At 40.5% G+C, this 55,793-nt stretch carries 66 protein-coding genes and 1 riboswitch (1 of these 67 cut by a window edge); of the genes, 52 read left to right on the forward strand and 14 right to left on the reverse strand.

Features of this window, described 5'->3' with window-relative positions:
* Positions 1-121 precede the first annotated feature (121 nt).
* The gene (locus tag AC1Q59_RS03745) at positions 122-658 is read left to right on the forward strand and encodes a hypothetical protein (protein ID WP_492364445.1); all 537 of its coding nucleotides are present in this window, start codon (positions 122-124) and stop codon (positions 656-658) included.
* A gap of 29 nt (positions 659-687) precedes the next feature.
* Here the strand turns inward: AC1Q59_RS03745 and AC1Q59_RS03750 are convergent, their stop codons facing one another.
* The 3 genes from AC1Q59_RS03750 to AC1Q59_RS03760 all read right to left on the reverse strand — a co-directional run bounded on the left by AC1Q59_RS03750 (position 688) and on the right by AC1Q59_RS03760 (position 2,877).
* Positions 688-1,629 carry an alpha/beta hydrolase gene (locus AC1Q59_RS03750; protein WP_492364446.1) on the reverse strand — a complete coding sequence of 314 codons (942 nt, stop codon included), beginning with the start codon at positions 1,627-1,629 and terminating at the stop codon, positions 688-690.
* 128 nt (positions 1,630-1,757) lie between these two features.
* A complete protein-coding gene (locus tag AC1Q59_RS03755) occupies positions 1,758-1,889 on the reverse strand; it encodes a hypothetical protein (protein WP_492364447.1) in 132 nt (43 codons plus the stop codon).
* Between the two features lie 82 nt (positions 1,890-1,971).
* A complete protein-coding gene (locus tag AC1Q59_RS03760) occupies positions 1,972-2,877 on the reverse strand; it encodes a hydroxymethylglutaryl-CoA lyase (protein WP_492364448.1) in 906 nt (301 codons plus the stop codon).
* 208 nt (positions 2,878-3,085) lie between these two features.
* Here AC1Q59_RS03760 and AC1Q59_RS03765 point away from each other — a divergent pair, with 208 nt between their 5' ends.
* The 4 genes from AC1Q59_RS03765 (at position 3,086) to AC1Q59_RS03780 (ending at position 6,232) form a co-directional block, all read left to right on the forward strand.
* Positions 3,086-4,273 carry an acetyl-CoA C-acetyltransferase gene (locus AC1Q59_RS03765; protein WP_492364449.1) on the forward strand — a complete coding sequence of 396 codons (1,188 nt, stop codon included), beginning with the start codon at positions 3,086-3,088 and terminating at the stop codon, positions 4,271-4,273.
* A 105-nt stretch (positions 4,274-4,378) separates the two neighbouring features.
* Positions 4,379-5,068 carry a CoA transferase subunit A gene (locus AC1Q59_RS03770; protein WP_492364450.1) on the forward strand — a complete coding sequence of 230 codons (690 nt, stop codon included), beginning with the start codon at positions 4,379-4,381 and terminating at the stop codon, positions 5,066-5,068.
* Between the two features lie 30 nt (positions 5,069-5,098).
* The gene (locus tag AC1Q59_RS03775; protein ID WP_492364451.1) at positions 5,099-5,767 is read left to right on the forward strand and encodes a CoA transferase subunit B; all 669 of its coding nucleotides are present in this window, start codon (positions 5,099-5,101) and stop codon (positions 5,765-5,767) included.
* A 219-nt stretch (positions 5,768-5,986) separates the two neighbouring features.
* On the forward strand, positions 5,987-6,232 hold the full coding sequence (locus tag AC1Q59_RS03780; RefSeq protein ID WP_492364452.1) for a YqkE family protein: 246 nt from the start codon (positions 5,987-5,989) through the stop codon (positions 6,230-6,232).
* A gap of 81 nt (positions 6,233-6,313) precedes the next feature.
* Here the strand turns inward: AC1Q59_RS03780 and AC1Q59_RS03785 are convergent, their stop codons facing one another.
* Together AC1Q59_RS03785 and mciZ are read right to left on the reverse strand one after the other, a co-directional pair.
* A complete protein-coding gene (locus AC1Q59_RS03785; protein ID WP_492364453.1) occupies positions 6,314-7,225 on the reverse strand; it encodes an aldo/keto reductase in 912 nt (303 codons plus the stop codon).
* A 58-nt stretch (positions 7,226-7,283) separates the two neighbouring features.
* The gene (gene mciZ, locus AC1Q59_RS03790) at positions 7,284-7,418 is read right to left on the reverse strand and encodes a Z-ring formation inhibitor MciZ (RefSeq protein ID WP_492364454.1); all 135 of its coding nucleotides are present in this window, start codon (positions 7,416-7,418) and stop codon (positions 7,284-7,286) included.
* 75 nt (positions 7,419-7,493) lie between these two features.
* Between mciZ and AC1Q59_RS03795 the strand changes: the two genes are divergently transcribed.
* The 14 genes from AC1Q59_RS03795 (at position 7,494) to AC1Q59_RS03860 (ending at position 19,155) form a co-directional block, all read left to right on the forward strand.
* Positions 7,494-8,045: an NUDIX hydrolase gene (locus AC1Q59_RS03795; RefSeq protein WP_492364455.1), complete on the forward strand. Its 552-nt coding sequence runs from the start codon at positions 7,494-7,496 to the stop codon at positions 8,043-8,045.
* Positions 8,046-8,047: 2 nt separating this feature from the next.
* Entirely contained in the window at positions 8,048-9,211 is a 1,164-nt protein-coding gene (locus AC1Q59_RS03800; RefSeq protein WP_492364456.1) for an endonuclease Q family protein, read from the forward strand.
* 232 nt (positions 9,212-9,443) lie between these two features.
* On the forward strand, positions 9,444-10,082 hold the full coding sequence (gene spoIIM, locus AC1Q59_RS03805) for a stage II sporulation protein M (protein WP_492364457.1): 639 nt from the start codon (positions 9,444-9,446) through the stop codon (positions 10,080-10,082).
* A 164-nt stretch (positions 10,083-10,246) separates the two neighbouring features.
* Positions 10,247-10,708: a ferric iron uptake transcriptional regulator gene (gene fur, locus AC1Q59_RS03810; protein ID WP_492364458.1), complete on the forward strand. Its 462-nt coding sequence runs from the start codon at positions 10,247-10,249 to the stop codon at positions 10,706-10,708.
* A gap of 171 nt (positions 10,709-10,879) precedes the next feature.
* Positions 10,880-11,110: a YqzK family protein gene (locus tag AC1Q59_RS03815; protein ID WP_492364459.1), complete on the forward strand. Its 231-nt coding sequence runs from the start codon at positions 10,880-10,882 to the stop codon at positions 11,108-11,110.
* Between the two features lie 7 nt (positions 11,111-11,117).
* Complete coding sequence (gene xerD / locus AC1Q59_RS03820) at positions 11,118-12,011, forward strand: site-specific tyrosine recombinase XerD (RefSeq protein ID WP_492364460.1); 894 nt, start codon at positions 11,118-11,120, stop codon at positions 12,009-12,011.
* Positions 12,012-12,243: 232 nt separating this feature from the next.
* Complete coding sequence (gene deoB, locus AC1Q59_RS03825; protein WP_492364461.1) at positions 12,244-13,425, forward strand: phosphopentomutase; 1,182 nt, start codon at positions 12,244-12,246, stop codon at positions 13,423-13,425.
* Positions 13,426-13,437: 12 nt separating this feature from the next.
* Entirely contained in the window at positions 13,438-14,256 is an 819-nt protein-coding gene (locus AC1Q59_RS03830; protein ID WP_492364462.1) for a purine-nucleoside phosphorylase, read from the forward strand.
* A 105-nt stretch (positions 14,257-14,361) separates the two neighbouring features.
* Positions 14,362-15,666, forward strand: a complete 1,305-nt coding sequence (locus tag AC1Q59_RS03835; RefSeq protein WP_492364463.1) for a pyrimidine-nucleoside phosphorylase — start codon at positions 14,362-14,364, stop codon at positions 15,664-15,666.
* A 131-nt stretch (positions 15,667-15,797) separates the two neighbouring features.
* Entirely contained in the window at positions 15,798-16,979 is a 1,182-nt protein-coding gene (locus AC1Q59_RS03840) for a D-alanyl-D-alanine carboxypeptidase family protein (protein ID WP_492364464.1), read from the forward strand.
* Between the two features lie 143 nt (positions 16,980-17,122).
* A complete protein-coding gene (gene spoIIAA, locus AC1Q59_RS03845) occupies positions 17,123-17,473 on the forward strand; it encodes an anti-sigma F factor antagonist (RefSeq protein ID WP_492364465.1) in 351 nt (116 codons plus the stop codon).
* Between the two features lies 1 nt (position 17,474).
* Positions 17,475-17,915 (forward strand): anti-sigma F factor, encoded by a 441-nt coding sequence (gene spoIIAB / locus AC1Q59_RS03850; RefSeq protein ID WP_492364466.1) that lies wholly within the window; start codon positions 17,475-17,477, stop codon positions 17,913-17,915.
* An 11-nt stretch (positions 17,916-17,926) separates the two neighbouring features.
* The gene (sigF, locus tag AC1Q59_RS03855; protein WP_492364467.1) at positions 17,927-18,685 is read left to right on the forward strand and encodes an RNA polymerase sporulation sigma factor SigF; all 759 of its coding nucleotides are present in this window, start codon (positions 17,927-17,929) and stop codon (positions 18,683-18,685) included.
* 83 nt (positions 18,686-18,768) lie between these two features.
* Complete coding sequence (locus tag AC1Q59_RS03860) at positions 18,769-19,155, forward strand: hypothetical protein (protein WP_492364468.1); 387 nt, start codon at positions 18,769-18,771, stop codon at positions 19,153-19,155.
* A gap of 213 nt (positions 19,156-19,368) precedes the next feature.
* Here AC1Q59_RS03860 and AC1Q59_RS03865 read toward each other — a convergent pair whose 3' ends face one another.
* From AC1Q59_RS03865 to AC1Q59_RS03875, 3 genes are read right to left on the reverse strand one after another with little or no spacing between them, the layout of a single operon-like run.
* Complete coding sequence (locus AC1Q59_RS03865; RefSeq protein ID WP_492364469.1) at positions 19,369-19,848, reverse strand: (2Fe-2S)-binding protein; 480 nt, start codon at positions 19,846-19,848, stop codon at positions 19,369-19,371.
* 5 nt (positions 19,849-19,853) lie between these two features.
* Positions 19,854-20,684 (reverse strand): FAD binding domain-containing protein, encoded by an 831-nt coding sequence (locus AC1Q59_RS03870; protein WP_492364470.1) that lies wholly within the window; start codon positions 20,682-20,684, stop codon positions 19,854-19,856.
* Positions 20,681-23,026, reverse strand: a complete 2,346-nt coding sequence (locus AC1Q59_RS03875; protein WP_492364471.1) for a xanthine dehydrogenase family protein molybdopterin-binding subunit — start codon at positions 23,024-23,026, stop codon at positions 20,681-20,683. Before AC1Q59_RS03875 ends, AC1Q59_RS03870 begins: the two co-directional genes overlap by 4 nt.
* Before the next feature lie 181 nt (positions 23,027-23,207).
* On the opposite strand from AC1Q59_RS03875, the gene AC1Q59_RS03880 reads away from it, so the two are divergent.
* The 8 genes from AC1Q59_RS03880 to AC1Q59_RS03915 all read left to right on the forward strand — a co-directional run bounded on the left by AC1Q59_RS03880 (position 23,208) and on the right by AC1Q59_RS03915 (position 30,396).
* Positions 23,208-24,215, forward strand: coding sequence for an XdhC family protein (locus AC1Q59_RS03880; RefSeq protein ID WP_492364472.1), 1,008 nt, complete (start codon positions 23,208-23,210; stop codon positions 24,213-24,215).
* The gene (locus AC1Q59_RS03885; RefSeq protein WP_492364473.1) at positions 24,212-24,817 is read left to right on the forward strand and encodes a nucleotidyltransferase family protein; all 606 of its coding nucleotides are present in this window, start codon (positions 24,212-24,214) and stop codon (positions 24,815-24,817) included. Before AC1Q59_RS03880 ends, AC1Q59_RS03885 begins: the two co-directional genes overlap by 4 nt.
* A 195-nt stretch (positions 24,818-25,012) precedes the next feature.
* Entirely contained in the window at positions 25,013-25,633 is a 621-nt protein-coding gene (locus AC1Q59_RS03890; RefSeq protein ID WP_492364474.1) for a stage V sporulation protein AA, read from the forward strand.
* Positions 25,620-26,042, forward strand: a complete 423-nt coding sequence (locus AC1Q59_RS03895; RefSeq protein WP_492364475.1) for a stage V sporulation protein AB — start codon at positions 25,620-25,622, stop codon at positions 26,040-26,042. The genes AC1Q59_RS03890 and AC1Q59_RS03895 overlap by 14 nt, the downstream gene beginning before the upstream one ends.
* Before the next feature lie 92 nt (positions 26,043-26,134).
* The gene (gene spoVAEA, locus AC1Q59_RS03900; protein WP_492364476.1) at positions 26,135-26,704 is read left to right on the forward strand and encodes a stage V sporulation protein SpoVABEA; all 570 of its coding nucleotides are present in this window, start codon (positions 26,135-26,137) and stop codon (positions 26,702-26,704) included.
* Entirely contained in the window at positions 26,697-28,172 is a 1,476-nt protein-coding gene (locus tag AC1Q59_RS03905; RefSeq protein WP_492364477.1) for a spore germination protein, read from the forward strand. The genes spoVAEA and AC1Q59_RS03905 overlap by 8 nt, the downstream gene beginning before the upstream one ends.
* 194 nt (positions 28,173-28,366) lie before the next feature.
* Positions 28,367-29,686 carry a diaminopimelate decarboxylase gene (lysA, locus tag AC1Q59_RS03910; RefSeq protein WP_492364478.1) on the forward strand — a complete coding sequence of 440 codons (1,320 nt, stop codon included), beginning with the start codon at positions 28,367-28,369 and terminating at the stop codon, positions 29,684-29,686.
* Between the two features lie 365 nt (positions 29,687-30,051).
* Complete coding sequence (locus AC1Q59_RS03915; protein WP_492364479.1) at positions 30,052-30,396, forward strand: GNAT family N-acetyltransferase; 345 nt, start codon at positions 30,052-30,054, stop codon at positions 30,394-30,396.
* Between the two features lie 21 nt (positions 30,397-30,417).
* Here AC1Q59_RS03915 and AC1Q59_RS03920 read toward each other — a convergent pair whose 3' ends face one another.
* Both AC1Q59_RS03920 and AC1Q59_RS03925 read right to left on the reverse strand, forming a co-directional pair.
* Positions 30,418-30,939, reverse strand: coding sequence for a DUF309 domain-containing protein (locus AC1Q59_RS03920; protein ID WP_492364480.1), 522 nt, complete (start codon positions 30,937-30,939; stop codon positions 30,418-30,420).
* A 148-nt stretch (positions 30,940-31,087) separates the two neighbouring features.
* Positions 31,088-31,177, reverse strand: a complete 90-nt coding sequence (locus AC1Q59_RS03925) for a YjcZ family sporulation protein (protein WP_492364481.1) — start codon at positions 31,175-31,177, stop codon at positions 31,088-31,090.
* Between the two features lie 218 nt (positions 31,178-31,395).
* Here AC1Q59_RS03925 and AC1Q59_RS03930 point away from each other — a divergent pair, with 218 nt between their 5' ends.
* From AC1Q59_RS03930 to AC1Q59_RS04010, 17 genes are all read left to right on the forward strand, one after another.
* Complete coding sequence (locus AC1Q59_RS03930) at positions 31,396-32,148, forward strand: segregation/condensation protein A (RefSeq protein ID WP_492364482.1); 753 nt, start codon at positions 31,396-31,398, stop codon at positions 32,146-32,148.
* Between the two features lie 55 nt (positions 32,149-32,203).
* Positions 32,204-32,791 carry an SMC-Scp complex subunit ScpB gene (scpB, locus tag AC1Q59_RS03935; protein ID WP_492364483.1) on the forward strand — a complete coding sequence of 196 codons (588 nt, stop codon included), beginning with the start codon at positions 32,204-32,206 and terminating at the stop codon, positions 32,789-32,791.
* 83 nt (positions 32,792-32,874) lie between these two features.
* Entirely contained in the window at positions 32,875-33,294 is a 420-nt protein-coding gene (locus AC1Q59_RS03940) for a hypothetical protein (RefSeq protein WP_492364484.1), read from the forward strand.
* Positions 33,295-33,413: 119 nt separating this feature from the next.
* The gene (locus AC1Q59_RS03945) at positions 33,414-34,304 is read left to right on the forward strand and encodes a superoxide dismutase (RefSeq protein ID WP_492364485.1); all 891 of its coding nucleotides are present in this window, start codon (positions 33,414-33,416) and stop codon (positions 34,302-34,304) included.
* Between the two features lie 153 nt (positions 34,305-34,457).
* On the forward strand, positions 34,458-35,612 hold the full coding sequence (locus AC1Q59_RS03950; RefSeq protein WP_492364486.1) for a D-alanyl-D-alanine carboxypeptidase family protein: 1,155 nt from the start codon (positions 34,458-34,460) through the stop codon (positions 35,610-35,612).
* Complete coding sequence (locus tag AC1Q59_RS03955; protein ID WP_492364487.1) at positions 35,605-36,192, forward strand: nucleoside recognition domain-containing protein; 588 nt, start codon at positions 35,605-35,607, stop codon at positions 36,190-36,192. Before AC1Q59_RS03950 ends, AC1Q59_RS03955 begins: the two co-directional genes overlap by 8 nt.
* 6 nt (positions 36,193-36,198) lie before the next feature.
* On the forward strand, positions 36,199-36,735 hold the full coding sequence (locus AC1Q59_RS03960; RefSeq protein ID WP_492364488.1) for a spore maturation protein: 537 nt from the start codon (positions 36,199-36,201) through the stop codon (positions 36,733-36,735).
* 313 nt (positions 36,736-37,048) lie between these two features.
* Entirely contained in the window at positions 37,049-37,777 is a 729-nt protein-coding gene (rluB, locus tag AC1Q59_RS03965; protein WP_492364489.1) for a 23S rRNA pseudouridine(2605) synthase RluB, read from the forward strand.
* Positions 37,778-37,930: 153 nt separating this feature from the next.
* The gene (gene resA / locus AC1Q59_RS03970; protein WP_492364490.1) at positions 37,931-38,458 is read left to right on the forward strand and encodes a thiol-disulfide oxidoreductase ResA; all 528 of its coding nucleotides are present in this window, start codon (positions 37,931-37,933) and stop codon (positions 38,456-38,458) included.
* A 19-nt stretch (positions 38,459-38,477) separates the two neighbouring features.
* On the forward strand, positions 38,478-40,106 hold the full coding sequence (resB, locus tag AC1Q59_RS03975; RefSeq protein ID WP_492364491.1) for a cytochrome c biogenesis protein ResB: 1,629 nt from the start codon (positions 38,478-38,480) through the stop codon (positions 40,104-40,106).
* Between the two features lie 12 nt (positions 40,107-40,118).
* Positions 40,119-41,303 carry a c-type cytochrome biogenesis protein CcsB gene (ccsB, locus tag AC1Q59_RS03980; protein ID WP_492364492.1) on the forward strand — a complete coding sequence of 395 codons (1,185 nt, stop codon included), beginning with the start codon at positions 40,119-40,121 and terminating at the stop codon, positions 41,301-41,303.
* 106 nt (positions 41,304-41,409) lie between these two features.
* On the forward strand, positions 41,410-42,126 hold the full coding sequence (locus AC1Q59_RS03985; RefSeq protein WP_492364493.1) for a response regulator transcription factor: 717 nt from the start codon (positions 41,410-41,412) through the stop codon (positions 42,124-42,126).
* Complete coding sequence (locus tag AC1Q59_RS03990) at positions 42,123-43,901, forward strand: ATP-binding protein (RefSeq protein ID WP_492364494.1); 1,779 nt, start codon at positions 42,123-42,125, stop codon at positions 43,899-43,901. The genes AC1Q59_RS03985 and AC1Q59_RS03990 overlap by 4 nt, the downstream gene beginning before the upstream one ends.
* A 245-nt stretch (positions 43,902-44,146) precedes the next feature.
* Positions 44,147-44,695, forward strand: a complete 549-nt coding sequence (sigX, locus tag AC1Q59_RS03995) for an RNA polymerase sigma factor SigX (protein WP_492364495.1) — start codon at positions 44,147-44,149, stop codon at positions 44,693-44,695.
* Positions 44,673-45,905: a GerMN domain-containing protein gene (locus tag AC1Q59_RS04000; protein WP_492364496.1), complete on the forward strand. Its 1,233-nt coding sequence runs from the start codon at positions 44,673-44,675 to the stop codon at positions 45,903-45,905. The genes sigX and AC1Q59_RS04000 overlap by 23 nt, the downstream gene beginning before the upstream one ends.
* Positions 45,906-46,028: 123 nt before the next feature.
* Positions 46,029-46,175 carry a hypothetical protein gene (locus AC1Q59_RS04005; protein WP_492364497.1) on the forward strand — a complete coding sequence of 49 codons (147 nt, stop codon included), beginning with the start codon at positions 46,029-46,031 and terminating at the stop codon, positions 46,173-46,175.
* A gap of 174 nt (positions 46,176-46,349) precedes the next feature.
* Positions 46,350-46,524, forward strand: a riboswitch (FMN riboswitch).
* Positions 46,525-46,689: 165 nt separating this feature from the next.
* Positions 46,690-47,271 carry an ECF transporter S component gene (locus tag AC1Q59_RS04010; RefSeq protein WP_492364498.1) on the forward strand — a complete coding sequence of 194 codons (582 nt, stop codon included), beginning with the start codon at positions 46,690-46,692 and terminating at the stop codon, positions 47,269-47,271.
* 76 nt (positions 47,272-47,347) lie between these two features.
* Here the strand turns inward: AC1Q59_RS04010 and AC1Q59_RS04015 are convergent, their stop codons facing one another.
* Positions 47,348-47,596, reverse strand: a complete 249-nt coding sequence (locus tag AC1Q59_RS04015) for a ferredoxin (RefSeq protein WP_492364499.1) — start codon at positions 47,594-47,596, stop codon at positions 47,348-47,350.
* A 268-nt stretch (positions 47,597-47,864) separates the two neighbouring features.
* Between AC1Q59_RS04015 and AC1Q59_RS04020 the strand changes: the two genes are divergently transcribed.
* The 5 genes from AC1Q59_RS04020 (at position 47,865) to AC1Q59_RS04040 (ending at position 52,185) form a co-directional block, all read left to right on the forward strand.
* Entirely contained in the window at positions 47,865-48,923 is a 1,059-nt protein-coding gene (locus AC1Q59_RS04020; protein WP_492364500.1) for a YpbB family protein, read from the forward strand.
* Positions 48,920-50,395 (forward strand): RecQ family ATP-dependent DNA helicase, encoded by a 1,476-nt coding sequence (locus tag AC1Q59_RS04025; RefSeq protein WP_492364501.1) that lies wholly within the window; start codon positions 48,920-48,922, stop codon positions 50,393-50,395. Before AC1Q59_RS04020 ends, AC1Q59_RS04025 begins: the two co-directional genes overlap by 4 nt.
* A gap of 9 nt (positions 50,396-50,404) precedes the next feature.
* Positions 50,405-50,983 carry a CPBP family intramembrane glutamic endopeptidase gene (locus tag AC1Q59_RS04030; RefSeq protein ID WP_492364502.1) on the forward strand — a complete coding sequence of 193 codons (579 nt, stop codon included), beginning with the start codon at positions 50,405-50,407 and terminating at the stop codon, positions 50,981-50,983.
* A 12-nt stretch (positions 50,984-50,995) separates the two neighbouring features.
* The gene (locus AC1Q59_RS04035) at positions 50,996-51,658 is read left to right on the forward strand and encodes a LysM peptidoglycan-binding domain-containing protein (protein WP_492364503.1); all 663 of its coding nucleotides are present in this window, start codon (positions 50,996-50,998) and stop codon (positions 51,656-51,658) included.
* A 68-nt stretch (positions 51,659-51,726) separates the two neighbouring features.
* Positions 51,727-52,185, forward strand: a complete 459-nt coding sequence (locus AC1Q59_RS04040; RefSeq protein ID WP_492364504.1) for a YpbF family protein — start codon at positions 51,727-51,729, stop codon at positions 52,183-52,185.
* A gap of 105 nt (positions 52,186-52,290) precedes the next feature.
* Here AC1Q59_RS04040 and AC1Q59_RS04045 read toward each other — a convergent pair whose 3' ends face one another.
* From AC1Q59_RS04045 to AC1Q59_RS04055, 3 genes are all read right to left on the reverse strand, one after another.
* Positions 52,291-52,860 carry a manganese catalase family protein gene (locus tag AC1Q59_RS04045; protein WP_492364505.1) on the reverse strand — a complete coding sequence of 190 codons (570 nt, stop codon included), beginning with the start codon at positions 52,858-52,860 and terminating at the stop codon, positions 52,291-52,293.
* A 101-nt stretch (positions 52,861-52,961) separates the two neighbouring features.
* Positions 52,962-53,225: a spore coat protein CotJB gene (locus tag AC1Q59_RS04050; RefSeq protein WP_492364506.1), complete on the reverse strand. Its 264-nt coding sequence runs from the start codon at positions 53,223-53,225 to the stop codon at positions 52,962-52,964.
* A complete protein-coding gene (locus AC1Q59_RS04055; protein ID WP_492364507.1) occupies positions 53,222-53,452 on the reverse strand; it encodes a spore coat associated protein CotJA in 231 nt (76 codons plus the stop codon). The genes AC1Q59_RS04050 and AC1Q59_RS04055 overlap by 4 nt, the downstream gene beginning before the upstream one ends.
* Positions 53,453-53,585: 133 nt before the next feature.
* On the opposite strand from AC1Q59_RS04055, the gene AC1Q59_RS04060 reads away from it, so the two are divergent.
* The 3 genes from AC1Q59_RS04060 to AC1Q59_RS04070 all read left to right on the forward strand — a co-directional run.
* Positions 53,586-54,215, forward strand: coding sequence for a CBS domain-containing protein (locus tag AC1Q59_RS04060; RefSeq protein WP_492364508.1), 630 nt, complete (start codon positions 53,586-53,588; stop codon positions 54,213-54,215).
* A 106-nt stretch (positions 54,216-54,321) separates the two neighbouring features.
* Positions 54,322-55,101 (forward strand): metallophosphoesterase, encoded by a 780-nt coding sequence (locus tag AC1Q59_RS04065; protein ID WP_492364509.1) that lies wholly within the window; start codon positions 54,322-54,324, stop codon positions 55,099-55,101.
* 137 nt (positions 55,102-55,238) lie between these two features.
* Positions 55,239-55,793 carry the 5' portion of a genetic competence negative regulator gene (locus AC1Q59_RS04070; protein ID WP_492364510.1) on the forward strand. 27 nt of this gene lie beyond the right edge of the window, so only the first 555 of its 582 coding nucleotides appear in the window; it begins with the start codon at positions 55,239-55,241; its stop codon lies off the right edge, out of view.

Raw genomic sequence — 55,793 nt, forward strand, 5'->3', positions numbered from 1 at the left:
CACTCTGCAATAAAATTGATAAAACAAAAAGCCAATAAAAAATATCCCCAAAATAGGCATGTTTCCATTGACTTTTACATGTAATGGTAAAGTACCTAAAAAAGCAATGGAGGGGAAAAAGGTGAAGGTAAAAGGGGTCATTTTCTTTATTGCAGTGATCCTTCTATTGCCGGCATGCTCGGTTAAAACAATGGATGAGGCGATAGAGGGGGAGATCCCGTTTAATGTAAAGGAGGTTATCCATCAGGAGAAAGTAAAAGGCGGTATGGTTTTATTATATTTAACTCATCAAAAAAATCAGCGTGAAGCATTTGACGCCGTAACTGTTGCCTTTTTAAAAGGAAGTGATGGGGAAGGCTGGGAAAATGCGGGCCATAACCATTGGGATTATAAAAAAGGAGAGAGGCTGACCACCTATACGGATGCCTTTTATATTTATGACCATAAGGGGAAACTCGAGTACTATATCCCCGTTATCTTCGGAGAAATCAAGGATAAGGACATACAGACGGTCGAAGTGCTTGGGAAAAATAATCAGCTTGTCAGTGCACAAATTATTGAAAAAGATAGCGGGCGCTATTTCTATAAGACGGGCGAATATAAAGCAGCGAGAGGGATTTCAAGGATTGACAAAGGAGCAGGACCAAGGCTGAACTAGAAAAGAAAAGGCCCAGAAGCTCTGAGCCTTTAGTGAGAAATATACTCCATTCGATTAGGAAATACATATTCGTTCAAAAACTCATCAATCACATTCTCGTAATCTTCCCGATTTTCATTAAACGATTGTGCATGAACACCGTTGGATGCTATATAAAGCTTTTTTGGCCCTTTTTTACGTTCAAACAGCTCCTGTGACATGCTTGGTAAAATAAAGTCATCTTTTTGGCTGTGAATAAATAAAATGGGCTTTTTAATATTATCAATCACAGAAATCGGAGAAACATTTTTGATCGAATATTTCTGGCGCAAACGCAAAAATAAATCGCCCAAAGGGAGAATCAGGCTTGCGGGCAGTTTCATACCGGATTTGATTTGGTAGGCAAGCAGTTCCTTGAAATCCGAAAATGGACAATCTGCGATATAAAAATCTGCCCCATCCTCAAGCATGCCAGCATACAAAAGCAAAGTTGCAGCTCCCATAGATTCGCCGTGAATGCCAATCTGAATGTCGGGGCCTTTTGTCTTCTTAAGCCAATCAACGACTGCTTTTAAATCGAATTTTTCGTAATGACCGAAGCTAGTGGTTTTTCCGCCTGACTCTCCGTGGCGGCGATGGTCGTAAATTACTGCATTAAACCCCCGCTCCAGAAAAAGATTCATATATTTGACGGAATTTACCTTATTTTCGGTAACCCCATGTGCAATGATCATGTACCGGTTTGATGGATAAGGCTCGACAATCACCGTTTTAAGGTCATAGCCAAATGGAGAAGGGATCAAAACCTCCTTTTTTGGAAGGTTTTCAAATTTCTCCGGATGAAACCGTCCAGCTTTTGTTTCGCGTTCAACAATAAAATTGTCCTTTTTTTTCCTCATGTACATAAGCCGATTGGAAAAATAAATCCCGATAGTAGACAGAAAAACGATGAAGGAAAGGAGATAGCGAGTAAAGCGAAGAAGTCTTTTCATATTCATCCCTCCGGCAGCTGTTTATTCTATTTTACCATTTTTATGGAATTTAAAACATGAATTACCTCTGGGTTAACTTTCCATATGAAAATAAAAACCGCTCAAAAGGAGCGGCTTTGGTCGTAGTCTTATTGCTCAGAATTCTGACGCTTTGTCGGGTGAATGGCTTTTTCTAATTCTTCAGCTGCAATCGTTTGGCTGACAGTATCACTATTCGGCTTTCCTTTTTGACTGTAGCCTTTTTCCTGCTTTTTAGACATATTTGCATATCCCCCTTCTTGGTTTATCACTTAATAACATGGATAAAGAAGGGGGTGCTTATTCATGAAAACTTTCTGTTAATTAGACAGATTGTGTCTGCAAGCGGTAATAGGTGCTTTCGATTGGGCGGGTTATATGCGGTACAACAATTTTAACTGCTTCAACTAATTGATCAAGATTGACATTTGTTTCGATGCCCATTCGCTCAAGCATATAGACAACATCTTCAGTTGCCGCATTGCCGGCTGCACCCGGAGCAAAAGGACAGCCGCCTAGACCGCCAGCCGATGTATCAAACCGGTCAACACCAGCCTGCAGGGCAGCGTAAATGTTTGTCAGAGCCATTTTTCTCGTATCATGGAAATGGGCTGTCATCAGGATATTTGGAAATTCCTTTTTTAGACGGCTGAATAAAGCATAGGATTCATGAGGAGCTGCCATTCCAATTGTATCAGCAACACTCAGCTCGTCAGCACCCGCTTCGACAAATTGGCGGCATAGATTGACTGTGTCTTCAATTTCTACTTTACCTTCATAGGGGCAGTAGAAGGCAGTGGAGATACATGCTCTGACGAAATAGCCCTTTTCTTTTAGCTCTCCAATAATCGGTATTAATTCGTTCATGCTTTCCTGTGTGGTTTTATTAATGTTTTTCTTGTTGAACGTATTGCTGACACCGACAAATAATGCAACCGCTTTGCACTCTGTCATATAAACGCGGTCGACTCCTTTTCGGTTAGGCGCTAAAACAATATCACGTGCTTGATCATCGAGGCAGTCTGCGACGATTTCAGCTGCATCTCCCATTTGCGGCACCCATTTTGGTGAAACAAAGGAGGTCAGCTCCATTTCAGTTAACCCCGCTTTTTTCAGACTTTTAATAAATTCCTTTTTTACATCAGTCGGGACAAAGGATTTTTCATTTTGCAGCCCATCACGGGGACCGACTTCAATCATTGTCACTTTTGATGGCATTTCAAGCGTCATGTTTCCCACTCCAATCTCATAGTTTAATAGTGTATAGATTTAAAGGTTTTCTATTTTCTTTATTTTAGTTGGTTCCATTTTGAAAAAGCAAGAATAATAGAAAATTTGACAAAATAAAAGGAATTCTGCAATTCATTCTAGAAATTACTTAAAGACAGGAAAACTTTTCAGCAAAGTTTTTGAATTGGACGAGAAGGGAAGGAATCATATGGGACAAACAGAGGTTGTAATCGTCAGCGCAGTCCGTACCGCAATCGGCAGTTTTAATGGAAGCCTGAAGGATGTGTCAGCTACGGATTTAGGAGCAGCGGCCGTTAAGGCAGCAATTGAAAAAGCGGGTGTATCTCCTGAACAAGTCGACGAGGTTATTCTTGGTAATGTATTGCAGGCAGGTCTTGGACAAAACCCGGCAAGACAAGCGGCACTAAAAGCCGGGCTCCCTGAAAGCGTTTCCGCTATGACTATTAATAAGGTCTGCGGTTCTGGATTAAAGGCAGTCCACCTGGCAGCACAGGCTATTATCGCTGGGGATGCAGACATTATTGTTGCCGGCGGAACAGAAAATATGTCACAGGCACCTTACATATTACAAAATGCACGCAATGGATTTAAAATGGGAGATCAGAAACTCATTGATACGATGATTTCTGACGGTTTAATGTGCGCATTCAATGATTATCATATGGGAATTACAGCAGAAAACTTATGCGATAAATATGGATTAACAAGGGAAGCACAGGATGCATTTGCTGCACAAAGCCAGGAAAAGGCTATAAATGCTATTGAAAGCGGCAGATTTAAGGACGAGATCATTCCTATAGAAATTCCGCAAAGAAAGGGAGATCCGATCATTTTCGATACGGATGAATACCCAAAAAAGGGAACGACTGCCGAAAAATTAGCATCTTTAAGACCAGCCTTTAAAAAAGACGGAAGTGTCACAGCAGGCAATGCCTCCGGAATTAACGACGGAGCGGCTGCGCTTGTTGTCATGAGCAGAAAAAAAGCTGATGAGCTGGGGATTGCGCCGCTTGTGACTATTAAGGCAAATGCAAGTGCTGGGGTTGATCCGAGTATAATGGGAATCGGTCCAGTTAACGCAGTGAAAAAGGCATTGGAAAAAGCGTCTGTATCGATGGAAGAGCTGGATCTGATTGAGGCTAATGAAGCATTTGCTGCCCAATCTCTTGCAGTAGATCGGGAGCTTCATTTTAATAAGGAAATTTTGAATGTGAATGGAGGGGCCATCGCACTAGGTCATCCAATCGGAGCGAGCGGTGCAAGAATTCTCGTCACGTTAATTCACGAAATGAAAAAACGAAAGGCGCAGAAAGGTTTGGCAACTCTATGCATCGGAGGCGGCCTTGGAGTAGCAACAGTCGTAGAATTAGCGTAAAAAAATCTTTCATGAGCGAATGTTTTTGATTCCAAGCGGCAAATGCTTACATGCCTTTTGTTAAAAAAGGTTAAAACGTTCTCAGGATGAGAGGGGAGAATGAACATGAAAAACATATGTACATCATTTGAGGAAGCGGTTAAGGATATTCATGATGGCGCAGTACTGATGGTCGGAGGCTTTGGCCTTTGCGGAATACCGGAGAATCTAATCTTGGCTCTTGCAGAAAAAGGGGTAAAGGACTTAACAGTCATCTCCAATAACTGCGGTGTGGATGACTGGGGTCTCGGATTGCTATTAAAGAATAAGCAAATTAAGAAAATGATAGGCTCATATGTTGGGGAAAATAAAGAGTTTGAAAGACAGGTGTTATCAGGAGAAATTGAGGTTGAGCTGCTTCCGCAGGGAACGCTCGCTGAAAAAATTCGGGCAGGCGGTGCAGGTATCCCTGCATTCTATACGCCGGCTGGGGTAGGAACTCCCATTGCTGAAGGAAAAGAAACGAAGGTATTTAATGGAAAAGAATATTTGCTTGAAGAATCATTAATCGCTGACTTCAGCTTAGTAAGAGCGTGGAAAGCCGATAAAATGGGAAATCTTATCTATCATAAAACTGCAAGAAACTTTAACCCAATGATTGCCGCTGCCGGGAAGGTAACAATTGCCGAAGTAGAAAATCTATACGAAATTGGCGAGCTTGATCCGAATTCTATTCACACACCAAGCATCTATGTCCAAACATTAATCGAAGGAAATCAAGAGAAGCGGATTGAAAGATTGACTTTAGCAAGATAAATTATTCCATTTAGAAAGGAGACGCTGCCATTGAGTAACGATAAAGCAGCAGTTCGTGAGAAAATAGCAAGACGGGCTGAAAGGGAAATTCAAAATGGCTTCTATGTCAATCTTGGGATTGGCATGCCAACGCTTGTAGCAAATTATATTTCAGAAGATAAGCAAGTGGTGCTCCAGTCAGAAAACGGGTTACTTGGCATTGGGCCATATCCATCTAAAGAGGAAGTGGATCCAGACTTAATTAATGCAGGTAAAGAAACAGTTACTGCCATTCCTGGGGCAGCTTATTTTGACAGCGCTGAATCGTTTGCTATGATCCGCGGCGGTCATGTGAATGTCGCCATTCTTGGCGGAATGGAGGTCTCCGAAAAGGGGGATCTTGCAAACTGGATGATCCCCGGAAAAATGATTAAGGGGATGGGCGGCGCTATGGACCTAGTCCACGGTGCAAAGAAAATCATTGTTATCATGGATCATACGAACAAAAGCGGAGAATCAAAAATTCTCAAAGAATGTACACTTCCGCTGACAGGGAAAGGCGTTGTAAACCGAATTATAACGGACCGGGCGGTAATTGATGTAACAGACTCAGGACTTAAGCTGGTTGAAGTGGCAAAAGGCTTTACAGTTGAAGAAATTATTCAATGCACCGAAGCAGAGCTGCAGATAGATGAGAATGTTATTACAGATGCATTCTAAATTGAATCATAAAAGGTACAGTTACTAATGCTGTGCCTTTTACTATTTATGTGGAGGAAGATTTCAGATGACTTTTTCATTTACAGGCATTGATCACAAATGGGAGAAATCGTTTCTTTATTGATGATCCGTTTGGGAATCGGATAGAATTTCTGGAATTTATAAATGGTCAAAATCATGCTATAATAAGTGACAAAATTATTTTTATGAGGCGATACCATGAAAAAGAAAAAACAGCATTCCCAGCCGAAAAAGGATGATAAGCCAGTTACACTTGGCGATATGCTAAATAGTGATTTAATGGAAAAACTAAAAGACGCTAAGCAGCAGTTAAAAGCAGAAGAAGATAAAAGAATCGAAGAAGAAGAAAAACGCAAACGGGAAGAAAGAAGACTGCGGGAAAAAAATAAAAGTTTTGAAGAACTTCTTGGTGAAAGTGATCTAAACTGGAAAAATTTCAAATAAACATAAAATAGAAAAATCGCTTAGGACATTGTAGCCTAAGCGATTTTTTTGTAATGCATAAACCTTTTATCCTATCCAACATTACCTATGCTGCTCATACAAGTTTGCTTTAACTATCCCTTGAATAACCGAAATCTCCTCATTCGTTAGTGGAATAGCTCGAACAGCTTGTGCATTTTCTTTCAACTGTTCAACGCTGCTTGCCCCTGCAATAACTGATGTCACAGCAGGATTAGCCAAATTATATTGTATGGCGATTTCGGTCATGGACCGTGTATCCGCCACTCTTTTTCGAAGAACGGGAAGCACTTCCTGAAGCTCCTCGAATGAATAATCAAGATAGCCTTTCTCCGATGCTTTTTCGAGCATTTTTTCACTTAGCAGTCCTTTTGCAAGCCCTCCGCGGGTGACAACACCAACCTCGTGCTCGTGGAGCATTGGCAGCATTTCTTCTTCTGGGCGGCGGTCAAGAATGCTGTATTGCATCATGACTGACACGATATTTGACTTTTTTACAAACTCGCGAATGACGTTTGGACGAATGGATGAGATGCCATAATAGCGAATCCACCCTTCTTGCTTTAGTTCTTCAAACGCTTCAATGGTTTCGTCGATTGGGTCCTCAATCGTTCCGCCATGAAGCTGGTATAAGTCGATATAATCCGTACCAAGTCTTTTTAAGCTGGCTTTAACCGCCTCTTTAATGTATGTCTTGGAGGGGTCCCAGCTCCATCCATCCTTTTGCTGATTCCAGCGGTTTCCTGCCTTTGTTGCAATAATTACTTGGTCTCTTACCTTTTTTAGCGCCTGCCCGACAATCTGTTCATTTTCGCCAAAGTCATATAAATCTGCCGTGTCAAAATAATTAACCCCTTCTTCTAATGCCGCATCAATAATGGCTTCAGCTTTTTTTGGATCTGTTCCAAGAGACATGCAGCCAAGTCCAAGAGAACTTACATTTAAATCTGATTTGCCCAGTCGTTTTTTCTTCATTAAATCGTACCTCGATTTCCTTTGTTTTCTCTATTTTAACGAAGATAAAGAGAAAATCTCAATTCTTAGGCCCTTTTGTATCTACCCAATCCTTTAATAAGGCAAATTCCTTTCGATATTCCTTCAATTTTGCCCGGATCTGCCATGCTTTCCCTACGAGAATAACGCCCTTTTCATGAACGTAAACCTTCATTTTATATTCCTCCTAGTGATGTATGATAATATGTATGAGACAAACTAATCGGAATAGAACAGGAGTGGCCAAAACATGAATCGCTTAGAGGAAAAGACAATAAAAATAGAAAAGATTTTCGATGGAAAAGTGATTAGCTTACAGGTAGAGGATGTAGAACTTCCAAACGGCAGCCATTCAAAGCGGGAAATTATTAAGCACCCTGGAGCGGTTGCCATTTTGGCAATAACTGCAGATGATAAAATTGTCATGGTAGAGCAATATAGAAAAGCATTGGAAAAAATCATTGTTGAAATTCCCGCTGGCAAGCTTGAGCCGGGCGAGGATCCACTGCAGTGCGCTAAACGTGAGCTTGAGGAAGAAACAGGTTATGTCAGCAAGGAGATGGAACACCTTATTTCCTTCTATACTTCACCAGGCTTTGCCGATGAATTGGTTCATTTATATATCGCAAAGGGTCTGGAGCAAAAGGAGGATGCCGCAGGTCTTGATGAGGATGAATTTGTGAATTTAATCGAATTGACCCTGGAGGAAGCGAAGCAATTATTACAGGAAAAGAAAATTTATGATGCAAAAACTGCCTACGCAGTCCAATACTTGCAATTGCAAAAGGCGCTGAATAAATAAAGATGAATAAATACTACTCAGATTTACATATTCATATTGGTCGAACAATGACAGGCAAGCCGGTAAAGATTACGGGAGCTAAGTCGCTGACGTTTACAAATATTATTGAGCATGCCAGAAATGAAAAGGGCCTCCATATCATTGGTATTATTGATTGCCATTCCCCAGAGGTTATTTTGGAGATAAGCAAGCTCCAGGAGACAGGGGATGTAACTGATCATCCGCAAGGCGGGCTGCAATTTGGCGATTTGACAATTATCCCAGGCTCAGAGCTGGAAATATATGATGAAAGCTGCCATGGCCCAATCCATGTTCTTTGCTATTTTCGAAACTTAGAGATCATGCGCGAATTTTCCATGTGGCTTTCCAGCCATTTGAAAAATATTACATTAAGCTCTCAGCGGATTTATGTGTCCGGACGAAAGCTGCAGGCCAAGGTTAAGGAGCTTGGGGGATTATTTATTCCAGCGCATGTCTTTACTCCTTTTAAAAGCTTGTTTGGCAAAGGCGTCCAACGCTCATTAACGGAAGTACTGGATAAAGATTTGATTGATGGCATTGAGCTTGGTCTAAGTGCGAATACAAAAATGGCTGATCAAATTGGGGAGCTTCATCAGTATTCCTTTGTAACCAATTCTGATGCTCATTCCTTAAAAAAAATTGCCAGAGAATATCATGTGCTCAGAATGGAGGCCCCTGCATTTAATGAGCTTGAAAAAGCATTAAAAGGGATTGATGGCCGCGGGATTATAGCCAATTATGGCCTTGATCCTTTACTCGGCAAATATCATCAGACCGTATGTGCTAAATGTTTCGCTCCATTCGACCCGGAAATCGGTGAATGCAGCGAATGCGGTCATACAAAATTTGTGAAGGGCGTTGCTGACAGAATCTTGGAGCTAAAGACTTCTGATGAATCGCCTGCAGGTCGCCCGCCCTATATTCATCAGGTGCCGCTGGAATTCATTCCGGGATTGGGTCCGAAAATGCTCCGAAAACTGCTTGATTATTTCGGCACAGAAATGGCTATTCTCCATGAGGTTCCATTAGAAAAGTTACGTGAAATTATCCCGATTAAGACGGCTGAAATGATTGTTAAAGCAAGAGAGGGGAAAATACATCTTTCAGCTGGCGGAGGAGGTAAGTACGGGAAAATTACTGACTAATGTGCTAACGTTGGACAAATCTTGAAGCAGATTCATTATACTTTTAAAAAACATCCAGTCTCATTAATGGGGCTGGATGTTTTTTGCTCTTTCATTTTGAAAATTCCAAGCCGAAAAACTGTCATACCGAAAAAGGACAAGCATACACTTTACTAATTGGAAAACTTCTTAGGAGAAGAAGCCTCGCGCTTTAAATTTTAATGCGCTAAGAAGAGAACGGGAGGAAGAGCAATTGAGAAAAAAAATGTACCAGAACGTCGCTGCACTCCATTTTCGTGAGCATTCCTCAATTTATTTATTTGTCATTGTCCTTTTTCTAATGGGTGTTGTGTTTGGGGCTATCGTTGTTAATAGTTTAAGCTTTACACAAAAAGAAGATTTATTTTACTACCTTTCACAGTTCTTCAGTCAAATGTCAAATGAAGAGATAGCTGCGTCCAATGATCTTTTGCGGCAAAGCTTTTTCCATAATACGAAATATATTGGCCTTATGTGGATATTGGGTATTTCCATTATCGGGCTTCCGGTCATCCTTGTGTTATTGTTCATGAAAGGTATGGTAGTGGGATTTACGGTTGGGTTTTTAGTTAATAAAATGGGCTGGAATGGATTTTTGCTTTCTTTTGTAGCTGTTCTGCCGCAAAACTTTCTTATTATCCCGATCTTTATTGTTTCGGCAACCCTTGCCGTGTCATTCTCATTAAAGATGATCCAAAGACAGTTCATGAAGAAAATCGGCGAACCGATGCTGCCATTATTTGGCCGATATATGGCTGCATTTGCAATTGCCATTGTTTTCCTGGGAGCTGCTGCTGGAATTGAGGCTTTTATTTCACCTATGTTAATGAAGTCAGTTCTTCACTCCATTTAACTTTATTAGCGGATGAACCAATAGGTTTATCCGTTTTTTAGTGTGTTTATATTGATTATTACTTGATAATCCCTATTATCACTTGATTGTAATAATTTTATTTTGAATCTACCCCTTTATCTGTTATAATGGGAATGTTTAGTGGCGAGGGAGGAACTTCTAAAATGGAAAGCAGACTTGATAGAATAAAGAAACAGTTGCATTCATCCAGCTATAAACTAACACCTCAGCGTGAAGCAACCGTCCGCGTATTATTAGAGCATGAAGAGGATCATTTAAGTGCGGAAGATGTTTACCTCCTTGTAAAAGAAAAATCGCCTGAGATCGGTTTAGCAACTGTATATAGAACACTTGAGTTACTGACTGAATTAAAAATTGTCGATAAAATTAATTTTGGTGATGGGGTATCCCGCTATGATTTGCGTCAGGAAGGCGCAGCACACTTTCACCATCATCTTGTTTGTATTGAATGTGGTGCGGTTGATGAAATTCAGGAGGATTTACTCGACGATGTTGAGGAAGAAGTGGAACGGCGCTGGAACTTTAAAATTAAAGATCACCGCCTGACCTTTCATGGAATCTGCTACCGCTGCCATGATAAAATCAAGGATTCAAATGAAGAATAATAGTTTTTAAACCTTTTCTAGTTTTAGGAAAGGTTTTTTTATTGAGGACACGGGGACAGGCACCTTGTCCCAAAAATAACCCTGCTAGCAGCTCCCGAAAAATAAGTAGGTATAATTCTTGTCCAAATTGGCATACCTTGTAGTAATAACGATTTTTCGGGGGAAGAAATCATGAGATCGTGGTTTAAGATGATACTGCAAACAATCAAAGTATTTGTCCTTTTTACTGGATGCACAATCCTTTTTTATTATGGTATTATGTGGTTAAATGAAGAATATCAGGATTATCACCGCTATGATGAACCAGAGGGAGCGGCGGTAAAGGTATCTGCCAGTGTGAATGATGATGTAGAATCGAACTGGTTTGACCGAATTATTCTTTTTTATTTAAACGGGGAGTAATGCTATCATGGAGGACGAGCTAAAGGATTTTATACACTTTTTAACGGTAGAGAAGGGACTGGCCAGAAATACCATTGTGTCCTATGAACGTGATTTAAAAAGCTATCTGAAATATTTAAAGAATATTGAAAGAGTTGAAGTTTTAAATGAAGTTCAGCGGCTGCAGATCGTCCAATTTTTAAAATATTTAAAGGAGCAGGGAAAATCGGCAAAAACGCTGGCAAGACACATTGCATCCCTGCGCGCATTCCACCAGTTTCTGCTCAGAGAAAAGAAGACGGACCATGACCCATCGGTCCATATTGAATCACCCAAACAGGAACGCAGACTGCCAAAGGTTTTGAATATGCAGGAGGTTGAGACTTTGCTTGATGCACCTAAGGCGAAGGACCATTACGGCCTCCGCGATAAAGCGATGCTTGAGCTTCTCTATGCAACAGGTATTCGGGTAAGTGAGTTAATTGGCCTTGATCTAGGCGATGTTCATTTAACGATGGGGTTTGTCAGATGTATTGGCAAAGGGAATAAAGAGCGGATTATTCCAATTGGAAAAACAGCTGCAGATGCACTTGATAAATATCTTCATGAAGGAAGAAGCAAATTTATCTCAAAAGGACCGAGTGAAAATGCCTTGTTTTTAAATCATCATGGAAAACGATTGACAAGGCAAGGCTTCTGGAAAATTTTGAAGAAGCTTGCAGAAGAAGCAAATATTCAAAAGGATTTAACGCCTCATACGTTAAGACATTCGTTTGCGACCCACTTGCTTGAAAATGGCGCTGATCTTCGGGCAGTTCAGGAAATGCTGGGCCATGCAGATATATCCACGACACAAATCTATACACATGTATCAAAGACACGGCTAAAGGACGTATACAGCCAGTTCCATCCGCGGGCGTAAATCTATATTTATTAAAAGATTAATAGAATTTTTTTATAAAAAGCTTTCATGAAAATGGAGGCTTTTTCTTTTCATTTTATTTGCATTTCGATAAACTATAGTTGTCAGACTTCTGACGTATATTATTTGTTTTAATCATGTTTGATAAGCATATCCTATTGATATATTGATTGGTTAACCGTTCCTTTCGGGGAAAACAGAACCTAGATAAACATGATTTCCAGGAGGTAATATGATGTCTTCATATAAAAGAATTTTTGTTGTTGTAATGGACTCCGTTGGGATTGGCGAAGCTCCGGATGCAGAGAAATATAATGATAAGGGGGCCGATACCTTTGGGCATATTGCAGAAAAGATGAATGGGTTAAATATGCCGAATATGGGGAAACTCGGTCTTAGCAATATCCGTGAAATTAAAGGTATTGAAAAGGCTCAGAAACCGCTTGCCTATTTTACAAAAATGAAAGAGGCATCAACAGGAAAGGATACGATGACTGGTCATTGGGAAATTATGGGCTTATATATTGAACAGCCATTCCAGGTTTTCCCTGATGGATTTCCGGAGGAGCTTATCTCAGAATTAGAGGCACGCACAGGCAGAAAGGTCCTCGGAAACAAGCCGGCAAGCGGAACAGAGATCATTATAGAGCTTGGCGAAGAGCATATGAAAACCGGTGCCATCATCGTTTATACCTCTGCTGACTCGGTGCTGCAGATTGCTGCTCATGAAGAAATTGTCCCTCTAGATGAGCTGTATAAAATATGTGAAATTGCCCGCGAATTGACGCTCGATGAAAAGTATATGGTGGGAAGGGTGATTGCCAGACCGTTTGTCGGTGAGCCTGGAAACTTTGAAAGAACCTCTAATCGCCATGACTATGCCTTAAAGCCTTTTGAACGGACGGTGATGTCTGAACTGAAGGATTCTGGCTTTGATGTGATTGCTATTGGGAAAATATCCGATATTTTTGACGGTGAAGGGGTAACCAAGTCACTTCGGACCGTTTCAAATATGGATGGCATGGATAAACTTCTCGAATCTTTTGACATGGATTTTACTGGCCTTAGCTTTTTGAACCTGGTTGATTTTGATGCCAAGTATGGCCATAGACGGGATCCCATAGGCTATGGTGAGGCACTTGAGGAATATGATGCCAGACTTCCTGAAGTGTTTGCGAAAATGCAGGATGGCGATTTGCTGATCATTACTGCTGACCATGGAAATGATCCGATTCATCATGGAACAGACCATACGAGAGAGTATGTGCCTCTGCTTGTTTATGCGAAGCATTTTACTGAAGGAAAAGAGCTTCCTATACGGGAAACATTCGCTGATATTGGTGCAACGATTGCGGAAAACTTTAACGTGAAGATGCCTGAATATGGCAAAAGCTTTCTAAATGAATTGAAGTAAGGGAGAAAAGGTATGGATTACGCTAAAATTCAAAATGCTGCAAGTTATTTAAAAGAAAAAATTCCACACCAGCCAACGCTTGGCCTCATTCTTGGATCAGGTCTTGGCGTATTAGCTGATGAGATTGAATCACCCGTGCAAATTGATTATAAGGATATTCCGGATTTTCCTGTTTCGACAGTCGAGGGGCATGCGGGCCAGCTTGTTTTCGGCTCGCTTAACGGTGTTCAGGTGGCTGCCATGAAAGGCCGTTTTCATTATTATGAGGGGTATTCCTTTGATAAAGTAACTTTTCCAGTTCGTGTCATGAAAGAGCTGGGAATTGAAAAATTAATTGTGACGAATGCTGCAGGCGGGGTCAATGAAAGCTTTTCACCGGGGGATCTGATGCTGATTTCCGACCATATTAATTTGATGGGAAGCAATCCGTTAATTGGACCGAACGATTCACGGCTTGGCGTACGCTTTCCTGATTTGTCTGAGGCGTATTCCCGAGATCTGCGAACAGCTGCAAAGGGAATTGCTGAGAAAATCCAGCTGAAGGTTCAGGAAGGTGTCTATGTTGGAAATACAGGCCCGACCTATGAAACTCCTGCGGAAATTCGTATGATTCGTCTTATGGGCGGGGATGCAGTCGGCATGTCTACCGTTCCAGAAGTCATTGTTGCCAGACATGCAGGGATGAAAGTCTTAGGCATCTCCTGTATTTCCAATATGGCTGCTGGAATCCTAGACCAGCCGCTCAACCACGAAGAAGTCATCGAAACAACCGAAAAAGTAAAAACAGATTTCCTGCGCTACGTCAAAACCATCGTCGCTGAAATTGGGTAACGCTTTAAAGCATCGGGGGCCTGACCCCCGATGAGGTAACGCTTTAAAGCGCCGGGGGCCTGACCCCCGATGCGGTGATGCTTTAAATGGATGGGGTGATTGTATATGAGAATGGTGGATGTTATTGAGAAGAAGCGGGATGGCGGGGAGCTGTCGGCGGAGGAGATTCGTTTTTTTGTTAATGGCTATACGGATGGGTCGATTCCGGATTATCAGGTGAGTGCGCTGATGATGGCAATTTATTTTCAGGGGATGTCGGAGAGTGAACGAGCGGAATTGACGATGGCGATGGTGGAATCCGGCGAACAGATTGATTTGTCTCAAATCAATGGGATTAAGGTGGATAAGCACTCAACGGGCGGGGTCGGTGATACGACCACACTTGTATTAGGACCATTGGTGTCTGCTGTGGGCGTTCCTGTTGCGAAAATGTCTGGAAGAGGGCTTGGCCACACCGGAGGAACCCTTGACAAGCTGGAATCAGTCAAAGGTTTTCATGTGGAAATTGATAAAGATGAGTTTATCAATCTGGTAAATAAAGATAAAATCGCTGTCATTGGCCAAAGCGGAAATTTGACGCCGGCTGATAAAAAGCTTTACGCCCTTCGTGATGTAACAGCGACGGTAAATAGTATCCCGCTGATTGCCAGCTCGATCATGAGCAAAAAAATCGCTGCAGGCGCAGATGCAATCGTTCTTGATGTAAAGACAGGCGCCGGTGCTTTTATGAAAACACTGGACGATTCACGTGAACTTGCCAAAGCGATGGTTAGGATAGGAAATAATGTGGGCAGAAAGACAATGGCTGTTATTTCCGATATGAGTCAGCCGCTTGGTTTTGCGATAGGGAATGCCCTTGAAGTAAAAGAAGCCATTGATACATTAAAAGGGGAAGGCCCAGAGGATTTAACTGAGCTTTGCCTGACATTAGGAAGCTATATGGTGTATTTAGCTGAAAAAGCTTCCTCGCTAAATGAGGCAAGGGAAATGCTCGAAGAGGCCATCGCCAACGGTTCAGCATTAGAAAAATTTAAGATCTTTCTGCAAAACCAGGGCGGTGATCCAACAGTAGCCGATCATCCAGAAAAATTACCGCAGGCAAGCTACACCTTTGAACTTGAGGCAAAAGAGGATGGATATGTGGCTGAAATGACTGCAGATGAAATCGGAACAGCCGCAATGCTCCTCGGGGCCGGAAGAGCGACAAAGGACTCTGTGATAGACTTGGCGGTTGGACTTATTTTGCGCAAAAAAATTGGGGATCCTGTGAAAAAAGGCGAATCCCTTGTTACGATTCACAGCAATTTTGAAAATATCGCTGAAGTAAAAGAAAAACTTTACAGCAATATTCGAATTTCATCAGAAAAAATAGCCTCTCCAATCTTAATACATGAAGCAATAACTGAATAACAGCGAAAAAACGCCGGTGGAAAAGCTCTAATTTCCCTGGCGTTTTTCTTATGTTTTTTCACCATCTATTCTGGTATAAATTTCTTCTAAATGGAAATGATGGAATCTATACAGAATGGAGGGTGTATGTGATGAAACGATTCGTCTCTTTAATCGTGACGGCTTTTTTATTAACAATGGTATGTGTTCCTTCAACTTTTGCTGAAGAAAAAGAACAGAAAAGCGAAGGAGTCGAGCTGACTCCTAATGTAAAATCCGCCATTTTAATTGAGCGGGATACAGGAACCGTTTTATATGAGAAAAATAGTCATGAACAGCTTCCGCCGGCAAGTATGACCAAAATAATGACCATGCTGCTAATAATGGAAGCGATTGACAAAGGGAAATTAACATGGGATGAAAAAATTCGTGCGAGCGAATATGCAGCCTCCATGGGCGGATCCCAAATCTTCCTTGAACCTGGTGAGGAAATGACCACCAAGCAAATGCTTCAGGGGATTGCTATTGCTTCAGGTAATGATGCTTCTGTTGCCATGGCGGAAAGACTTGCCGGATCTGAAGAAGCATTTGTAGAAATGATGAATAAAAAGGCCAAAGAGCTTGGTTTGAAAAATACTGAATTCAAATCCGCCACAGGGCTTCCAGGCAAAGATGATCACAGCACTGCCCATGATATGTCGATCATGGCAAAAGAACTTCTTAAATATGAAGATATTACGAAATTTACAAGCGTCTACGAATCTTATCTGCGTGAAGATACGGATAAGAAATTTTGGCTTGTCAATACGAATCGGCTTGTTAAGTTCTATCCTGGTGTTGATGGCTTGAAAACAGGGTTCACAAACGAAGCAAAATATTGTCTGACTGCGACCGCTGAAAAAGAAGGCATGCGTGTGATTGCTGTTGTCTTTGGTGCACCGACTTCAAAAGAGCGCAATGCACAAGTGACAAAAATGCTTGACTATGCTTTCAGCCAATATAAAACACATCCAATGTATGAGAGAAATGCAAGCCTTGGCAAAGTCGCGGTAAGCAAGGGTGAAAAGAAAAGAGTAGAAGCCGTGACAAGCGAACCTATTTCCCTTTTGACAAAAAAAGGTGAAGGGGTCGAAAATGTAAAACAGTCCATTATTTTAGACAAAAAGGTAAAGGCTCCTGTGAAAAAGGGCGACAAAATTGGTGTTTTAAAAATAGAGCAGGATGGAAAAACGATTATTGAAAGTCCGCTTGTTGCAAAGGAATCAAGCAAGCAGGCTTCCTGGTGGACACTTTATAAACGCGCCATGGGCATGTTCACTAAAGCAGGCGAATAATTGGCAGGGACAGGGGACCTGTCCCCGTGTCTTTTTTTAGCGAATAGGCACTAGTTTTGTCTTGTTGAAGGAATCGCAGCTTAGAATATCGAATTGACTCACTATTAAAGGCCATTTGATTTTTCATAAGGAGGCTAGTAATAGTGAGTCTTACTATTGATTTAGAAGTAAAGAAAGATGTGTTGTGCATTCGCCTGAGCGGTGAGCTTGATCATCATTCTGCTGATGAGCTTCGCACCCAGGCAACTAAAGCCATTGAGGATTATGATATTCATCATATTGTACTGAATCTTGAACATCTGTCTTTTATGGATAGTTCAGGTTTGGGTGTTATTTTGGGAAGATATAAACAAATTAAACAAAACCATGGTGAAATGGTTGTTTGTGCAATTTCTCCAGCTGTACAAAGATTGTTTGAAATGTCAGGCTTATTTAAGATTATTCGCTTAGAGCCGACAGAAGAATTTGCTTTGCATAGACTGGGGGTTGCCTAATATGAAAAATGAAATGCAAATCCAATTCAGTGCGTTAAGCCAGAATGAATCCTTTGCACGCGTAACGGTTGCCGCTTTTATTAGCCAGCTGGATCCGTCCATGGATGAATTGACTGAAATTAAAACCGTTGTTTCTGAAGCCGTTACTAACGCCATCATTCACGGTTATGAACAAGATCCTACAGGAATCGTGTATATTTCGTGTACGATTGAAGACGGGTTTATTGACCTATCGATTAAAGATGAAGGCATTGGCATTTTAGATATTGAAGAAGCGAGGCAGCCGCTGTTTACAACGAAGCCAGAGCTTGAAAGGTCTGGCATGGGCTTTACAATAATGGAGAATTTTATGGATGAAATCGAAATTCAATCGCAACCGGGGAAAGGCACAGAAATCCGATTAAGGAAGCATTTAACAAATAGTAAAATGCTATGTAATTAAGGAGTCTTGCTATGGATGTGGAGGTAAAACAAGATAAGGGCCAAACATTTTTGAAGGATCATGAGGTAAAAGAGCTTATTCAGAAAAGCCAGGCAGGAAGTCAGGAGGCGCGCGATTTAATTGTGCAAAAAAATATGCGTCTTGTCTGGTCAGTTGTCCAGCGTTTTCTCAATCGAGGGTATGAACCTGATGATCTTTTCCAGATCGGTTGTATTGGATTATTGAAATCGGTAGATAAATTTGATCTTACGTATGATGTGAAATTTTCAACCTATGCGGTCCCGATGATTATCGGAGAAATTCAGCGATTTATCAGGGATGATGGCACCGTTAAGGTCAGCCGTTCATTAAAAGAGATGGGCAATAAAATCCGCAAGGCTAAGGATGATTTATCGAAAAACCTTGGCCGTATTCCGACTGTTTCCGAGCTGTCAGAATATCTGGATATTCCTGCAGAGGATATTATTCTTGCTCAGGAAGCCGGCCGCGCTCCTTCGTCCATACATGAGACTGTGTATGAAAATGATGGGGATCCTATTACTCTCCTTGATCAGATCGATGATGGCAATGAAGGAAAATGGTTTGATAAAATCGCTTTAAAGGAAGCTATAAATGAACTGGATGAACGAGAAAGATTAATCGTTTATTTGCGTTATTATAAGGATCAGACGCAATCAGAGGTGGCGGCCAGACTTGGTATTTCACAGGTGCAGGTGTCCCGATTGGAAAAGAAAATATTGCAGCAGATGAAGGACCGTATGGATTTATAACAATCCATGCGGTTTTTTTCACATATAAAATGGTTCAATGTGAAAAATAGGGTATAGAAAGATGATTGGAAAGGGGTATGACAATGAGCAGCCATGATCAGCAGCAGGGTCAATCGTTTCAGGAACAGCAAATGCAGTTAAAACAGCAGGAGGCCAAGATAAGTGAGCCGAAGCTGGAGCAGCAATATCAAAATCAGAAGCAGCAAGCGCTGCAAGCTATGCAGAAGGCAGCGCAATCTCTTCAGCAAAGCAGTACCTCTACTGATTTACCATCCATGCAGCAGGCACAGCAGCAGCTTCAGCAGGCAGCCCAGCAGCTAAACCAAATGCAAGGATTAGCTGTCACTATGGCAACAGCCGCACAGCAGCAGCAGCTCGAACAAGTTCAGCAGCAAATCGAACAAGCATCACAGACGCTCTCGCTCATCGAATCTCTTAACAGCGGAAACAATAGCTTCCAAAAAGGATAATCTTTACCGCATCACCGCAGCGGGGGCCTGACCTCCGACGTTTTACCGCGTTACCGCAGCGGGGGCCTGGCCCCCGACGTTTTACCGCGTTACCGCAGCGGGGGCCTGACCCCCGACGTTTTACCGCGTTACCGCAGCGGGGGCCTGACCCCCGGCATTTGGCCCCCGGCATTTTACCGCATCACCGCAGCGGGGGGCCTTGACCCCAAAGTGTTATACTGCGTCGGTGTCGGTTAGTACGGTTTTGATGGCTTCTTTGATTTCTTGGTAGCCGGTGCAGCGGCAGAGGTTGGAGGACATCCATTCATCGATGGTTTGGTCGTCTGCATCTGGGTGTTTTTCTATTAGGGCATGGGCATTGATGATGAAGCCTGGCGTGCAGAAGCCGCATTGGATTGCCCATTTATCAACGAATGCTCTTTGTAAAGGGGTGTCTGTCAGCCCTTCAATGGTTGTGATCATCTTATCCTGCATTTCAATGGTGAGACATAGACATGAATGCATGGGTTCACCGTTTATAAGGACCGTACATGCCCCGCAATCGCCATTCTGGCAGGCGCGTTTGGCACCGGTCAGTCCCAGTTCATCACGCAGTGTTTGCAAAAGGGTATCCGCTGAACGAATGACAGCCTCGCGAGTATCGCCATTTACATGAATGTTTACCAATGTTTTACCCATTTTATTTGATAACATTGCTTTCACCCCTCCAAAAACTCCATAGCTTCTTCTAACACATTTTGTAAAACAAATTTGCGATATTGCCCTGAAGCATGCCTATCGTCAATCATTGGACCAGGTATACAGCTGACCGCTTTATCGATTCGTTCATGGACTGGCAATCCCTTATCATTTAAAATATCTTCTATTTTCCTCGATCGAAAAGGGTACTCGCATATCCCGCTAAAAGCAATGCGCAGCTTTTCATCTTTAACTAGGGCAGCTATGGACACAATTGGATAGCCTATTTTTGATATCCTTGTCCTCTTGATTGCAAGATAAGGCATTTTCGCAAAAGAACCATCTATTGAAATTTGCGTCAGAAATTGCCCATGCTTTAGTGAAGATTGTTTGCCAAAAACCTGTGTAATAGGGTGTGTCTCATGACCTTCAATTCCATACATTGTCACTTTTGCATCAGCAACTAAAAGAGGCAGCATACCTTCTCGGTACATTAATCTGCTATTTAAATTTCCACCCAGCGTAATTTTATTTCTGGAGGTATGGTCAGCAATATTTCTCAAGTTTTGGCTAAGCAAGGGAAATAGATTAGCCTCGATAAGCTGATTTAAATGAACGGACGCACCGAAAATAAGGTCATTTTCCTTTCCTTCCAACGCTGTACATTCAGGAATGCCCTTTAGATCAATGACTGAATCAGCATGGACCTGATGGACACGGGCAAACGTAATAAATTCAGTTCCGCCAGAAAAGAAACAGACTTTCTTCTTTTTTTGGTCGAGTTTTTGAAAAATTTCAATCGTCTCCTGAATGGATTCGGGCCTGTAGTACTCAAAATCAAAGGCAATCATTGATTAGTTCCCTTCTTTGCTATCCAAATTAATTCAGGTGTAAGGGGCAAATGATTTAAATCAGCTTCTGCAGCCGCCGTTAGTGCATTGCCAAGAGCGCCAGCCATCCCAATTACCCCATATTCGCCAATGCCGCGGGCGCCGAAAGGGCCATCAGCAGCAGGAGATTCAATGAAATCTACGATATATTCAGGATGTTCACCGAATCGGATCATTTGATAGTCCCGTAACTGCGGGTTTAAGACAACTCCGTTCTCATCAAAACAAAACGATTCATGGCTGGCAAAGCTTAGGCCTAAATACATGCCCCCGCGCATTTGCTGGGTGGCGGTTGCCGGATTAATAATGGTTCCGCCATCAAGCACATTGACAGCCTTTAAAATTTTATAGGTATAATCTTTTGTATTCCACTCGACTTCAACGGCTTGAGCGCCGACAGACCACCACGGCCCCGGCTTGCCAAAGCCAGTTTCTTTATCCATTGGTGTTAAATGCCTTTGAATGTATTTTCCTCTGCCGATGACTTGTCCTTCAATGGAGTGGCCATTAGGAAATTTATAGCCTAAGGCAATATCCTTTATTTCTACTCCATACTCAGGGTTTGGACGTAAAAAAACCCTGCCGCCTCCCAGATCCAAATCATCCTCAGAACATTGCAAAACAATTGAGGCGGTCTTTTTCAGCTGCTTAATCGCATCATCGGCGGCTGCAACCACGGCTCTCCCCGCTAAATAGGTGGTGCTAGAGGCAACGGTCCGCCATTGATGCGGATCATATTGCGTATTCAATTCCATTGTCACATGGACCTTTTTTATATCCATTCCGAGCTTTTCGGCGACAATTTGTGCGAGAATTGTTTTTGCCCCTTGTCCTAGCTCAATGGCTGCTGTATTTAGGTTGACACTCCCATCTGCTTCAAATGTTAAGACTGCTCCTGACTGAGCATTAGTCGCCGTCGTCGACGTTTTCCAAAAAAGGCTTATTCCTTTTGTGCGTATTTTATTTTTTCCGGTCTCTTGCTTTATGCCTTCATCCCAATTTATGAGTTCTTTGGCACGAATGATGCACTGCTTCGCATCCCCGATGTTATTTGCGGTGATGACGGCCTGTGTGGGCGATGTGTGTCCTGGTTTAATCGCATTTTTAATTCTTAAGTCGATTGGATCGAGATTTAATTTTTTCGCCAGCATGTCCATTGTCCGCTCGACAGCAAATGTCAGCTCAGGATGTCCGTAGCCTCTAAATGACGTAGCATAAGGATGGTTGGTGTACATGCAATAAGAATCACACCATACATTTTCAATATGGTAGGGCCCTGTACAGTCGAGAGCCATTGCTCTTGTAATTCCTGCAGCCTGATCAGTATAAGCGCCGGAATCAATGAGAAAGGTGTATTGCCCGGCAAGCAGCTTGCCATTTTTATCCGCTCCCAGTTTAATGGTGGCATCAAGTCCAATGTGGCATGGGGCCGTAATCATATCTTCTTCGCGATCATAATCCAGCTTTACTAATTTGCCCCCGACAGCGACAGATGCCAAGTAGGCAAGCGGTTCTAATTGAACCGTGCCTTTTCCGCCGAAGGCACCGCCAAGCATCGGCGTATGGACAATGATATTGCCGACCTCGATGTTGAAAAATTGATTTAACACCTTTTTAATCGTAAAAGGGGATTGGGTGCAGGAATGAATAACCACCTTTCCAGCTGGATTAATTTCAACCCTTGCACTTCTTGTTTCTAATGCTGCATGATCGGAAAGGTTAAAAGAAAAATTAGCTGTTACCGACGTTTCACAACTCTCCCATGCCGAAATAAAATCTCCTTTACGAATCTTTATATGGCTGCCAATATTGGATCCAGCCTGTGGATAAACATTGCTGATGATTTTCGTATACTGGCCTAAGTTTTCATGGATGACCGGTGCATCGCTTTGAAAAGCCTGCTTGACGGAATTAACAACCGGAAGAGGCTCATAGTCAACCTTTATTTTATTGGCTGCTTTTTTTGCCTGATGTTCCTGATCCGCGACAACAATCGCAACCGGCTCTCCATAATAGCGGACCTTTTCGTACGCTAAAGGGGGCCGGTCCGCTAAAATAGGACCGATATGATAAGGGAACATATCTCCAGTGACTATTGCACGCACCCCTTTGACTGCCCAAGCATCCTTTGTATCTATCGATTTTATTTTTGCATGAGCATATGTACTTGTTGCTAATTTCGCATGCAAAAGGCCTGGTACTGTGTAATCACCAATATATCTAAGCGTGCCAGCTGCTTTTTCGACCGTATCAATTCTTTGTTCAGGCTTTCCGACTGATGATCTGATCTGATTTTCGCTCATCCTTGAACCTCCTTACCCATCGGGCAGGTGCTAACAAAAATATTTATGGCATAAAATGATAATAGTTATGGACGATATGTACAATTATGCCTATTTTATCCATTTGCAAAAATCTCATTCATGATGAATGTGTTTGAAATAGAACATGTGGAATGTTGGATATTGGTTGAGGGGGGAGGATATGGATCGTTTTCAGGACCTGATTAGACACGCGCTAAACGACGACCAGCCGACAGTACTTGCTCAAGTCGTACAGGTTCAGGGATCAGCTTATCGAAAAGAGGGAACATCAATGCTAATTAGCAGAGATGGATCAAAGATGGGCATGATTAGCGGAGGCTGTCTGGAAAGTGATGTCATGATCCGGGCAGAAGAATTATTCCAAACGGGAAAGGCTGAAATCTATGAATATGATCTAAGCTCTGAGGATGATCTTGGCTGGGGAGCTGGAGCAGGATGCAACGGGGTTATTTCTGTATTCGTCCGCGATATTGACAGCCGGTTTCGTGAACAATTAGCCAGTATTAATGCTATTTTGCGGCAAAAGCGGCCCGTTCTCTTTTTTCAATCATTGGATTGCCATGATCATTATGGTTATGTTGCCGAGATGCAGCCTGCCGATTTCAGCGGCACCCCTGAATTTACGGAAATTTATCGTGATTTACTGAATAATGGTTTACCCTTTACTGCCATGTCGAAAATTTATCACTTTAAAGAAGAACGTTTATTTATACAAATAATCTGGCCAAAACAGGAACTATACCTGGCTGGAGCAGGAGAGGATTCGAGATTTTTGGCTTCCTTAGCCAACCAATTAGGTTTTTCAGTTCATATTCTTGATTGGCGCAGTGCCTTTTGTTCAAGAGACTTTTTTCCTTTTGCAAAATCGCTCCAGATTGGTGAAATCGATCAGATAATCAGACAGTTGCATTTGGATATATTTGACTCTCTCATTATTATGACCCACGATTTTCAAAGAGATAGGAAAATTTTAAAGGCCGTCAAGGATGCTCAACTAAACTATGTTGGAATTTTAGGTTCAAGAAAACGGACAGAACGCCTGTTAGACGGGGATATTCCCCAATGGCTGCATTCACCAATTGGACTAAGCATTGGGGCGGATGGACCAGAGGAAATAGCGGTCAGTATTATGGCTGAGATCATTTCAAAAAGAGGAAAACGACTATGAAACTGGCGGGGGTTTATCTAGCTGCGGGTACAAGCCGCCGTATGGGGCAATGCAAACTATCGTTACCTGCTGGCAATCTTACTGTTGGAAGCCTGGCGTTAAAGACCGCCCTGCATACTTCCCTAGAAAAGATATTTGTTATCACTAAAATGAATGATCCTCTAAATTGGCTTTCATATGAGCTCATTTCCAATCCTAAATGCAAAGTTTTACCCTGCAGCAAATCGCATTTGGGGATGTCAGAGTCGCTTAAAAGGGGCATCTTGCAGGCACAAAGGGAGAAATTTGATGGTTCAATGGTCATTTTAGGGGATCAGCCGTTTATAACAGCTGAAATGCTGGAATCCCTAATAAACGTTTTTAAAAAGGAGCATGCCTGCGATTATGCAGCCTCCTATCATAAAGGGAAAATACAGCCGCCTATTCTTTTTAGAAAATCAATTTTTGCAAGACTTTTGCTGCTGGAAGGTGACAAAGGGGCCAAAGACCTGTTAAGGAATCCTGCTATGAAAGGAAAGCACATTCCGATGAATGATGAAAGAAGCTTTCTAGATCTAGATACAAACCAAGATTATTTAAAGTTTATATCTGTGTATTCTTAACGCTTGGAATGAACCCAGGCGTTTTTTATTTTACCGTTTGGTAAATTTTGCCTTTAATTACAGCGGAAATCAGCGGACGAATTTTACCTTTTTCATTCCGAGAAAGATTACCTCCAAATATTGGTTTTCATGAAGTTAATAGTTGTAATCCATACTACTAAGTACAAAGAAAACATCTTTTTGGGAAGTGAACGTATGGATCAAACGGTGTATATTCGTCTTCGTCATCGGATTCAAGTCAGGAAAAACGATTCTATTATTTTAAAAGATATTGCACAAATCATTGCTAATGAAGAAGTCTATGGTCAGCTGGAGAAATTACATGTCTACCAAGTGTCTGAAAATGACAATAACATTGTTGTCATTGATGTCATGAAGGTTATTCAATTAATAACAAATTCATTTCCTAGAGCTGATGTCCAAACCATCGGTCCATCCCAAGTCATTGTAGGGGTCATTTCAAAAAAGAAGAAGATATCCTTTCCAGTCTTTCTGTCCGTCTGGCTTCTATTATTTATCGGTGCAGCCTTGACGATTATGAATTTCCATGAGGATGTCAGCATGCGGATTGTTCATCAGCGCATTTATACGATTTTGACAGGAGAAGTGGACGAAAAGCCGCTTGTTTTTCAAATTCCCTATTCGATTGGCTTAGGAATGGGAATGATCCTTTTCTTTAACCATATCTTTAAAAAACGCCTGAACGAAGAACCGAGCCCGCTTGAGGTAGAGATGTTTAATTATCAAATGGATCTTGACCATTACGTTGCCATGAACGAAAACAAAGAAAGTATGAAGCAAATTGACGACATTTAATGTTGTCATTGTTATTTTTATTGGCCTTGCGGGCGGACTTGCGGTGGGAGCAGGATTTGTCGCGTTCCTTGCCGTATTGGGGGTCATACCAAGATTAACCCAGCTGACGAAAACAATGAAAATGATCCGTTACTATGAGCTGGCTGTTGTTTTCGGAGCTGTGTGCGGGGGGTTGGGTACCCTGTGGGAACCGAGTTTTTCTATCACCAAATATATTCTCATCCCGATAGGGCTGGCATCTGGCATCTTTATTGGCATGCTCGCTGCCGCTTTAACAGAGGTGTTAAATGTCTTTCCGATTCTGGCGAAAAGAATCGGGATTGACGGAAAAATCGTTTATCTGCTCATGGCATTCGTTTTTGGCAAGATTTTTGGATCGCTGTATCAGTGGATCTATTTCGTTAAATAGGAAAAGGATGGCTGGAAAATTTAAATATGGTCATTCACTCACATAAATGCCCGGACTTCTAGGCATTAATAAACAAGAAAGGAATAAAAAACATGGATGATCGGCGGCGCGTTATTTTAATAACAGATGGAGACGATCACGCAAGAAAATCAATCGAGCTTATTGCAAAAGAAGTGGGTGGAACATGTATAACTTTATCACATGGAAATCCAACGCCGATTAATGGCAATCTCATTGTGAAGCTCATTAAAAAGGCTGCCTCAGACCCTGTTTTTGCGATGTTTGATGATAGCGGCATAGTCGGAGAAGGGACTGGAGAAAATGCGCTTAAATATGTGGCTAGCCATAAAGACATACATGTTCTAGGGATTATTGCGGTTGCAGCCCGCACTAAGCAGGCTGAGTGGACGAGAGTAGATGTCTGCATCGACCGTGATGGAGATCTCACTCCATATGGTGTCGATAAATATGGTGTACCTGAACTGGAAATTGGCCGATTAAATGGAGATACCGTCTATTGCCTGGACCAGTTAAACATTCCGCTCATTGTTGGAATTGGAGATATTGGAAAAATGGCAGGTAAAGATGATGTCAAAAAGGGTTCGCCAATCACAAGGAAAGCGGTTGAGCTTATTTTGGAAAGGAGTGGTTTCAATGGCTGAGAACAAGAATAAAATGCCTATTCCTAAAAGCTTAAATGAAGTAGAAAAATATATGGAAAAGCGAATCGGGCTTGGCAAAAGCTTTGATTTAGGCATTCGCAAGCTAAAAATCCTGCGCAAAGATGTACATATGTACTATGTGAATGGGCTGACAGATACTCTTATTATCGTTGAAATTATCGAAGAGCTTGTTCAGATCAATGATAATGAAAAAGTTTCAACGAAAATTTTTGAAATCGTTGAAAACAGAATTGTGCATAACTCAGTTGAAAGAGTAAAAACGATGGATGAGCTGGTGGATCAGGTTCTTTCCGGATTGCTTGTTATTTTGGTTGAAGGGGAAGAAGAGGCCTTTGTGATCGACACCAGAAGCTATCCGGGCAGAACACCGCAGGAGCCGGATACGGAAAAGGTTATCCGCGGATCCAGAGATGGCTTTGTAGAAAATATTATTCTCAATACCGCTTTAACCAGAAGAAGAATTAAAGATGAACGGCTGCGCTTTGAAATCACATCTGTTGGTGAGAGGTCAAAAACAGACGTAGCCATTGGTTACATTGATGGAATTGCCAATCCGGATTTAATAGAGATTATTAGGAAGGAAATCTCTAAGATCAAATTAGATGGAATACCAATGGCAGATAAAACGGTTGAAGAATACCTTTTCAAGCAGGGGTATGATCCCTTCCCATTTGTCCGCTACACAGAAAGAGCTGACGTTGCTTCAACCCATCTTCTGGAGGGTCATGTTCTTGTCTATGTTGATACGTCTCCAAGCGTCATTATTACCCCGACGACGTATTTCTACCATATGCAGCATGCGGAGGAATACCGGCAATCACCTGCCGTTGGTACTTTTGAACGATGGATGAGATTCCTAGGTATTGCTGCTTCACTATTCCTATTGCCGCTTTGGTTTTTATTTGTTTTAGAGCCATCGCTTTTGCCGGAGTCATTATCATTTATTGGTCCAAATAAAGAAACGAATGTTCCAGTGATTTGGCAGATATTCCTAGCTGATTTTGGAATTGAAGTGTTGAGAATGGCAGCTATACATACACCGACACCTCTTGCCACAGCGATGGGCTTGATTGCTGCTGTTTTAATTGGGCAAATAGCCATTGATGTAGGGCTATTTGTGCCTGAGGTGATTTTATATGTTTCGCTAGCAGCGATCGGTACCTATACAACGCCAAGCTATGAATTAAGTGTTGCCAATAAAATAACCAGGCTGATTTTCTTGCTCGCAGTTGCCTTATTCCATGTGCCGGGATTTGTTATTATTATCACGCTGTTTATTTTATGGCAGGCGGCAAAAAAGCCTTTGGGAACACCATATTTATGGCCGTTTATTCCGTTTTATCCAAAGGCATTGCTGATGATCCTTATACGCAGAGCTGTTCCGGGTGCAAGGCTTCGTCCAAGCATTACTCGCACAGCTGACAGGCAGAGGCAGCCTTCACAGTAGGGCGGTTTATTCAAATTTCCGTATTGAATTGCGAAGCTTGTCAATTTATGATAAAGTATTTTTAAAATTAAAAAACATCGTTTTAAAATAGACAGTACATCAGACTACTGTCTATTTTGCCCTAAAAAACTATGTTCAAAAAATTCTGAAGGTTTTTCTATATAGAAAAGTTTTCATAGGAAGAGGGGAAACATATGTACTTTCACGGAACTTCAAAAATTAACACAAAAGGACACCTGGAAATTGGAGGCTTGGATACAGTAGAGCTTGCTGAACAATTTGGAACTCCCTTATATGTGTATGATGTAGCTTTAATTAGGGAGCGGGCAAGAGGCTTCAAGGAAACCTTTGAAAATCTTGGCGTGAAAGCACAGGTTGCCTACGCAAGTAAAGCTTTCTCAACCATTGCAATGGTACAGCTGGCTGAGCAGGAAGGCTTGTCTCTTGATGTGGTTTCTGGAGGAGAGCTGTATACAGCAATTGCTGCTGGCTTTCCGGTAGAACGGATTCATTTTCATGGTAATAACAAAAGCCGTGAAGAAATCGAGATGGCTTTAACACATGAAATTGGCTGTTTTGTTGTCGATAATTTTTATGAATTAGAGCTATTAAGTACGCTTTGTAATGAAATGGGGAAAAAGGCAAAAATACTTTTACGGGTAACACCAGGTATTGAGGCACATACCCATGACTATATATTAACAGGACAGGCTGATTCAAAATTTGGCTTTGATTTGCAAAATGGTCAAGCTGAAAAAGCCTTAAAACAAGCACTTGACTCCGAAAGAGTGGAAGTACTTGGACTGCATTGCCATATTGGATCACAGATTTTTGAAACAACAGGTTTTATTGTCGCTGCACAAAAGCTTTTTGAAAAGCTTCATGAGTGGAAGGAAGCCTATGGATTTGAATCTAAGGTTTTAAATCTTGGGGGAGGCTTTGGCATTCGCTATACGGAGGAAGATAAGCCGCTTCCAGCTGCTCAATATGTAGCAGAAATCATCGAAGAAGTGAAAAAGAAAGCAGCCCAATATTCTATGAATATGCCTGAAATCTGGATCGAACCGGGACGCTCTCTTGTGGGTGATGCTGGTACAACCCTATATAAGATCGGCTCAAAAAAGGAAGTGCCAAATGTCAGACAATATATAGCTGTTGACGGCGGTATGACTGATAATATTAGACCGGCTCTTTATCAGGCAAAATATGAGGCTGTACTAGCGAATCGTGCTAATGAAAAGCCAGAAGAAACCGTTTCAATTGCAGGAAAATGCTGTGAATCTGGAGACATGCTTATTTGGGATCTTCCGCTTCCAAAGTCAGAAAGTGATGATTTGCTTGCTGTATTCTGTACAGGTGCATATGGGTATGCGATGGCAAATAATTATAACCGTATCCCAAGACCGCCGGTTGTGTTTGTTGAAAATGGCGAGGCAACACTTGTAGTAAGAAGAGAAACATATGAAGACTTAGTAAAGCTGGACTTATCAATAAAGGAAAAAATTAAAAATTAACATTCTAGCTGCCGATTCTGGCAGCTTTTTCATTGCAAGGTTTTTTATTCAGATGGAAATCATAATGTAATTGGTGTAAAATAATATAATATGATTGTATAAATAATATAAAATTTACAGCATTGGAATATCTACAGGAGGGTAATCGTCGCTTTATGAAAAAAAACAACTGGCTTCTATTTGGGCTGCTTCTTTTGATGAGCTTAGGATGGGGATTATACTATTGGTTCTTCATAGCGCCAGCACGATAAGCTTTAGTTCTAAGGAACATAAGGATGACACGTACATATTATATGATTAAAGTTTGAAATAAAGAAGTTTTGGAAAAAATAGATTTGAATGTTCGATTATAATGAGGGATAAATATGTTAATTCGCTATAAAAAGATTTTTGAAAAAATTGCCATGGGTCTTATGTCGTTTATGCCAAATGAAAAAGATCTTAAAATCCTCCAGCAAACGATGAAGCAATATGAAACAGAAGAAAATCTTCAATTATTTTTATGGAAAGAAGATGATGATATTATCGGTTTGCTGGGTGTTTTAACTGAAGGGGATTCCATTTTGATTAGGCACATTTCCGTCAATCCTTCCCATCGGCAGCAGGGAATCGGCAAATCTATGGTTAAAGCCTTGGGGGACATGTTTCCTAATAAAACGCTGAAACCAAACGAAGATACCGAAGCATTTCTCAGCAAATGCGAAATATAGAAAGCGAAAAGACAGGTGTGATTAGCTCCCTGTCTTTTTCTTATTCAAGGCCTGAAGTCTTTCTTCAATGACCTCGCTTCGGTCTCTAAGGGTGTGCCTGTGAATAAGATGCTCATTTTCTAAATCACTGTCAGAGTCCCATTTTAAGCCTCTTTTTTGACATTCTTTTTTACATTGGGTAACCAGTTTTAGATCACTAAAAGGGAAACAATAGCTGGTGTAGCTTGCCTTTTCTTGTATTTGTTTTTTCATATAGGAAAGATCTTTTTGAAATCTGTCTGGATCGAGCCCAAATTCTTCTAACCTGTCAATAGATTGATTGAAAATGTGAATGGATTTTCCTAATGTTCTCTCGGCTCCCTTGAAGTTCTTGCGCCTATGATGGTAACTGGCAACGGCTAGCTGGATAAAACCTACCCAGATGGATTCTTTATTCCCTGGATCAGTTTTTTTCCAATATTCTTCTAGGATCTCATGACATTCAAAGTAATCCCGATCGCCATGGAAGTGGATTAAGTAATGGATATATTCCTTTGGATACACCCTTTTCACCTCTTTTCTTAAACAATGGTATGTTTATCTTACCATACATATGAAAAACCCGGCTATGGAGCCGGGCTTATGGTAAATATTATATTTTGAGACTGCTTCCTAGCTTTAGCGGCTTAGCAGCTGCTTTTAGCTATTCGATTTAGAACCAAGAAGCCCCAACAATTATCAATAGAATAAACAACACAACAATCAACGCAAAGCCAGTTCCAAAACCGCATCCTTGAGACATATATTCATACCTCCTGTTTGTCATTCTCATTCGTCTTACAAAATCATCATATGTAGGCCCCGGCTGATTCGTATGGGCGGATTCATTATTTTTCTCCAGTAATTATGCTAATGCCCTTCATTTCATTGGAGTTAAATTTCTATTGGAACTGTGCTTCCTTTAATTTATACTTAATAATAGCCGTTATGGACGGAAATTAAAGTTATGGTGGGAAAGTTATGCAGGATGTTTTGCATTATAATGTTAAGATTGATGCATTTGAGGGACCGCTCGATTTATTGCTTCATTTGATTAATCGTCTTGAAATCGATATTTATGATATTCCTGTAGCTGAAATTACAGAGCAATATTTATTATATATTCATACTATGCAGGAACTGCAGCTAGACGTTGCCAGCGAATATCTGGTCATGGCGGCTACTTTGCTTGCGATCAAAAGCAAGATGCTGCTTCCAAAGCATGAGGAAGAAGTATTTGATGAAGATTACAGTGGGGACCAGGATGAAAATCCTATGGACGAGCTCGTTGAAAAACTAGTTGAATATCGAAAATATAAAGAGGCTGCCATTGAGCTGAAGGAATTGGAGCAGGAGAGAAGCTTAATGTTCACGAAGCCTCCAAGCGATCTGTCAGACTACGCCAAGGAAATACAGACGGAAAAAGCAGATTTGAATGTCACCATTTATGATATGATTGGTGCTTTTCAAAAATTAATGCGAAGGGCAAAATTGCAAAAGCCATTATCAACTAAAATTGCCCGTCAGGAAATTCCAATTGAAAAGAAGATGACAGAGATTCTCAGCGGACTTAAAAAAGTAAAAGGACGCAGCAGCTTTAGTGATCTGTTTCACGAGCCTCGCCGTGAGGAGATTGTTGTCACCTTTTTAGCTGTGCTGGAGCTGATTAAACGCAAGGAAATTCATATCGAACAGGAAGGGAACTTTTCTGAAATTTTCCTAAGGGCCATTTAGCTAATTTCAAGCTATTTGAATTCATTCTGACTTTTTAGGAAAGGTGCTGTCAACTTTGGAAATTGTTAATTGGAAAGGGATTGTGGAAAGTCTTCTTTTTACAGCTGGGGATGAAGGACTTTCGTTAAAACAAATTGCCCACGTCCTTGAAGTGGATGATTGGCAAGCGGAGTCCATTATGAAAGAGTTAATAGAGGAATATAATAATCAAGCGGATCGCGGAATTATGATTATGGAAGTGGCAGGAACGTTTCAGCTTGCAACAAAAAAGGAAAACTCAGTCTACATAAAGAGGCTTGTTGTTTCTCCTGCGACGGCCAGCCTTTCTCAGGCAGCACTTGAAACACTTGCCATTATAGCCTATAAACAGCCGATCACAAGAACAGAAATTGAGGATATAAGAGGTGTGAAATCGGAACGTCCCATCCATACCTTGGCAGCAAAGGCGCTGATCAAGGAAGTAGGAAGAGCTGAAGGGGCTGGGCGGGCCTATCTTTATGGGACAACAAAAGAGTTTCTGGATCATTTTGGACTAAAGAATATTGATGAGCTTCCGCAGATTCTTGAAAAAGATGACGATGAATTCCACCAGGAAGAAGCTGATTTATTTTTTGATAAATTTAAAGAAACGTTTGACGCATAAGCAGTTCCTACGGGGTAAATATGTTAAGATAGATTTGGAGAATATTAAGAAAATTTCAGGGAACTATTCTTGGAGGGTATGGCATGCTTATTAAAGAATGTAAAGGCTATGAACTTGAAAAAGAAAAATCAAATACATCAGAGGATTTTTTTAACCGAAGTGAGATCACTTTTGAGGATAATGGACAAGATAAAACCTTACATGTACTTTATGTGCGATACTTTGAGGAATTAGCAAATGAATTTACCCCTTTTGCGTCTAACCCGCTTTTTAAGGCAGGATCACGCGATGTGGAGCTAAAAGATATTGCTGCACTTGTATGCTTAATAAAGAATCCTGAGTTCAGGCATCGCAAGCGGGTCTACATTAATTCCAAAAACGAATTTGCATCTTATTTTCAAGATATAGACTTTTCGAAAATTGAAAGCCTGTTCCAATCACTTGAAAAACAACAAGTGTTCGAATTGCGCTCTCCCTTAGAATTTATTGTTCAGCCTCAATAACAATATATCATTTTAGCAGCTATATTTAGCTGCTTTTCTTTTTGTACAAAGGTAAATAGGCAATTTTTCATCCCTGGTTTCATACGATATCACGGATATCTAATGGAAAGAGGGATTTGATGAGCAGCATGGAGGAATACTTAAAGGATGTTTCCAAGTGGAACAAGGAAATGCGGCAATTTCTAGAATCGGAGAATGTGGAAAAGCATAATGATCTATGGGAACGAATGAATCATTTTACCGCGATTATGGATGGGATTCAAAATCCGCTGAATACTGAAGAATTACTATCATTGCAGGAACATATGGAAGAGCTTCATTCCGAGATGGAACGATACTTCATCGAGAGGCAAAATATCGGGCATATTTATATAAATGAGCCGAGTATTGCCCCGGGTTTCCATACACTGCCGCCGCTGCCTTATGCTTATGATGCCCTTGAGCCTTATATTTCAGAGGAAATCATGAGGCTGCATCATGATAAACACCATAAATCCTATGTGGACGGATTAAACAAGGCGGAAAAGGCGCTTCAAGAGGCTAGGAAGTCAGGTGACTTTTCATTAATCAAGCATTGGTCCCGTGAGCTTGCTTTTCACGGTTCTGGGCACTATCTCCACACAATATTTTGGAATAATATGAAGCCAAAAGGGGGCGGGCAGCCAACCGGCAGACTCCTAGAGCAAATAGAAAAATATTTTGGCAGCTTTGAATCATTTAAAAAGCAATTTTCTGAAGCAGCTAAACAGGTTGAAGGAGTTGGCTGGGCTATTCTTGTCTGGTCTCCAAGATCGCGTCATCTTGAAATTCTCCAATCGGAACGACATATGCTTTTAACGCAGTGGGATACCATTCCATTGCTGGTTCTTGATGTTTGGGAACATGCCTACTATCTGCAGTATAAGAATAATCGCGGAGAATATGTAGGTCAGTGGTGGAATATTGTGAATTGGAAAGACGCTGAAAACCGCTTTCAAGAAGCTTCTAATCTAAAATGGAAGCCATATTAATATTTATAGGAACAAAAGGCGGAAACCATGTTTACCGCCTTTTGCGTTTTTTGTAATATATACACTTGTCCCGCATAAAATTGTACAAACATTAAAATTTGTTAAGCGGCATTAGCGGCTTAAAGCTTTGGAAAAGGGATGAGGTTTTGTGCAATGAAAAAATGGAACAAGCTAGTGATCTTCCCCCTGATTGCAACAATCTTGCTTGTAATGATTCCGCCAAAAAAGGCAAATGCTTCTCTTACTGTTAGTGCACAAAGTGCCATTTTAATGGAACAGAGCACAGGCAGGGTGTTATTTGAAAAAGATGCGTACAAGCCAAAAAGAATCGCCAGCATTACAAAAATTATGACAGCCATCATAGCCATTGAGTCCGGAAAAATGGACGAGATGGTTAAGGTAAGTGAAAATGCCGTGCGAACGGAAGGCTCCTCCATTTATCTAAAGCCTGGAGAAAAGATCAAGCTTCGCGATTTGGTGTATGGTCTTATGCTGAGGTCGGGAAATGATGCGGCTGTTGCCATTGCCGAGCATGTTGGCGGGAGTCTTGAGGGCTTTGTTTACATGATGAATCAAAAGGCCGAAGAAATCGGCATGAAAAGCACGGAGTTTGCCAATCCCCACGGTCTTGATGATCATGAAAACCATTACTCCACCGCTTATGATATGGCCCTCCTAACCCGATATGCAATGAATAATGAAGATTTTCGTGAAATTTCCGGGACAAAGGTTCACAGAGCACCAAACCCAACAGAGAGCTGGGATCGTAAATGGACCAACAAAAACAGACTTCTGACAGAATTATATGAGAAAAGCACCGGCGGAAAAACGGGATTTACCAAAAGAGCGAAGCGGACCCTAGTTTCAACAGCAACAAAAGGAGAACTTGACCTAATTGCGGTAACATTAAATGCGCCAGATGACTGGAATGACCATATCCAAATGTTTGAGAGGGGCTTTAAAACTTATCAATTAGTTGAGGTTCTTTCGGAAGGCACAATCAAGGAGGTTACCGATGATTTTTACAAGAAGAAGGTCTATTTAAAGCATGGATTTGCTTATCCGGCAACCTCAAAAGAAAAAGAAAATTTTCATGTTGAATTTAAACTGCAAAAGCCTAGTGAAGAGTGGGAAGGCAACAGAGGGGTACCTGAAATTGTTGGAAAGGCAACCGTCTACTTTGATGATAAAAGGGTAAAGGACATGCCTATTTATTTTAGACAGGTACAAAAAGAGGATAAGAAGTCTTTTTTTGAGTTTTTTAGAAATATATTTCTTGCGATAGTTGGTGTGAAAACAAATGGTTAATATTATTTGGGTTGCATTGACAGTAATCGGAATTATTTTTGCCATGATTAATGGGACAATGGATAAGGTGAATGAGGCCATTTTTAAAGGGGCCTCAGATGCGGTCACCCTTTGTATCGGGCTGATCAGTGTTCTCGTTTTTTGGCTAGGAATTATGAAAATAGCCGAAAATGCGGGTCTATTAAAAAAACTGTCATTTTTATTTAAACCGATTGTTAAAAGGCTTTTTCCTGAAGTGCCCAATGACCACCCTGCCATGGGATATATATTATCCAATATGATGGCTAACATGTTTGGCCTAGGCAATGCAGCAACACCTTTAGGCATTAAGGCAATGGAGGAATTAAGAAACTTAAATGGCGGTAAAAATGAAGCAACTAGATCGATGATTACCTTTCTTGCCATTAACACATCAAGCATTACGCTCATCCCAACTACAGTCATTGCCATACGCATGACGTATAATTCGGCCTCCCCAACAGAAATTGTCGGGCCGACGATCATCGCTTCTTTATGTGCTACTATGGGGGCTATATTAATAGATCGGTATTTTTATTATAGAAGAAGCAGAAAAGGATGAGTCCGCATGCAAATCATATCTTTGATCTCGCTTTGGTTTATTCCGATTTTTATTGGGTTTATTCTCGTATACGGAACAATTAAAAAAGTACCGACTTATGAAAGTTTTGTAGATGGAGGAAAAGAGGGAATTAAAATAGCAGTCCAGATCATTCCTTTTCTTGTGGGAATGCTCGTTGCCATTTCGGTTTTCCGGGCATCTGGAGCACTTGAATTTTTAATGCTATACATTGGTCCCTTGTTAGAGGCAATCAAAGTACCGCCAGATGTGTTTCCGCTAGCTATCATCCGTCCAATCTCCGGAACAGCAGCCCTTGGGATGACAAGTGATTTAATTGCGGTTCATGGGCCCGATTCGTTTATTGGCAGGCTTGCCTCAGTCATGCAGGGGAGCACAGACACGACATTTTATGTTTTAACAGTATACTTTGGTGCTGTCGGTATCCGCAAAATGGGCGATGCCCTTAAAGTCGGCTTACTAGCAGACCTCGTAGGCATGATCGCCGCTGTAGTTATTGTAACGCTTGTATTTGGGAGTTTGTAAAAGGGTAACAAAAATTAATGTAAATCTGATAGCCAAGTTGATTGGAGCGCAGGGTGCGAAGACTCCTGCGGGAGGAGCGTGTCCAGGGGAGACCCCGCAGGAGCGGAGCGACGAGGAGGCTTCCGGACCGCCCGCACAAAGCGAAGCACCCGGAGCGGAAATCAACGGTTTAAAAGACGCCTATAAACTAGGTGTCTTTTTTTTATTTTTCGCAATAAAATCTGCTTACTTTGAAAAAACGATGATTTATGTCATAATTCATTAGGAAAGAATTAGGTATAATCCTTATATTAATCGTTTTGGAGTGAAATAAATGGAAAGATTACAAAAGGTAATCGCACACGCTGGGTTTGCCTCGCGCAGAAAAGCAGAACAGATGATCCTAGAAGGTCATGTAAAAGTAAATGGAAAAGTCGTAAAAGAGCTCGGTGTGAAGGTTTCAGGCTCCGACCGGGTAGAAGTGGATGGCATACCAGTAGAAAGAGAAGAACCAGTATATTTTCTTTTATATAAACCAAGAGGTGTCATCTCAAGTGTATCGGACGATAAAGGAAGAAAGGTTGTAACGGATTTCTTTCATTCTATTGAACAAAGAGTGTATCCTATTGGCCGTTTGGACTATGAAACATCAGGTCTTCTTCTGTTAACAAATGACGGCGAATTCGCCAATCTTCTTATGCATCCGAAAAGTGAGATCGAAAAAGTCTACGTTGCTAAGGTCAAAGGAATACCGACCAGAGAAAAGCTAAAAAGCCTTGAACGGGGCATTCGTCTTGAGGATGGGAAAACAGCACCAGCCAAAACGAAAGTGCTTTCCATTGACAAAAAGAAACAAACAGCCATTGTTGAACTGGTCATCCACGAGGGGCGTAACCGTCAGGTAAGAAGAATGTTTGAGGCGATCGGTCACCAGGTGATGAAGCTAAAACGTGAACGGTACGGCTTTTTAACCCTTCAAGGACTAACAGCAGGTGATGCCAGAGAACTGACTGCCCATGAAGTCAAGCAGCTTAGGGCGCTGGCACAGCAAAGTGAACGGTAAATAAGAGAAATTTCATAGAAAAGTCATACTTCCTTCATGATGTAAACATTAATCATAGGCTGATCAGTGCTATAATGGTGTCGGACTGTTTGGAAATATGGATCAAAAGGTGCAGGGTTCATGCTCCAAATAAAGGAAAAGGGGAACAATAACATGAAGAAAAAGCGTCTAGTGATGAGGACAGTTATTCTTACTGTATTAATTGCAGCTGTTGCCTACACTTTATATGCTAACTTTACAAAGGACGATGTTAAAAAAGTTGCAGTGGGTGAGACTGCTCCAGATTTTGCATTAGTTGATATGAACGGGGAACAGCATCGGCTCTCAGACTACAAAGGACAAGGTGTTTTTCTGAATTTCTGGGGTACATGGTGTAAACCGTGTGAAAAGGAAATGCCTTATATGGATAACCAATATCAGCAATTTAAAGACGAGGGTGTCCAGGTTCTAGCAGTTAATGTAGGGGATTCAGAGCTTGCTGTTAATAAATTTGCTGACCGTCTTGGAGGACTTTCCTTCCCAATTGTGATCGACAAGGACGGACAGGTGCAAACAGCCTATGGCATTAATCCGCTTCCAGCCACATTTATGATCGATAAGGATGGTAAAGTGGTTAAATATCATACTGGACAGCTGACAGAGGAAATGATTAAAGACCTAATGGAGTCAGTTAAACCATAGGTTACAGGGAGTTTTTATCATGCTTAAAAATGTAAAATGTGAATGCGGGCATGTAAACCCGCATGGAACGATTTTTTGTGAGTCATGCGGAAAGATTCTAGAGGAGTCAGAAAAAGATAAGAAGCTTATAGACATGCGGTATGAAGGGAGTGCCCGCCGGTCCCAAACCTATAATAAGACGATTGTAGATAAAATATGGAATTTCTTTTCGTCGGTTAAGGTTGGTGTCTGGCTTATTGTTGTTACACTGGTTGCTTCAGCCATTGGCACAATATTTCCTCAGGAAATGTATATTCCGCCGCTCATGCCTGCCAGCGAATATTATGAAGATCAGTACGGATTTTTTGGTAAGCTTTATTATCAGCTTGGCTTTCATAATCTTTACAGCTCATGGTGGTATTTAATCTTAATTGCCTCCATCGGAGTTTCGCTTATTATTTGCAGTCTTGACCGTGTTGTACCTCTATACCGTGCATTGAAGGTCCAGAGGGTAACTAGGCATGAAGGATTTTTGCAGCGCCAGCGTTTGTTTGGGGTTTCACAGGGAGATAAACTCGAAGACTCCTACGAGAAAGTCAAAGAAAAGCTGAAAGCGAAAAGATACCATGTTCGCGAAGAAGATGGCAATATTCTCGCTGAAAAAGGGAGATTCTCTAGATGGGGCCCTTATGTAAACCATGTTGGATTGATTATCTTTTTAATTGGAGGCATGCTGCGATTTGTTCCTGGTATGTATGTTGATAAGGTATTATGGGTCCGTGAAGGCGAGACAAAAGTGATTCCTGAGACTGACGGAGAATATTATTTGAAAAGTAATAGGTTTATACTGGAAGTTTATGATAAAGATAAAGATAATGAGGTTTTCGGAGATGCCATTGACCGTGCAGGTATGGTAGCGAAAAATTATCAGTCCAATGTAACCCTTTACAAGAAAAAAGGCGATACGGTTCCTGGAGAAAAACCGGAACTGGAAAAGGTCAAGGATTTTCCGATTCGCGTCAATGAGCCTTTAAAATTTGAAAACTTTGCTCTATATCAATCAACCTATAAATTAGATGAGTTAAATAAAATGACTTTTGCTCTTTCTGAAAAACAAACGAATCAAGAGTTTGGAACCGTCACGGTTGATTTGTACGATCCAAAGGAAAAATTTGATCTTGGCAATGGATATTCCGTAGAAATCGTCAGCTATTTTCCTGATTTTGAATTCGATGAAAATGGCGAACCGGTGACAAAATCAAGAATTCCTAATAATCCAGCCTTTGTTTTTAAAATGAATACTCCTGATAAGCCAGATGGAGAGGTTAGCTTCGTAGCCATAAAGCAGACGATCGAGCCATTCGGAGATAATACATATAAAATGGCATTCAAGGGTATTGAAACGAAAAACGTCTCTGGTTTAACAGTTCGCAAGGATTTAACCCTTTGGATTATTGCTTTAGGCGGACTAGTCTTTATGATCGGAGTTATCCAAGGAGCCTATTGGAATCACCGCAGAATCTGGATTCGCCGAGTGAATAACGAGGTCTGGGTTGCTGGCCATACCAATAAAAACTGGCATGGGCTGAAGCGGGAAATCGGCGGAGTATTAGAAGGAACAGGGATAAACGAGCCCGTTGACCAAGTTCAAGAAAAACAAGAGAAATAAGGAGGAACCTTGGTGGTTAGTCTCAGTCAAAATTTATTGCATGCAGCATTCTTTCTTTATTTGGCTGCAACCGTGCTTTTTGCAGGGGCAATTAAAGATAAAAGAGCCAAAAGCAAGGAAGCAGGCCCAAATAAATGGGGAAAGCTTGCTATATTAATTACACTTATTGGATTTGCATCACAGCTCGGTTATTTTATCACTCGCTGGATTGCAGGCGGACATGCGCCTGTCAGCAATATGTTTGAATTTACAACCTTTTTTGGAATGTCCCTTGTAGGTGCTTTTATTGTCATTTATTTTATTTATCAAACACCGTTTCTTGGAGTCTTTACAATGCCGGTGGCCCTTTTGTTAATTGCGTTTGCAAGCATGTTTCCTAATGACATTTCGCCGCTAATCCCGGCGTTGCAAAGCGAGTGGCTGTATATACACGTTACAACAGCAGCAATCGGCCAGGCTGTTTTAGCTGTCAGCTTTGCTGCAGGAGTTCTTTATTTGGTTAAAGATATTGATCAAACTAAACCAAGCAAGCGCACTTTTTGGCTTGAAGCCGTTATGTACGGGTTAGTTGTCACACTTGGTTTTATTATAATATCGTCTGTTTTCTCAACGATGGACTACAAAGCAGAATTTAATTGGATAGATAAAGGTGATCAGCAAGTTAAAGTCGAATATAACATGCCTGCACTCACAGGCCCTCATAAGGGTGAACTCCTGACAGAAGGCAAGTTCGATCCGCTTGTTGAAATGCCTGCAATCATCAATGCAAAAAAATTGAATACAGTGATTTGGTCATTTATCGTTGGATCGATTTTATACGCACTGATACGATTGATTCTTCGTAAACGGATCGGCGCAGCTATTCAGCCGCTTGTTAAGAAAATCAGCCTGGATCTTGTGGACGAAATAGGTTATCGTTCCGTTTTAATTGGTTTCCCAATTTTCACCCTTGGTGCTTTGATTTTTGCTATGATATGGGCACAAATCGCATGGACGCGATTCTGGGGCTGGGATCCAAAAGAAGTTTGGGCGCTTATTACGTTTTTATTTTATGCTGCCTTTTTGCACTTGCGTCTATCAAAAGGCTGGCATGGAGAAAAATCAGCCTGGCTTGCGGTAATCGGGTTTGCTATCATAATGTTTAACCTGGTAGCAGTCAACTTAATCCTTGCCGGGCTCCACTCTTATGCAGGCTAGCACCTGATCAATCGGATAAGAGCCAAAAACCTAAATAGAAGCCTTCACTCCTTTAGTGGAGGCTTCTTTTTTAAAATTTCATTAACTTTTTGGGGGGAAAAAGGATATGGAAAATGAGGTTAAAATTTTAGTTGTTGATGATGAAGAAAGAATACGCCGTTTGCTAAAAATGTACTTAGAAAGAGAAAACTATCAAATCGAAGAGGCTCAAGACGGGAATGAAGCGTTAACAAAAGCATTAGAAAACGATTATGATGTCATCCTTCTTGATCTTATGATGCCTGGAAAAGATGGCATCGAAGTTTGCCGGGAATTAAGAGAGAAAAAAGCTACACCTGTTATCATGCTTACAGCCAAAGGCGAGGAAGTTAACAGAGTACAAGGCTTTGAAGTTGGCACAGATGACTATATTGTAAAGCCTTTTAGCCCAAGAGAAGTTGTTCTTAGAGTAAAGGCATTATTAAGAAGAGCTTCAAAAACATCCTATATCCAAACAGAAACTACCGCCAAGGATGTCATTGTATTCCCGCACTTAACTATTGATAATGACGCCCATCGCGTATTAGCGGATGGCAAGGAAGTTGGCTTAACGCCGAAAGAATACGAATTGCTTTATTTCTTAGCTAAAGCGCCAGATAAGGTGTTCGACCGTGAACAGCTGCTGAAGGAAGTTTGGCATTATGAGTTCTTCGGCGACCTAAGGACAGTTGATACACATGTAAAACGCTTGCGTGAGAAGCTTAACAAAGTATCAGAACTGGCAGCCAAAATGATTGTGACAGTCTGGGGTGTCGGCTATAAGTTCGAGGTTATCAATGAATGATGTTCTGGCGGAGTGTAGTAGGTAAGCTATGGATAACAATTCTTCTTCTTGTATCGTTTGTTTTATTTATCCTGACTATTATGCTGCTGGAGTTTTTTCAAAACTACCATATTAATGAGATGGAAAAGGGCCTGACCACTACAGCGCAAAAAATTGCCACTACCCTTGACGAACATGAAAAGGATGTTGGGCTTGAGATTTCATGGGAACTTTTAGACAGCAGCACGAAAATTGTCATTATAGAAAACGAAAAGGAATATCATTTTTCTCCTCATCAGAGCCAGGAATTTACGCTCCCTTTATCCTATCTGAGAGAGGATAATGACCTGAAGAAGGTTTTCTCGCTGGATGAAACAGTAAGCAAAATGCTTTCCTTGCCTGATAGTGATAATGCCTTAGGCAAGGAGAAAAAAATATTATTGATTGGTGCACCCCTGAAAAATAGTACTCACGAACATGGGGGCGTCTTTATTTACCAATCTCTTGATGTTGTAGAGGAAACAACCCGTACAACTACAAAATATATCTTTCTTGCGGCAGGAGTAGCGATTATATTAACAACCATTTTTGCCTTCTTCCTGTCTACTCGTATAACAGCACCGCTGAGAAAAATGCGCGAAGCTGCTTTCGAGGTTGCACGAGGCAAGTTTGATACGAAGGTGCCGTTCCCTTCACAGGACGAAATTGGGGAATTGGCGCTTGCGTTTAATCAAATGGGAAAACAGCTGAAATTTAATATGAATGCGCTGCAGCAGGAGAAAGAACAGCTTTCCAACATCCTCAGCGCCATGGCTGATGGAGTTATCACCTTTAATAAAGATGGTGCCATAATGATCACAAACCCGCCAGCCGAGCGTTTCTTAAATTATTGGTATTATGAGCACGGGGATGTGAATCGTTCGGAGACTGTTCCAACAAGAATGATGGAACTTCTTAAATTAGCAGTAGCCACGGAAAAAGAACAAATTGGAGAAATCTCTATACAAGGGAGATTCTGGGTAATGATTATCAGTCCGCTTTATAATAACCAATATATACGTGGAGCGGTGGCGGTTATCCGGGATATGACAGACGAAAGACAGCTAGATAAGCTAAGGCAGGACTTTATTGCTAATGTCTCTCATGAACTAAGGACACCTATTTCAATGATGCAAGGATATAGTGAAGCTATTGTTGACGATATTGCCTCTACTGACGAGGAAAAAAGAGAGATGGCTAAAATCATTTATGATGAATCACTAAGGATGGGCAGACTGGTCAATGAACTGTTAGACCTTGCCAGAATGGAAGCAGGGCACGTCCAAGTGAATTTAGAAGAAGTTGAAATTCAGCCATTCTTAAGAAGGATCGCCCGAAAATTTCAGAATCTTGCCAGTGAAAAAGACATTGACCTTCAGCTCAACATTCAGGAAGAGGAGATTACAGTCGACTTTGATCCTGATGCAATCGAACAGGTGTTGACTAATTTAATTGATAATGCCATTCGCCATACACCTGAATCAGGCAGCGTGATCATTTCTGAATATATGAATGAAAAAGGATTAATTATTCGCATAACAGATTCTGGTACAGGCATCCCTGAGGAAGATTTGCCATTTGTCTTTGAACGTTTTTATAAGGCAGATAAAGCAAGGACAAGGGGCCGTTCTGGAACAGGGCTGGGACTTGCAATTGCCAAAAACATTATTCAAGCCCATAAAGGCGAAATATCTGTTCAAAGCAAGATTGGACAAGGAACGACATTCACCTTCTTTATTCCGCGAAATATAGATTAATATAGTAGAGATTGACGATTGTTCTTGATTCACAAGGAACATATTAGCGAAAAGTGAAATAGTAGAAAGGAAGGATTTAGTTATAAAATCCTTCCTTTTTTATGGTGAAAAAAAGTATAATAGGTCAAAGAACACGGACACGGGGACAGGCACCTTGTCCTAAGGACAGGGTGCCTGTCCCCGTGTCCCGGTGTAACTTTTACATAAAATTATTCGACTAATAAACTGAACGGGGAGGGGAAACGATGGACTCCGTTTTTGATGAACTATATAAAAAATACCACCATGATGTGTTTCAATTTCTCTTTTATATGGTCAAAAACAAAGAGCTTGCAGAAGATCTTGTGCAAGAGGTTTATATAAGGGTTTTAAAGGCTTATAGCAAGTTTGAAGGAAAAAGCAGTGAAAAGACTTGGTTATTTTCAATCGCAAGGAATGTAGCTATTGATCATTTTCGCAAGCAAAAGGGCTGGAAACAGCGGATAATGGAAAAATTTGATTGGTCAAAGGGAGAAATAAAAGATGAAGGCCGATTACCTGAAGAAATAGCCATGCAGAAGGAAGAAATTCAGCATATCTACAGATGCCTTGATCTATGTACGATTGATCAGCGGCTAGTTATTTTAATGAGGTATATCCATGAGCTGTCCATTTCCGAAACAGCCGAAGCGCTGAAATGGACAGAAAGCAAGGTAAAGACAACTCAGCATCGGGCTTTGAAGGTTTTAAAAGCCCATTTAGAAGAAATGCAAAGAAAGGAGGGGGTTGAAAGTGAAAAAATCAGAGTGGAGTGATAAGGATTTAGAGGAATTATTAAGGCAAATGCCAAAAGTAAAAGATTCCCGTGATCCAGAAGATATTTATCAAAATATAACCATAAGAATGAATAAGCGTAAGACTAGAAATTGGATCATGCCATCAGCTGCAGCAGCCTGTGCTTTACTCTTATTTTTTATACTTGCCCCTGGACTTATGCCTTGGGATGCCTCTGAGGAAAATGCTAAGCAAATGGCAGACAAATCATCAGGAAGCAATGAAATCGTAATGGAAAGGTCAGCGATTCCAGAGCATAAACAAGACAGTTTTAGTGCTGAACAATTTCAAACAAAAGAACCGCTTGATGAAAAGGGAAATGAAAAAAACCAAATCATGTCAGTGGAAGCCATAGATCAAACAACTGCCGTTTATGAGGAAGACACGATAGGAAAAGAAGTCCTGACTTATGCTATTCCTGATGTGGATGTACAAAATTTAGTACCTGTGAGCCTGGTTGTTTCAAATGATGATAAACGCTCGAAATTTGAATTATTTAAAGAATATATGAGTGTCATATCTGAAAAGGATTTGGGTTTGAGTGAGTATTATCCGTTAAATGCAAAATTACTGCTTGATGAAGAAAATAGAATTTTAACTGTTGATGTTCCTGCTGATCATTCATACAGTTTGTCAACTACAACAGAAAGATTATTGAATAAAGCTCTGGCAAATGTGATGACAACATTGGATATTAAACAAATCAATCTTATGACTGATGGGAAGCCTGGCATTGAATTCAGCCATTATGGCTATGTTGACCATTTTGAACCGGAAGATCAGCCTGGAAATCATGCCTATTATTTCTATTACACGGACCAGTCAAATAATTCAAAGCCCTATATTGTTCCTTTTGGTGAAAGACAAAATTCGATTACAGAAGCTTTTACAGAGATGAAAAAGGATCGAGAGGAAGCCAAACTAGCTGCTTCCATTCCTGAAGAGCTAAGCTTTGAAACTGAAGAGAACAAAAAGGATAAAGAACTGACGATTCGCTTTGAAAAAGGAGCGGCAATCGATGGTAACCAATCGGCTATTTATACCATCGAAGCGATTTTATTGACGGCGAAGGAATTTGATTATGAGTTTGTGAAGTTAGAAAATACAAATATTGACAAAATTGGCAGGTTTGATTTAAATCAGGAATTAAAGGTACCTGTAGCTGCCAACAAATTCAGCCTGCCGCAGTAAACGAATCAATATTTTTAAAAAGACGAATCAAATGGGTTCGTCTTTTTCCTTTTTGCCGTTCTAAAAGGGTACAAGCTTTCATAGGGTAGGAAGGGAATGAATTGTAGGAGGACATAAAAAGCTATGCTGGATTACATGAAAAGGTTTTTAATCGCGGGAATGATTGGGATTTGTGTCAGCCTCCTATTTATAGGGGGAACAGCCCAATCGGATTATTCTGATACAAAAGAGGCTGCTGAGCTGGCAAATAATCAAAACCCAACCGAATAACCAAAAAAAGACTTTTGGCCAAAAAGATGGACAAGAGTCTTTTTTTGTATAGTGAAAAATGATAACTTTTATCAAAGGTATATTTTGCTTTCATATTTGTTTCTTTTTAAGTATAATAAAAGTAAGATAGAAATGGAGAATTTATATTCATTTCTTCTGAAAAAATTAAATATGGTCTATCTTCGGGGCAGGGTGAAATTCCCGACCGGCGGTGATGAGATTATAACTCTAAGCCCGCGAGCCCGCATAATCTTAGAATTCAAACAGAAATTTATTTGATTTCTAAGCTTGGGCAGGATTTGGTGCGATTCCAAAGCCGACAGTACAGTCTGGATGGGAGAAGATGGAGGTTCTGCAGGCGTTCAAAAAATGCAGGTTTGAACGTTTATTTGACAAGCCTTTGTAATCTATCTCCCTCAAAGTTATTAGCTTTGGGGGTTTTATTTTGCTCTGGTAAAAATCTGCTGAACCTTTCTTCTATAGGAGAGATAGTCCTAATAAGGAGAGAGGAAAGTTGAAACGATTTAGTATTAAAGCATTAGTAGCCATTGGAATGCTGAGCAGTATATCGTATATTTTAATGCTGCTAAATTTCCCAATTCCGCCGTTTCCGCAATTTTTAATGATTGACTTTAGCGATGTGCCTGCATTGATTGCAGCGTTAATCTTTGGCCCTGCGGCTGGAATCCTAGTGGAATTAATTAAAAATGTTTTGGATTATTTTATGACAGGAAGTGCAACGGGAGTACCTGTCGGTCATATCTCAAACTTTATTGCCGGTGTGCTGTTTGTTCTGCCAACTTATTATGTATACAATAAACTAAAAACAAAAAAAGGCATGACATTCGGTTTAATCGCAGGAACAATGATTATGGCAATCGTCATGAGTGTATTGAATTACATCATTATTTTGCCGGCTTATACATGGTTCCTTAATATGCCTGCTATGTCTTCACCTGAGATGCGTACGATGATTGTTACAGGTATCCTGCCGTTTAATATAGTTAAAGGCTTTATTATCACGATTGTATTCATGCTTTTATTTACTCGCATGAGCACATGGATCCAAAAACAAACTGCATTAAGAAATGCATAAAATATAAAAAGCGACGGCCTGCACCGTCGCTTTTTTGCTGTAAAAAAAAGGCCAGGAATCCTGACCCTATTATCGACTATTCAAACTTTAATGGATCGCCATCAAATGATTCGTCAGCAACTTTAATGGAATCTGTTGGACAGCCTTCAAAAGCATCCATCATATCATCTATTAAAACATCAGGAATTTCAATAATTCCTTGGTTATCATCTAATGTTACGAATGCAATACCTTCATCATCATAATCATAAATATCAGGTGCAGCAGCTCCGCATGCACCGCAAGCAATGCATGTATCTTTATCCACAATTGTATACTTTGCCATGAAAACAAACCTCCCAGTTTTTTAAAAACAAATTTTTTATCTGTATTTTATAAAAACGTATTCCTCATCCCTATTGTAAGACTGAAACAGTAACTTTTCAATAGAAAAAGCACAGATAATGCTTATCAAAGCAAGGTTTTTTCTTGAAATTAAATCCCCTTTTATTATTATTCCTTAGAATGTGACAAATAAAAGGTTATGATTTCTTCGTTCATGATAAAATGAATGAGAATACAAATTTCGTTTGTATGGAAGTGATTGTCAATCTATGAGAAATTCATATTTAAATATGATAGTTTTATATTGTTTATATAAAATTAATGGGCAGCGTACCATTTATTCTGTTCTTCATCTCTTGAATGGGAAAAAGTCAGCACAAACGATTCAGGATGCCCATCTTTTTGCATTAAAGCATCTTTTTGGCTGCTTTCCGCGCTTAATAAGGGCTGACCTTGAAAAAACGGTTTGTGATCTGCAAAACAGCCGTCTGCTTCAAAAAGAATCAGATCAGAATTTTCATCTAACACCAATTGGAAAAAAGGAACTTAACGAATTTTTCAAGGAATTTCCTATTCCGCAAGCATTAGACGGGTGGAAATATAACCAATTAGCTCCATTATTTTGGTCAAGGCTTTCCCTTTTAATACAAGTAATTTCACAGTTAATCAATCATGATACAAGATATATCCCTATTCGAAAAGAGAGAGAGCTTCAGCAATGGGTAAAAGCCTATCTGCTGGAAACACGGCTAAATCGCATCGAGCTTGGTAAAGGGCTATATAATGAGCTTCTTGACTGTCTAAAAGGAATTAAGGATGGTGATCCTTCGATACTCGTTTTAAGATTGTCAGGCTATCAAAAGGCAGGGTTAACCTCCAGTCAGGCTTCTGAGACATTAAACATGGATATCCATGCTTACCACGTCCAATTCCTAGGCATGCTTCATTATATTTTAGATGTGGTTTCTGCAGAGAATAAAAAATATCCGCTTTTATTTCGCCTTGCTGCCCAACAGAATCAATGGATGCCGTTAACTCAATCAGCAACGAAAACTTTTGCTTTATTAAAACAAGGGTTTCAATTAGAAGAGATCGTTCGAATCCGCCGTTTGAAAAAAAGCACCATTGAAGACCATATTGTTGAAATTGCTATTAACTATGATGGTTTTGATATTTCTCCATTTGTTGGCGAGAAAAAACAGCAGACGATCGCACAGGCAGCAAAAACATTGGCAACTAAGCAATTAAAGCATATTAGGCAATTAGTTCCTGATGCAGCCTACTTTGAAATTCGTTTAGTCCTGGCAAAGGAAGGTGATCAAAAATGATGCTGGAACAAGCGCTAAAACATCATTTTCAATTGACATCTTTTCGGCCAGGGCAAAAGGAAGTGATAAGTTCCGTTTTGGAAGGCAATCATACGATTGCCATGCTCCCGACTGGAACAGGGAAATCTCTGTGCTATCAGTTGGCAGGGTACATGCTTTCAGGACATGTCATTATTATTTCTCCGTTATTGTCATTAATGCAGGATCAAGCGGAACAGATGGTCATGAATGGGGAAAAACGTGTAATCGCCTTTAATTCCTTTTTGACACGCGAAGAAAAGGCAGAGGCCATTACGAATCTTGAGAAATATAAATTTATTTTTTTATCACCTGAAATGCTCCGGTTGGAGGGAATAACCAAAAGGCTTATGGAGCTCGATATATCATTATTTGTTATTGACGAAGCCCATTGTATCTCACAATGGGGCTATGATTTCAGGCCTGACTATCTTAAGCTTGGAGAGGTTAGAGAACAGCTGGGATCCCCTTTAACCCTTGTTTTAACTGCTACTGCGACACCTGAGGCAAAAGAGGATATCATTCGCTCCTTGCATTTATCTGAATGGAAGGAATTTATTTATTCAGTCGATCGGCCGAATATTTCTCTAACTGTGGAAAAGCTCCATTCACAAAAGGATAAGATTGAACGGCTTGTTCATCTTGTGAAAAGTCTACAGGGGCCAGGAATTATTTATTTTTCCAGCAAGAAATTATCGGAGCAAATGGCTCATCACTTAAAGGAAAAAGGCATAGGAAGGGTAATGGCCTATCACGGCGGCATGGAACAGGAAAGCAGAATATTAATTCAGCAGCAATTTTTGAACGGCCAGCTAGACCTTATCTGTGCAACAAGTGCATTTGGAATGGGGATTAATAAAGAGAATATCAGATATGTGATTCATTTTCATATGCCGCTTCAGCTTGAATCGTATTTACAGGAAATTGGACGTGCTGGAAGAGATGGAAAGAAAAGCATCGCTATACTTTTATATTGTCCTGGAGATGAACAGCTTGCCTTTCAGATTGCTGAAGGCGAGCTGCCGGATCAAGCGCAGTTAGATAGAATTCATTCCTTTTTTAAGGAATATCCGCTTAGTGATAAGTTATCAGAATATGAAAATCAAATTAGGTCTTTTGCAGGGTTGACAGAAACCCAGTGGAGAATGATTGAGGGTTATATTGAAGAAATGGGACCTGACCATTTTGATGAATTAGCGGTTTTTGTTAAAAACCGTTCGGAAATAAAAAAGAACAAAATCTTTGATATGTATAAATGGATCCAGTCTGATCAATGCCGCAGAAGTAACATCCTAAGCTATTTTAAGGAAGTTATGAATAAGGTGCAAGCGGATTGCTGTGATTGCTGCGGGATTGATATCACCCAGTTTTTTATATCAGAAAATAATGAGGCTTTCTTACATCATTCCTATGATTGGAAAGAACAGCTGAAAATTTTATTATTAAATGAGTGAGAGAAAAAAATGAAAAAAGAAGAGTATGCTGACCTAATTAAGGGGCTTTCTGATAAAGAATTAACTTTTCACCTATTTTTAACGCAAATAATCCTATTAACGATTTCTGTTATTTTAGGTATGATATTATTTAATAGCATGGCGGAATTTGTCGGTTTATTTACCTGGAATTGGCAAATTGTGTCGGTTGGAGGAACCGCTGGGCTAGCAGTTGTTTTTCTTGATCTATTCTTTATGAAGGTTCTGCCATCATCATTTTATGATGACGGCGGATTAAATGAAAGAATTTTTAAAAATAAGTCTGTTATTCAGATTGCTTTCATTTCTGCCATCATAGCGATTGTTGAGGAAAGTTTATTCCGAGGGGTTATCCAGACACATATAGGTCTGATTATTTCAAGTTTGATTTTTGCCGTTGTGCATTACCGCTATTTATTTAATTGGTTTTTATTTATCAATGTGGTACTTTTAAGCTTTTTTATTGGTTATATATTCCTGCTGACCAATAATTTGCTAGTGACCATCTTTATGCACTTTATCATTGATTTTTTACTTGGTGTCACGATCAAAATTCGCAAAAAGAACTAGGAAGGGATTCCCATGAACAGAGAAGATCCTTACAGAGACCAGGCTGAACGTCTTAGAAAGAAAATAGCAAAGAATCAGGAAGAGGAACAGGTACCCGAATTAGAGGACCTGCCGCCAAGAAGCCGGCTTCATCATAAGAAAAGAAAGAAAAATAAATTTAGGGTAAAATACCCTATAATCCGCCTGCTGGCATTATTTTTTATCCTGCTGCCGATTACTATATTTAGTATGTATTATATAAACTCAGGAAAAATCGGCGGGTCGCAAAAAGTATCAAATAATCAATCTGGTTTTGAAACCGTTGGCTATGATGATGGCAAAGGGGATAAAGCAACTATAATAGAAGAAAGGGAAGTTCCTTCTGAAAATGAATCAGCTGCAGAAGCTGAAAAAGCGAAAGAAATAGAGAAGGAAATAGAGACCCATATCCCTGTACCGCAAAAGCCGGAAGTAGTCAATGATACAGATAAAAGTTCAGCTCCGGAAGAGGAAGAGAAGAAAGAACCTAAAAAAGGTAAGATTGTCTACCATACGGTTAAGCCCAATGAGACAATCTTTAGAATATCCATGAATTATTTTAATTCACCATCAGGGATTGAAATAATAAGGAAAGCAAACAATCTGAAAGATAATGAAATTCAAGCAGGACAGGTGCTGATCATTCCAGCGGAATAAATAAGACCCCCTTCTGACATAAACGGCTGTACAGGCTCATATTTATATTATGGAAGGGAGGGGGCCATGTGGAACAAAATATTATTATGCTCGACGAACGAACAGATCAGGCTACGAGACAGATGCTGCAAAAGGTCGTTGAACGCAAAAGAAAATATGAACATTTAAAACTCCGTCATTTAATTGTTATGTGGGCAACTGTGTTTGCAGCATTTTTATATTTATACTATCTCTATCAAACGGTGCTAGATCCGTATTCTTATTCATTTGCCGCTATGTTTTCCGCGTATGTCGATAATTCAGCAAATTTATATTATCTGGTTTTCACAGTAGGTTTGTATGGGTTTATGAATCTTTTGCAGAAGAAACGGGATAAAGCTGAAAATGAATACAATGCCCTCCGCTGTGAGATTATTGATAAGAGTAAAGACTTATGGAAACAAGAGGATCAGTGGAAAAATCGCCACCTTGTGTTTGAGATGATGAAGTCTAACTATGATATTAATTTATATCATGAGAATAAATAAAAGAAGCAGAGAGTTTGGTTTCTGCTTCTTTCTTTATATTTTCGCGCCTTCCGTTCCAATCAACTGAGATATAAATCAACATTAAGCTTGAACAAAGCCATATGTTTAAAATATTCTCTTTTTTCCCCGCTCTTCTTTAAGTATTTCTACAGCTTCCCTAAATCTTTGCGAGTGAATGATTTCCCGTTCCCTCAGAAAACGCAAACCATCATTTAAGTCTGGGTCATCACTCATGTTAATGATCCATTGATAAGTAGCTCTTGCTTTTTCCTCAGCGGCAATATCCTCATATAAATCTGCGATTGGGTCACCTTTAGCCTGTATATAAGTGGCCGTCCACGGAACACCTGCTGCATTATGGTAAAAAAGTGCCTTATCATGATTAGCATAATGACCGTCTAGACCAGCTGCTTTCATTTGCTCTGGTGTAGCATCTTTTGTCAACTTATAAACCATGGTTGCTATCATCTCTAAATGGGCAAATTCTTCAGTCCCAATATCTGTAAGAAGCCCAATAACTTTATCAGGAATCGTATATCTTTGATTCAGGTATCGTAAGGCAGCAGCAAGTTCCCCATCAGCTCCTCCGTATTGTTCAATAAGAAACTTCGCCAGCATCGGATTACATGTACTTACGCGTACAGGATATTGTAATTTTTTTTCATATACCCACATTTAGTACAGCCCCTCCTTTGTTCTGCATAGAGATTACAACTAGCTTCAGTGGCCAGTTACGCGTTGCCGCAGGACGTTGTGTTCTTAGCCAGCAAATCTCGTTAAACTTGCCATGGCCATGGAGCATCGTCCCAATTCCATGGGTATCCTGCGTAACTTTGTCCAAAATGCATAAGCGGGCCGTATTTGCTTTCTATAGCGTGTCTTAATTTTTTTGCTTCCCCAACATAGTGATTATATTGTTTTATTGCTTCCTGATCGCCATTATGTGTATCAAGGTATAAGTTTAATTCCACCAGGACAAAATCTACAGCTTGAAGCTGCTCCAAAAGCTGATAATATTCCGCCGGAAGCTGTTTTTTCATTCTGTCGGTTCTCCTTTCGCAACCTCATACGGATTATAGTAGGGGTCGTAAAATGGCTTCCATAAGGTTCCGGCCTTTAGCGCTTCCATTGGTGAAAATTGAGGGAAATTGGGAGGCTGAAAGCCAATATAAAGATTTGGCGGTGTTGAGTAGGTTTTTGTTGTCATAGGCTTGCAAGGGTCAAATGGGCTGATATAAGGATGGTAAGTTTTATAAAGTGTAAACATGCTGTCCCTCCTTTTATATATATCATTGAATCTTATGACTTGAATTTTGATTTCATGTTTGAATTTGCAGGTTTTTTTTAGACTATAGGCGAATAAAATAAGGAATGGAACTTAACACTTTGGGGTGATAACCATGTTTGTAAAAAGCGTCATGATGCCAAAGCATTTATCTCTGACAATCGATAGGAACCAGACCGTCCAAGAAGCATTGAACACATTGGAGGAACACGGAATTGATGGTTTGCCCGTATTAGATGGGGAGAAATATTTTGGAATTATTACAAGGTATAATATTTATGAGTATTTTTTTGAATCAGGCATGAAGAAAGAGGAGTTTCTGCAAATAAAATCAGGTGAAATAGCTACACATAAGGATATCTATTTAACCGGAAATGAAATATTCGAGAATACACTATTAAGCCTTAAGGATTTTCCGCTGCTGGCAGTACTGGATGAAAATCAAATGTTTATGGGAATTGTCACCCGTTTTGACGTCCTTGAACAATTCCAATCAGCGTTTGGAATGAATAAAAAAGGTGTACGCATCGCCTTTACTGCCCATGAAACCGAAGGAAGGATTGCCCGTCTATCTGAAATTGCCAAACAATTTCATGAGCATATCATTTCGATCGTTACTTTTGATGAAACAGATAAGCTCATCCGCAGAATCGTTATGAAGATAGAAAAGAAAGATAATATTAATAAGTTTATTCAAAAGCTTGAAAACTCAGGATTTCGTGTCCTTGATGTTAAAGAGGATTAATTACATTCCCCACGACAATTTCCTGCCCTCTCATACATATGTATTGGGAGGGATTTTTATTTTGATTGTGGTAAGATTTTGGTAAAAGGAATTGACAGGAGGCATTATGATTTATTTACTTACAATTATCATCATTTTAGGGATCATTGGAATATTCCTTATTTTGTTTATGGTCAAAGAGGCTTTTGCCAATCGGGTCATTCAAAATGAGCTGTTGTTTCCTGATTTTCCTGAAAGCTTTGGCGAAGTGAAGATCTTTTTCATTTCCGACATACATAAAAGGGTTATTTCTGATCAGCTAGTAGAGGAAGTAAAAGGGATGAAGCCAGACATGGTGATTATTGGCGGGGACCTAATGGAAAGGAAGGTACCGCTGCAAAGAGTGGAGGCCAATATCTCAAAACTTAAGACACTGGGTCCTGTCTTTTTTGTTTGGGGGAACAATGATTATGAAGGAAATTATCACCACCTAGATGTGCTGCTGCTTGATAATGGGGTGAAAATCCTTGATAATACAGCCGTTACGTTCGAGTCGCTCAAAGGAGATAAATTTATTTTATTAGGAATTGATGACATTAGCCAAAAGCGTGCAAGACTTGATTTAGCCCTTTTAGACGCTGGGGAGGACGGTTTTAAAGTTTTAGTCAGCCACAGCCCGGAAATTGTGAGCAGTGTGAAAAAGGAACACCAAATTCAGCTTGTCCTATGCGGGCATACCCACGGAGGACAGATTCATCTATTCGGATATAGTCCATATCCAAAAGGCTCCGTAAAGAAGCTGCCGCAGACAACGCTGCTGGTGAGTAATGGATATGGAACAACCGCCCTGCCATTTAGATTGGGAGCAAAGGTTGAAACACACTTAATTACCATAACGAAACAATAACGGGTAAATCACCTATATAAGGGCAAAGTATATTTACAAACATCGCTTTTTCTTTTTTAGCGGCTGGACGACTCACCAACCTTTGTAACTATCATAGACTGAACAAAAGAAAGGTTTCACGGCAGGGGGCATAATAAATGCGCTTAGAACGTTTGAATTATAATAAAATTAAAATATTTTTAAGCTTAGATGATTTGTCCGAGAGAGGCCTGACGAAAGAGGATATCTGGAAAGATTCCTTGAAATGGCATCAGCTTTTTAATGATATGCTTGAAGAAGCAAGCATTGAGTATGGGATGGAGATACACGGGTCAGTGGCCGTTGAGATCTTTTCCATGCACGCCCAGGGGATGATCATGATCGTTACCATGGAAGAACAAGGGGATGAAGACCTGCTGGAAGAGGATGGATTTATTGAAATGCAGGTTATTATGAATCGCGATGAAGAAATACTTTACGAACTGATGGAATTTGAACACGCCATCCAGCTTGCTAAAGGTTTAGCAAACTTAAGTATTAAAAATGGCAGTCTATATTCTATGGGAAACAAATATTATTTTCATTTTGCAGGCCATTCAGCTGATGAATCACAAAGACTTACAGCGATCCTAGGAGAATTTGGCCAGCCATCGATGATCAGTATACATGTGCTTGAGGAATATGGAAAAGCGGTATTGAAAGATTGCGCGGTA

It is taken from the genome of Cytobacillus sp. MT66 (genome assembly GCF_058792595.1).

Excerpts from the sequence above, each read along its gene's own strand:
- AC1Q59_RS03835 (WP_492364463.1), top strand. The coding sequence starts at position 14,362 with ATGAGAATGGTGGATGTTATTGAGAAGAAGCGGGATGGCGGGGAGCTG.
- AC1Q59_RS03960 (WP_492364488.1), top strand. The coding sequence starts at position 36,199 with ATGCAAATCATATCTTTGATCTCGCTTTGGTTTATTCCGATTTTTATT.
- AC1Q59_RS04015 (WP_492364499.1), bottom strand. The coding sequence starts at position 47,596 with ATGGCAAAGTATACAATTGTGGATAAAGATACATGCATTGCTTGCGGT.
- AC1Q59_RS03875 (WP_492364471.1), bottom strand. The coding sequence starts at position 23,026 with ATGAGCGAAAATCAGATCAGATCATCAGTCGGAAAGCCTGAACAAAGA.
- AC1Q59_RS03990 (WP_492364494.1), top strand. The coding sequence starts at position 42,123 with ATGATGTTCTGGCGGAGTGTAGTAGGTAAGCTATGGATAACAATTCTT.
- AC1Q59_RS04005 (WP_492364497.1), top strand. The coding sequence starts at position 46,029 with ATGCTGGATTACATGAAAAGGTTTTTAATCGCGGGAATGATTGGGATT.
- AC1Q59_RS04045 (WP_492364505.1), bottom strand. The coding sequence starts at position 52,860 with ATGTGGGTATATGAAAAAAAATTACAATATCCTGTACGCGTAAGTACA.
- AC1Q59_RS03750 (WP_492364446.1), bottom strand. The coding sequence starts at position 1,629 with ATGAAAAGACTTCTTCGCTTTACTCGCTATCTCCTTTCCTTCATCGTT.
- AC1Q59_RS03890 (WP_492364474.1), top strand. The coding sequence starts at position 25,013 with ATGGATCAAACGGTGTATATTCGTCTTCGTCATCGGATTCAAGTCAGG.
- AC1Q59_RS04065 (WP_492364509.1), top strand. The coding sequence starts at position 54,322 with ATGATTTATTTACTTACAATTATCATCATTTTAGGGATCATTGGAATA.
- AC1Q59_RS04055 (WP_492364507.1), bottom strand. The coding sequence starts at position 53,452 with ATGTTTACACTTTATAAAACTTACCATCCTTATATCAGCCCATTTGAC.
- AC1Q59_RS03770 (WP_492364450.1), top strand. The coding sequence starts at position 4,379 with ATGAAAAACATATGTACATCATTTGAGGAAGCGGTTAAGGATATTCAT.
- AC1Q59_RS03860 (WP_492364468.1), top strand. The coding sequence starts at position 18,769 with ATGAGCAGCCATGATCAGCAGCAGGGTCAATCGTTTCAGGAACAGCAA.
- lysA (WP_492364478.1), top strand. The coding sequence starts at position 28,367 with ATGTACTTTCACGGAACTTCAAAAATTAACACAAAAGGACACCTGGAA.
- AC1Q59_RS03840 (WP_492364464.1), top strand. The coding sequence starts at position 15,798 with ATGAAACGATTCGTCTCTTTAATCGTGACGGCTTTTTTATTAACAATG.
- AC1Q59_RS03905 (WP_492364477.1), top strand. The coding sequence starts at position 26,697 with ATGGCTGAGAACAAGAATAAAATGCCTATTCCTAAAAGCTTAAATGAA.
- AC1Q59_RS03795 (WP_492364455.1), top strand. The coding sequence starts at position 7,494 with ATGAATCGCTTAGAGGAAAAGACAATAAAAATAGAAAAGATTTTCGAT.
- AC1Q59_RS03755 (WP_492364447.1), bottom strand. The coding sequence starts at position 1,889 with ATGTCTAAAAAGCAGGAAAAAGGCTACAGTCAAAAAGGAAAGCCGAAT.
- spoVAEA (WP_492364476.1), top strand. The coding sequence starts at position 26,135 with ATGGATGATCGGCGGCGCGTTATTTTAATAACAGATGGAGACGATCAC.
- AC1Q59_RS03925 (WP_492364481.1), bottom strand. The coding sequence starts at position 31,177 with ATGTCTCAAGGATGCGGTTTTGGAACTGGCTTTGCGTTGATTGTTGTG.
- resA (WP_492364490.1), top strand. The coding sequence starts at position 37,931 with ATGAAGAAAAAGCGTCTAGTGATGAGGACAGTTATTCTTACTGTATTA.
- AC1Q59_RS03830 (WP_492364462.1), top strand. The coding sequence starts at position 13,438 with ATGGATTACGCTAAAATTCAAAATGCTGCAAGTTATTTAAAAGAAAAA.
- rluB (WP_492364489.1), top strand. The coding sequence starts at position 37,049 with ATGGAAAGATTACAAAAGGTAATCGCACACGCTGGGTTTGCCTCGCGC.
- fur (WP_492364458.1), top strand. The coding sequence starts at position 10,247 with ATGGAAAGCAGACTTGATAGAATAAAGAAACAGTTGCATTCATCCAGC.
- xerD (WP_492364460.1), top strand. The coding sequence starts at position 11,118 with ATGGAGGACGAGCTAAAGGATTTTATACACTTTTTAACGGTAGAGAAG.
- AC1Q59_RS03885 (WP_492364473.1), top strand. The coding sequence starts at position 24,212 with ATGAAACTGGCGGGGGTTTATCTAGCTGCGGGTACAAGCCGCCGTATG.
- AC1Q59_RS03780 (WP_492364452.1), top strand. The coding sequence starts at position 5,987 with ATGAAAAAGAAAAAACAGCATTCCCAGCCGAAAAAGGATGATAAGCCA.
- sigX (WP_492364495.1), top strand. The coding sequence starts at position 44,147 with ATGGACTCCGTTTTTGATGAACTATATAAAAAATACCACCATGATGTG.
- AC1Q59_RS04025 (WP_492364501.1), top strand. The coding sequence starts at position 48,920 with ATGATGCTGGAACAAGCGCTAAAACATCATTTTCAATTGACATCTTTT.
- AC1Q59_RS04060 (WP_492364508.1), top strand. The coding sequence starts at position 53,586 with ATGTTTGTAAAAAGCGTCATGATGCCAAAGCATTTATCTCTGACAATC.
- AC1Q59_RS04030 (WP_492364502.1), top strand. The coding sequence starts at position 50,405 with ATGAAAAAAGAAGAGTATGCTGACCTAATTAAGGGGCTTTCTGATAAA.
- mciZ (WP_492364454.1), bottom strand. The coding sequence starts at position 7,418 with ATGAAGGTTTACGTTCATGAAAAGGGCGTTATTCTCGTAGGGAAAGCA.
- AC1Q59_RS03950 (WP_492364486.1), top strand. The coding sequence starts at position 34,458 with ATGAAAAAATGGAACAAGCTAGTGATCTTCCCCCTGATTGCAACAATC.
- AC1Q59_RS03945 (WP_492364485.1), top strand. The coding sequence starts at position 33,414 with ATGAGCAGCATGGAGGAATACTTAAAGGATGTTTCCAAGTGGAACAAG.
- AC1Q59_RS03955 (WP_492364487.1), top strand. The coding sequence starts at position 35,605 with ATGGTTAATATTATTTGGGTTGCATTGACAGTAATCGGAATTATTTTT.
- AC1Q59_RS04050 (WP_492364506.1), bottom strand. The coding sequence starts at position 53,225 with ATGAAAAAACAGCTTCCGGCGGAATATTATCAGCTTTTGGAGCAGCTT.
- sigF (WP_492364467.1), top strand. The coding sequence starts at position 17,927 with ATGGATGTGGAGGTAAAACAAGATAAGGGCCAAACATTTTTGAAGGAT.
- AC1Q59_RS03800 (WP_492364456.1), top strand. The coding sequence starts at position 8,048 with ATGAATAAATACTACTCAGATTTACATATTCATATTGGTCGAACAATG.
- AC1Q59_RS03785 (WP_492364453.1), bottom strand. The coding sequence starts at position 7,225 with ATGAAGAAAAAACGACTGGGCAAATCAGATTTAAATGTAAGTTCTCTT.
- AC1Q59_RS03815 (WP_492364459.1), top strand. The coding sequence starts at position 10,880 with ATGAGATCGTGGTTTAAGATGATACTGCAAACAATCAAAGTATTTGTC.
- AC1Q59_RS03930 (WP_492364482.1), top strand. The coding sequence starts at position 31,396 with ATGCAGGATGTTTTGCATTATAATGTTAAGATTGATGCATTTGAGGGA.
- spoIIAB (WP_492364466.1), top strand. The coding sequence starts at position 17,475 with ATGAAAAATGAAATGCAAATCCAATTCAGTGCGTTAAGCCAGAATGAA.
- deoB (WP_492364461.1), top strand. The coding sequence starts at position 12,244 with ATGATGTCTTCATATAAAAGAATTTTTGTTGTTGTAATGGACTCCGTT.
- AC1Q59_RS03870 (WP_492364470.1), bottom strand. The coding sequence starts at position 20,684 with ATGATTGCCTTTGATTTTGAGTACTACAGGCCCGAATCCATTCAGGAG.
- AC1Q59_RS03765 (WP_492364449.1), top strand. The coding sequence starts at position 3,086 with ATGGGACAAACAGAGGTTGTAATCGTCAGCGCAGTCCGTACCGCAATC.
- AC1Q59_RS04020 (WP_492364500.1), top strand. The coding sequence starts at position 47,865 with ATGAGAAATTCATATTTAAATATGATAGTTTTATATTGTTTATATAAA.
- AC1Q59_RS03760 (WP_492364448.1), bottom strand. The coding sequence starts at position 2,877 with ATGACGCTTGAAATGCCATCAAAAGTGACAATGATTGAAGTCGGTCCC.
- AC1Q59_RS03985 (WP_492364493.1), top strand. The coding sequence starts at position 41,410 with ATGGAAAATGAGGTTAAAATTTTAGTTGTTGATGATGAAGAAAGAATA.
- AC1Q59_RS03915 (WP_492364479.1), top strand. The coding sequence starts at position 30,052 with ATGTTAATTCGCTATAAAAAGATTTTTGAAAAAATTGCCATGGGTCTT.
- AC1Q59_RS03880 (WP_492364472.1), top strand. The coding sequence starts at position 23,208 with ATGGATCGTTTTCAGGACCTGATTAGACACGCGCTAAACGACGACCAG.
- AC1Q59_RS03940 (WP_492364484.1), top strand. The coding sequence starts at position 32,875 with ATGCTTATTAAAGAATGTAAAGGCTATGAACTTGAAAAAGAAAAATCA.
- AC1Q59_RS04035 (WP_492364503.1), top strand. The coding sequence starts at position 50,996 with ATGAACAGAGAAGATCCTTACAGAGACCAGGCTGAACGTCTTAGAAAG.
- AC1Q59_RS03865 (WP_492364469.1), bottom strand. The coding sequence starts at position 19,848 with ATGTTATCAAATAAAATGGGTAAAACATTGGTAAACATTCATGTAAAT.
- resB (WP_492364491.1), top strand. The coding sequence starts at position 38,478 with ATGCTTAAAAATGTAAAATGTGAATGCGGGCATGTAAACCCGCATGGA.